The sequence below is a fragment of the Streptomyces sp. NPDC043854 genome (assembly GCF_056436005.1).
In genome coordinates this window covers 1-57477 of record NZ_JBWKDK010000035.1, presented here as the reverse complement: position 1 = coordinate 57477, position 57477 = coordinate 1, and the positions used below count along the sequence as shown (strand labels likewise).

The 57477-nt window shown below is 72.9% G+C and carries 51 protein-coding genes (1 of these 51 only partly in view); 38 read left to right on the top strand and 13 right to left on the bottom strand.

The window, feature by feature from the left end:
• The 8 genes from AC068A_RS26935 to AC068A_RS26900 all read left to right on the top strand — a co-directional run.
• A protein-coding gene (locus AC068A_RS26935) for a M6 family metalloprotease domain-containing protein (RefSeq protein ID WP_478588828.1) crosses the window boundary here: on the top strand, nucleotides 1–627 show its 3' portion. 552 nt of this gene lie to the left of the window's left edge; only the last 627 of its 1179 coding nucleotides appear in the window; its start codon lies beyond the left edge, outside the window; its stop codon occupies nucleotides 625–627.
• Nucleotides 628–773: 146 nt separating this feature from the next.
• Complete coding sequence (locus AC068A_RS26930) at nucleotides 774–1310, top strand: hypothetical protein (RefSeq protein WP_478588827.1); 537 nt, start codon at nucleotides 774–776, stop codon at nucleotides 1308–1310.
• An 80-nt stretch (nucleotides 1311–1390) separates the two neighbouring features.
• Nucleotides 1391–2227 carry a DUF4097 family beta strand repeat-containing protein gene (locus tag AC068A_RS26925; RefSeq protein WP_478588826.1) on the top strand — a complete coding sequence of 279 codons (837 nt, stop codon included), beginning with the start codon at nucleotides 1391–1393 and terminating at the stop codon, nucleotides 2225–2227.
• A 161-nt stretch (nucleotides 2228–2388) separates the two neighbouring features.
• Nucleotides 2389–3360, top strand: coding sequence for an ATP-binding cassette domain-containing protein (locus AC068A_RS26920; RefSeq protein WP_478588825.1), 972 nt, complete (start codon nucleotides 2389–2391; stop codon nucleotides 3358–3360).
• Nucleotides 3357–4148, top strand: coding sequence for an ABC transporter permease (locus AC068A_RS26915; protein ID WP_478588824.1), 792 nt, complete (start codon nucleotides 3357–3359; stop codon nucleotides 4146–4148). The genes AC068A_RS26920 and AC068A_RS26915 overlap by 4 nt, the downstream gene beginning before the upstream one ends.
• A gap of 53 nt (nucleotides 4149–4201) precedes the next feature.
• A complete protein-coding gene (locus tag AC068A_RS26910; RefSeq protein ID WP_478588823.1) occupies nucleotides 4202–5437 on the top strand; it encodes a cytochrome P450 in 1236 nt (411 codons plus the stop codon).
• A 4-nt stretch (nucleotides 5438–5441) separates the two neighbouring features.
• The gene (locus tag AC068A_RS26905; RefSeq protein ID WP_478588822.1) at nucleotides 5442–5657 is read left to right on the top strand and encodes a ferredoxin; all 216 of its coding nucleotides are present in this window, start codon (nucleotides 5442–5444) and stop codon (nucleotides 5655–5657) included.
• Nucleotides 5658–5829: 172 nt separating this feature from the next.
• Complete coding sequence (locus tag AC068A_RS26900; protein ID WP_478588841.1) at nucleotides 5830–7812, top strand: APC family permease; 1983 nt, start codon at nucleotides 5830–5832, stop codon at nucleotides 7810–7812.
• Between the two features lie 34 nt (nucleotides 7813–7846).
• Here the strand turns inward: AC068A_RS26900 and kdpB (AC068A_RS26895) are convergent, their stop codons facing one another.
• Complete coding sequence (gene kdpB, locus AC068A_RS26895) at nucleotides 7847–9997, bottom strand: potassium-transporting ATPase subunit KdpB (RefSeq protein WP_478588821.1); 2151 nt, start codon at nucleotides 9995–9997, stop codon at nucleotides 7847–7849.
• A 274-nt stretch (nucleotides 9998–10271) separates the two neighbouring features.
• The gene (locus AC068A_RS26890) at nucleotides 10272–12140 is read right to left on the bottom strand and encodes an APC family permease (protein WP_478588820.1); all 1869 of its coding nucleotides are present in this window, start codon (nucleotides 12138–12140) and stop codon (nucleotides 10272–10274) included.
• Between the two features lie 398 nt (nucleotides 12141–12538).
• Here AC068A_RS26890 and kdpF point away from each other — a divergent pair, with 398 nt between their 5' ends.
• From kdpF to AC068A_RS26850, 8 genes are all read left to right on the top strand, one after another.
• The gene (gene kdpF, locus AC068A_RS26885) at nucleotides 12539–12628 is read left to right on the top strand and encodes a K(+)-transporting ATPase subunit F (RefSeq protein ID WP_401191907.1); all 90 of its coding nucleotides are present in this window, start codon (nucleotides 12539–12541) and stop codon (nucleotides 12626–12628) included.
• Between the two features lie 4 nt (nucleotides 12629–12632).
• Entirely contained in the window at nucleotides 12633–14297 is a 1665-nt protein-coding gene (kdpA, locus tag AC068A_RS26880) for a potassium-transporting ATPase subunit KdpA (protein ID WP_478588819.1), read from the top strand.
• Nucleotides 14294–16402 carry a potassium-transporting ATPase subunit KdpB gene (kdpB, locus tag AC068A_RS26875; protein ID WP_478588818.1) on the top strand — a complete coding sequence of 703 codons (2109 nt, stop codon included), beginning with the start codon at nucleotides 14294–14296 and terminating at the stop codon, nucleotides 16400–16402. Before kdpA ends, kdpB (AC068A_RS26875) begins: the two co-directional genes overlap by 4 nt.
• A 5-nt stretch (nucleotides 16403–16407) precedes the next feature.
• The gene (locus tag AC068A_RS26870) at nucleotides 16408–17124 is read left to right on the top strand and encodes a potassium-transporting ATPase subunit C (protein WP_478588817.1); all 717 of its coding nucleotides are present in this window, start codon (nucleotides 16408–16410) and stop codon (nucleotides 17122–17124) included.
• A 98-nt stretch (nucleotides 17125–17222) separates the two neighbouring features.
• Nucleotides 17223–17906: a response regulator gene (locus AC068A_RS26865; RefSeq protein WP_478588816.1), complete on the top strand. Its 684-nt coding sequence runs from the start codon at nucleotides 17223–17225 to the stop codon at nucleotides 17904–17906.
• Nucleotides 17907–17980: 74 nt separating this feature from the next.
• Nucleotides 17981–20524 carry an ATP-binding protein gene (locus tag AC068A_RS26860; protein WP_478588840.1) on the top strand — a complete coding sequence of 848 codons (2544 nt, stop codon included), beginning with the start codon at nucleotides 17981–17983 and terminating at the stop codon, nucleotides 20522–20524.
• A gap of 101 nt (nucleotides 20525–20625) precedes the next feature.
• Nucleotides 20626–20919: a hypothetical protein gene (locus AC068A_RS26855; RefSeq protein ID WP_478588815.1), complete on the top strand. Its 294-nt coding sequence runs from the start codon at nucleotides 20626–20628 to the stop codon at nucleotides 20917–20919.
• Between the two features lie 42 nt (nucleotides 20920–20961).
• Entirely contained in the window at nucleotides 20962–21345 is a 384-nt protein-coding gene (locus AC068A_RS26850; protein WP_478588814.1) for an ASCH domain-containing protein, read from the top strand.
• A gap of 71 nt (nucleotides 21346–21416) precedes the next feature.
• Here AC068A_RS26850 and AC068A_RS26845 read toward each other — a convergent pair whose 3' ends face one another.
• On the bottom strand, nucleotides 21417–21566 hold the full coding sequence (locus tag AC068A_RS26845) for a BBE domain-containing protein (RefSeq protein ID WP_478588813.1): 150 nt from the start codon (nucleotides 21564–21566) through the stop codon (nucleotides 21417–21419).
• A gap of 136 nt (nucleotides 21567–21702) precedes the next feature.
• On the opposite strand from AC068A_RS26845, the gene AC068A_RS26840 reads away from it, so the two are divergent.
• Together AC068A_RS26840 and AC068A_RS26835 are read left to right on the top strand one after the other, a co-directional pair.
• Nucleotides 21703–21888 carry a hypothetical protein gene (locus AC068A_RS26840; RefSeq protein ID WP_478588812.1) on the top strand — a complete coding sequence of 62 codons (186 nt, stop codon included), beginning with the start codon at nucleotides 21703–21705 and terminating at the stop codon, nucleotides 21886–21888.
• Nucleotides 21885–22079, top strand: a complete 195-nt coding sequence (locus tag AC068A_RS26835; protein WP_478588811.1) for a hypothetical protein — start codon at nucleotides 21885–21887, stop codon at nucleotides 22077–22079. Before AC068A_RS26840 ends, AC068A_RS26835 begins: the two co-directional genes overlap by 4 nt.
• A 41-nt stretch (nucleotides 22080–22120) precedes the next feature.
• On the opposite strand, the gene AC068A_RS26830 is transcribed toward AC068A_RS26835, so the two are convergent.
• Nucleotides 22121–22456 (bottom strand): ArsR/SmtB family transcription factor, encoded by a 336-nt coding sequence (locus AC068A_RS26830; protein ID WP_478588810.1) that lies wholly within the window; start codon nucleotides 22454–22456, stop codon nucleotides 22121–22123.
• Nucleotides 22457–22787: 331 nt separating this feature from the next.
• Here AC068A_RS26830 and AC068A_RS26825 point away from each other — a divergent pair, with 331 nt between their 5' ends.
• From AC068A_RS26825 to AC068A_RS26805, 5 genes are all read left to right on the top strand, one after another.
• Nucleotides 22788–24380 carry a TIGR02677 family protein gene (locus AC068A_RS26825; RefSeq protein ID WP_478588809.1) on the top strand — a complete coding sequence of 531 codons (1593 nt, stop codon included), beginning with the start codon at nucleotides 22788–22790 and terminating at the stop codon, nucleotides 24378–24380.
• Nucleotides 24377–25609, top strand: coding sequence for a TIGR02678 family protein (locus AC068A_RS26820; protein WP_478588808.1), 1233 nt, complete (start codon nucleotides 24377–24379; stop codon nucleotides 25607–25609). The genes AC068A_RS26825 and AC068A_RS26820 overlap by 4 nt, the downstream gene beginning before the upstream one ends.
• On the top strand, nucleotides 25606–29793 hold the full coding sequence (locus tag AC068A_RS26815; protein ID WP_478588807.1) for a TIGR02680 family protein: 4188 nt from the start codon (nucleotides 25606–25608) through the stop codon (nucleotides 29791–29793). The genes AC068A_RS26820 and AC068A_RS26815 overlap by 4 nt, the downstream gene beginning before the upstream one ends.
• Complete coding sequence (locus tag AC068A_RS26810; RefSeq protein WP_478588806.1) at nucleotides 29784–31022, top strand: TIGR02679 family protein; 1239 nt, start codon at nucleotides 29784–29786, stop codon at nucleotides 31020–31022. The genes AC068A_RS26815 and AC068A_RS26810 overlap by 10 nt, the downstream gene beginning before the upstream one ends.
• Before the next feature lie 402 nt (nucleotides 31023–31424).
• Nucleotides 31425–32336, top strand: a complete 912-nt coding sequence (locus AC068A_RS26805; protein WP_478588805.1) for a nitroreductase/quinone reductase family protein — start codon at nucleotides 31425–31427, stop codon at nucleotides 32334–32336.
• Between the two features lie 18 nt (nucleotides 32337–32354).
• On the opposite strand, the gene AC068A_RS26800 is transcribed toward AC068A_RS26805, so the two are convergent.
• On the bottom strand, nucleotides 32355–32804 hold the full coding sequence (locus tag AC068A_RS26800) for an Lrp/AsnC family transcriptional regulator (RefSeq protein WP_360638911.1): 450 nt from the start codon (nucleotides 32802–32804) through the stop codon (nucleotides 32355–32357).
• A 131-nt stretch (nucleotides 32805–32935) separates the two neighbouring features.
• On the opposite strand from AC068A_RS26800, the gene AC068A_RS26795 reads away from it, so the two are divergent.
• The gene (locus tag AC068A_RS26795) at nucleotides 32936–33937 is read left to right on the top strand and encodes an asparaginase (RefSeq protein ID WP_478588804.1); all 1002 of its coding nucleotides are present in this window, start codon (nucleotides 32936–32938) and stop codon (nucleotides 33935–33937) included.
• A 65-nt stretch (nucleotides 33938–34002) separates the two neighbouring features.
• A complete protein-coding gene (locus tag AC068A_RS26790) occupies nucleotides 34003–34128 on the top strand; it encodes a hypothetical protein (RefSeq protein WP_478588803.1) in 126 nt (41 codons plus the stop codon).
• Nucleotides 34129–34208: 80 nt separating this feature from the next.
• On the opposite strand, the gene AC068A_RS26785 is transcribed toward AC068A_RS26790, so the two are convergent.
• The 4 genes from AC068A_RS26785 to AC068A_RS26770 all read right to left on the bottom strand — a co-directional run bounded on the left by AC068A_RS26785 (nucleotide 34209) and on the right by AC068A_RS26770 (nucleotide 36919).
• Nucleotides 34209–34694, bottom strand: a complete 486-nt coding sequence (locus AC068A_RS26785; protein WP_478588802.1) for a DUF6099 family protein — start codon at nucleotides 34692–34694, stop codon at nucleotides 34209–34211.
• Between the two features lie 122 nt (nucleotides 34695–34816).
• Nucleotides 34817–35209, bottom strand: coding sequence for a nucleotide pyrophosphohydrolase (locus AC068A_RS26780; protein ID WP_478588801.1), 393 nt, complete (start codon nucleotides 35207–35209; stop codon nucleotides 34817–34819).
• A complete protein-coding gene (locus tag AC068A_RS26775; protein WP_478588800.1) occupies nucleotides 35206–36456 on the bottom strand; it encodes an AAA family ATPase in 1251 nt (416 codons plus the stop codon). The genes AC068A_RS26780 and AC068A_RS26775 overlap by 4 nt, the downstream gene beginning before the upstream one ends.
• Nucleotides 36457–36523: 67 nt before the next feature.
• Nucleotides 36524–36919, bottom strand: coding sequence for a cell division protein SepF (locus tag AC068A_RS26770; RefSeq protein WP_179176422.1), 396 nt, complete (start codon nucleotides 36917–36919; stop codon nucleotides 36524–36526).
• Between the two features lie 161 nt (nucleotides 36920–37080).
• Here AC068A_RS26770 and AC068A_RS26765 point away from each other — a divergent pair, with 161 nt between their 5' ends.
• The 10 genes from AC068A_RS26765 (at nucleotide 37081) to AC068A_RS26720 (ending at nucleotide 50997) form a co-directional block, all read left to right on the top strand.
• Nucleotides 37081–37758 carry a DUF2470 domain-containing protein gene (locus AC068A_RS26765; RefSeq protein ID WP_478588799.1) on the top strand — a complete coding sequence of 226 codons (678 nt, stop codon included), beginning with the start codon at nucleotides 37081–37083 and terminating at the stop codon, nucleotides 37756–37758.
• A 155-nt stretch (nucleotides 37759–37913) separates the two neighbouring features.
• Entirely contained in the window at nucleotides 37914–39773 is a 1860-nt protein-coding gene (locus AC068A_RS26760; protein WP_478588798.1) for a methylmalonyl-CoA mutase subunit beta, read from the top strand.
• Nucleotides 39774–39778: 5 nt separating this feature from the next.
• Nucleotides 39779–42001, top strand: a complete 2223-nt coding sequence (gene scpA / locus AC068A_RS26755) for a methylmalonyl-CoA mutase (protein WP_478588839.1) — start codon at nucleotides 39779–39781, stop codon at nucleotides 41999–42001.
• Between the two features lie 10 nt (nucleotides 42002–42011).
• Complete coding sequence (gene meaB, locus AC068A_RS26750; RefSeq protein ID WP_478588797.1) at nucleotides 42012–42995, top strand: methylmalonyl Co-A mutase-associated GTPase MeaB; 984 nt, start codon at nucleotides 42012–42014, stop codon at nucleotides 42993–42995.
• Nucleotides 42996–43333: 338 nt separating this feature from the next.
• Nucleotides 43334–44257, top strand: a complete 924-nt coding sequence (locus AC068A_RS26745; protein WP_478588796.1) for an LLM class F420-dependent oxidoreductase — start codon at nucleotides 43334–43336, stop codon at nucleotides 44255–44257.
• 15 nt (nucleotides 44258–44272) lie between these two features.
• Complete coding sequence (gene mmuM / locus AC068A_RS26740; protein WP_478588795.1) at nucleotides 44273–45214, top strand: homocysteine S-methyltransferase; 942 nt, start codon at nucleotides 44273–44275, stop codon at nucleotides 45212–45214.
• A gap of 130 nt (nucleotides 45215–45344) precedes the next feature.
• Nucleotides 45345–46571 carry an arginine deiminase gene (locus AC068A_RS26735; protein ID WP_478588794.1) on the top strand — a complete coding sequence of 409 codons (1227 nt, stop codon included), beginning with the start codon at nucleotides 45345–45347 and terminating at the stop codon, nucleotides 46569–46571.
• Between the two features lie 151 nt (nucleotides 46572–46722).
• The gene (gene argF / locus AC068A_RS26730; protein ID WP_478588793.1) at nucleotides 46723–47733 is read left to right on the top strand and encodes an ornithine carbamoyltransferase; all 1011 of its coding nucleotides are present in this window, start codon (nucleotides 46723–46725) and stop codon (nucleotides 47731–47733) included.
• Nucleotides 47734–47840: 107 nt separating this feature from the next.
• A complete protein-coding gene (locus AC068A_RS26725) occupies nucleotides 47841–48668 on the top strand; it encodes an enoyl-CoA hydratase family protein (protein WP_478588792.1) in 828 nt (275 codons plus the stop codon).
• A 4-nt stretch (nucleotides 48669–48672) separates the two neighbouring features.
• On the top strand, nucleotides 48673–50997 hold the full coding sequence (locus AC068A_RS26720) for a bifunctional salicylyl-CoA 5-hydroxylase/oxidoreductase (RefSeq protein ID WP_478588791.1): 2325 nt from the start codon (nucleotides 48673–48675) through the stop codon (nucleotides 50995–50997).
• A 130-nt stretch (nucleotides 50998–51127) separates the two neighbouring features.
• Here the strand turns inward: AC068A_RS26720 and AC068A_RS26715 are convergent, their stop codons facing one another.
• The 4 genes from AC068A_RS26715 to AC068A_RS26700 are packed head-to-tail and all read right to left on the bottom strand — an operon-like array spanning nucleotide 51128 to nucleotide 55066.
• On the bottom strand, nucleotides 51128–51967 hold the full coding sequence (locus AC068A_RS26715; RefSeq protein WP_478588790.1) for a GNAT family N-acetyltransferase: 840 nt from the start codon (nucleotides 51965–51967) through the stop codon (nucleotides 51128–51130).
• A 44-nt stretch (nucleotides 51968–52011) separates the two neighbouring features.
• Nucleotides 52012–52608, bottom strand: coding sequence for a hypothetical protein (locus AC068A_RS26710; RefSeq protein ID WP_478588789.1), 597 nt, complete (start codon nucleotides 52606–52608; stop codon nucleotides 52012–52014).
• 27 nt (nucleotides 52609–52635) lie between these two features.
• The gene (locus AC068A_RS26705; RefSeq protein WP_478588788.1) at nucleotides 52636–53442 is read right to left on the bottom strand and encodes a PaaX family transcriptional regulator; all 807 of its coding nucleotides are present in this window, start codon (nucleotides 53440–53442) and stop codon (nucleotides 52636–52638) included.
• A gap of 4 nt (nucleotides 53443–53446) precedes the next feature.
• A complete protein-coding gene (locus AC068A_RS26700; protein ID WP_478588787.1) occupies nucleotides 53447–55066 on the bottom strand; it encodes an AMP-binding protein in 1620 nt (539 codons plus the stop codon).
• A gap of 162 nt (nucleotides 55067–55228) precedes the next feature.
• Between AC068A_RS26700 and AC068A_RS26695 the strand changes: the two genes are divergently transcribed.
• From AC068A_RS26695 to AC068A_RS26685, 3 genes are all read left to right on the top strand, one after another.
• Entirely contained in the window at nucleotides 55229–56410 is a 1182-nt protein-coding gene (locus AC068A_RS26695; protein ID WP_478588786.1) for an acyl-CoA dehydrogenase family protein, read from the top strand.
• On the top strand, nucleotides 56407–56808 hold the full coding sequence (locus AC068A_RS26690; RefSeq protein WP_478588785.1) for a RidA family protein: 402 nt from the start codon (nucleotides 56407–56409) through the stop codon (nucleotides 56806–56808). The genes AC068A_RS26695 and AC068A_RS26690 overlap by 4 nt, the downstream gene beginning before the upstream one ends.
• A 144-nt stretch (nucleotides 56809–56952) precedes the next feature.
• On the top strand, nucleotides 56953–57333 hold the full coding sequence (locus tag AC068A_RS26685) for a hypothetical protein (RefSeq protein WP_478588784.1): 381 nt from the start codon (nucleotides 56953–56955) through the stop codon (nucleotides 57331–57333).
• Nucleotides 57334–57477: the final 144 nt, after the last annotated feature.

Sequence of the window (57477 nt, the reverse complement as noted above, 5' to 3'; positions counted from 1 at the left end):
GGCATCACCGCCGACGGCACCCGCGTCAAATGGGCCGTCACCTTCGGACAGGACATGTGGCGCTGGGGCCACAAGGTCGCGGCCCACGAGACCGCCCATACCTTCGGGCTGCCCGACCTGTACGCGTTCACCGGCGCCACCCACCGGTACGTGGGCGGCTGGGACGTGATGGGCCACATCGCCGGCCACGCCCCGCAATACCTCGGCTGGCACTCCTGGAAGCTCGGCTGGACCCGCGACGACCAGGTCGCCTGCCTGCCCGCGTCCGGGCGCCGAACGGTACGGCTGACCTCGGTGGAACGGGCCGGGGGGACCAAGATCGCCGTGCTGCGGACCGGTGAGACGACGGCCTACGTGGCGGAATCCCGCCGTGCCCGGGACAACGACGCGGCCGCCTGCTCCACCGGAGTCCTCATCTACCGGGTCGACTCCGCCGCCCCGACCGGCGAGGGCCCGGTGCGGGTCATGAACGCGAACCCGACCACGACCCCGCCCACCGGCTGCACCCCGCTGGACCTGGCCGCGTACGCGCCCGGACAGGGCTTCACCGACCCCGCGACCGGCGTGCGCATCGACGTCCTCGCGGGCGGGCGGACGGGAGACACGGTGCGGCTGAGCAAGGAGTGACTCCGGTCCGGGCCGGCCGCCGTCCACCTGATGCGGCGGCTCGCATGACATCACCACGGCACCTTGTGGCGCCACGCGGCGCCATAAGGTGCCGCATGGCGCCACAATGACTTGCGGTGGCGCCATTGTGGTGCCATCATGGGGGCATGGACCTGACCCCCTACGTTGATCACCTCCGTCAGGAGCTCGCCGTCGCCGCCAATGCCGGCGGGGAAGAGGCACGCGCTCTGGCCGAGCGGCTGACGGCCCCCCTGGAGTCGGCCGCCCGGCTGACCCTCCTGAACGCGCTGTCCGCCGCCTCGGACGAGATCACCCGTGAGCTGGCGCCGGGCTCGGTGGACGTGCGGCTGCGGGGGCTCGACCCCGAGTTCGTGGTGACGGCGCCACCTGCCCCGGAGGCGCCCGGCGAGGGCGCACCCGAGGTGGTGTCGCCGGCGCCATCGATGGTGCCAGTGGTGCCACTCGCCGGGGACGGTGACGAAGGGGGCACGGCCCGCATCAACTTCCGGCTCCCGGCGCACCTCAAGGCCCGCGTGGAGGACGCGGCCGGCCAGGAGGGCCTGTCCGTCAACGCCTGGCTGGTACAGGCGGTGGCCATCGCCCTGGAGCCGGGCGGCGGACCGGACCGTCCGGCCGCCCGCGCCCCGCGTCGCGGCCAGGGCTACCGGGGCTGGGTCCGCTAGCCGGAGTCCCTCGCTCCCGCGTCACGCAGTACCGCCCCACCTGCGGAAACACACTCCAGAGTCAAGAGGACGGGACAGCCATGCCTTCTTACGAAACCCCCGAACCCATCACCGCGGTCCTCGAGTTCGAGGTCGGCAACGTGCGGATCACCGCGAGCAAGCGCCAGGACACGGTCGTCGAGGTGCTGCCGAGCAACGGCGCCGACGATGCCGACGTACGGGTCGCACAGCAGACCACGGTCACGTACGCCAACGGCACCCTCGCCCTCAAGGGGCCCAAGAAGCGCGGCCTGTTCGGCAAGCACGGTTCGATCGACGTGATGGTCGAGCTCCCCGCCGGATCGCACGTCCGCAGCACCTCCCCCATGGGTGACTACATCGGCGAGGGACCGCTCGGCGAGTGCCGCATCAGGACCTCGCTCGGCGACATCCGGCTCGACGGGGCTTCCGCCGTGAACCTGCGGACCGACCACGGCGACATCCGCGTCGACCGGGCCGTGGGCGACGCCGAGATCCACGGGTCGGGCCGGGTCGACGTCGGCGAGGTCGTCGGAGCGGCGACCGTCAAGAACGGAAACGGCGAGACCGCGATCGGCGAGATCACCGGCGCCCTCAAGGCCAGCGCCTCCAACGGCCGCATCACGGTCGGCACCGCGCACGCCTCGGTCGAGGCCAAGTCCGCCAGCGGTGCGATCAGCGTGAAGCAGGTGGTGCGCGGCGTGATCGACCTCCACACCGCCGTCGGCGACGTGGAGGTCGGCATCCGCGAGTCCACCGCGGCCTGGCTGGACGTCCACTCCAAGTTCGGCACGGTCCGCAACGCGCTCGGTGCCGCCGAAGGCCCCGGCACCACCGAGGAGACCGTCGAGATCCACGCCCGTACCGGCGTCGGAGACATCGTGATCCGCCGCGCCTGACCCCGCCCCCACCCCCAACCCCCCAACCCCCCATCCAGAAAGCCACACCAGATGCGTGACGCCGCACACATGACAGGACCCGGGCGAGCCCCGCCGTGACGTCTCACGGGCGATCTGTCGTGCGCGCGGCACCGCACGACAGACACAGGAGACGAGTCCGCATGACCGCGACGCCCACCCTCACCACCTCACCTGCGATCTCCGCCCTCGGACTGCGCAAGTCGTACGGCGACAAGGTCGTCCTCGACGGCATCGACCTGAGCATCCCCGAGGGATCGGTCTTCGCGCTGCTCGGGCCCAACGGCGCGGGCAAGACCACCACCGTGGAGATCCTCTCCACGCTCATCACGCCCGACGGCGGTACGGCGCGGATCGCCGGCCACGACCTGGCGCACGAGCCCGACGGCGTACGCGCCGCGATCGGCGTCACCGGCCAGTTCGCCGCCCTCGACAACCTGCTCACCGCCGAGGAGAACCTCCTCCTCATGGCCGACCTCCACCACCTGCCCCGCCGCGAGAGCAGGCACCGGGCAGCGACTCTCCTGGAGCGCTTCGAGTTGACGGAGGCCGCCAGGAAGCCGGTGTCCACCTTCTCCGGCGGCATGCGCCGCAAGCTCGACCTGGCCATGACGCTGGTCGGCGACCCGCGGATCATCTTCCTCGACGAGCCGACCACGGGCCTGGATCCGCGCAGCCGCCGCACCATGTGGGAGATCATCCGCGCCCTGGTCGTCGACGACGGCGTGACCGTCTTCCTCACCACGCAGTACCTGGAAGAGGCCGACCAACTCGCCGACCGCATCGCCGTCCTGGACCGCGGACGCCTGGTCGCCGAAGGCACCGCGGACGAGCTCAAGCGGCTCATCCCCGGCGGCCACATCCGCCTCCAGTTCTCCGACCCGGACCAGCTCGACTCCGCCGCACACCACTTCGGCGCCGCCGCGCGCGACACCGACGCGCTGACCCTGCGCATCCCCAGCGACGGCGGCATCCCGACCCTGCGGGCCGTACTCGACGTCCTGGACGACGCCCAGGTCCGGGCCGAGTCGCTGACCGTGCACACCCCCGATCTCGACGACGTCTTCCTGACCCTGACCGGCCAGGCCAACTCGCTGAAGGACAACTCCCGATGAGCGCCCTCTCGTACGCTGTCAGCGACTCGATGACCATGCTGCGGCGCAACCTCAAGCACGCCCTGCGCTACCCGGCCATGACCGTCTCCGTCGTCGCCATGCCGATGATGATGCTGCTGCTGTTCAACTACGCGTTCGGCGGCGCCCTGGGCACCGGCATCTCCGGAGCGTCCACCGGCGGCGGCGAGTACATCGACTACCTCGCGCCCGGCATCATCCTGATGGCCGCGACCGCCGGCGCGGTGGCCACGGCCGTCGGCGTCTGCGTCGACATGACCGAGGGCATCGTCAACCGCTTCCGTACGATGTCGATCTCCCGCGCCGCGTTCCTCACCGGGCACGTCGTCGGCAGCGTCATCCAGACGCTGGTCGCCATCGCCCTGGTGATCGGCGTGGCCCTCGCCATCGGCTACCGACCCGACGCCACACCCGTCGAGTGGATCGCCGCCATCGGGCTCCTGACCCTGCTCACCCTTGCGCTGACCTGGCTGTCGGCCGGCATCGGCCTGGTGTCCAAGACCCCCGAGTCGGCGAGCAACACGCCCCTGCCGCTGACCTTCCTGCCCTTCCTCGGCAGCGCCATCGTGCCGACCGACTCGATGCCGACCGGGCTGCGCTGGTTCGCCGAGTACCAGCCCTTCACCCCCGTCATCGAGACCCTGCGCGGCCTGCTGATGGGCACCGCGATCGGCAACAGCGCGTACATCGCGCTCGCCTGGTGCCTCGGCCTCACCCTCGTCGGCTACCTCTGGGCGCGCTCCGCCTTCGGCCGCACCGCCAACCGGTAGGCACCGCTCCGCACGTCCCAGTTCACCGCACGTCACTCTCCACGGAGGACACCATGCAGCCCGAACCGACACCCTGTCCCGAATACGCAGCGGCCACCGAGCCCGTCACTCTCCCCACGCAGCGCGCCGCCGGCTGCCCCTTCGACCCGCCCGCCCGGTTGGAGGAGCTGCGCGAGCAGAGCCCACTGACCCGTATGACCTACCCGGACGGGCACGTCGGCTGGCTGGCCACCGGATACTCCACAGTCCGTGCGATCATGGGCGACACCCGATTCAGCTCCCGGTACGAGCTGATGCACTACCCCTTCCCCGGTGGGCCCGAGGGCCCGCTGCAGCCCGCCCCCGTCGGCGACATGACCGGGATGGACGCGCCCGAGCACACCCGCTTCCGACGGCTCCTCGCGGGCAGGTTCACCGTCCGCCGGATGCGTCAACTCACCGAACGCATACGGGAGATCACCGCCGAGCACCTGGACGCGCTGGAGCGTCGGGGGCCCGGCACCGACCTGGTCGAGGCGTTCGCGCGGCCCGTCCCCGCACTGATGATCTGCGAGCTGCTCGGTGTCCCCTACGAGGACCGCGAGCGCTTCCAGGGCCACGCCGAGACGCTGTTGGCCATGGACGTGACACCCGAGGACAGGTACGCCGCCATGGTCGGGCTCCAGGAGTACATGGCGGAACTGGTCGCCGCCAAGCGCGCCGAACCTTCCGACGACCTGCTCGGGGACCTGGCCCGGGACTCCGATCTCACCGACGGGGAACTGATCGGCGTCGGCGCCTTCCTGCTCGGCGCCGGGCTCGACACCACCGCCAACATGATCGCCCACGGCACGTTCGCGCTGCTCGGCAACCCGGCCGAGGCCGAGACCCTGCGCAGGGAACCGGAGCTCGCCCCGCAGGCCGTCGAGGAGCTGATGCGCTACCTGACCATCGCCCACACCAGCGTGAAGTCCGCGCTGGAGGACGTCGAGCTGAACGGGCAGGTGATCAAGGCGGGGGAGAGCGTCACCATCTCGCTGGAGGCCGCGAACCGGGACCCGGAGCGGTTCCCCGACCCGGACGTCCTCGACCTGCACCGCAAGGCCACCGGCCATCTGGGCTTCGGGCACGGCATCCACCAGTGCCTGGGCCAGCAACTGGCCCGCGTCGAGCTGACGGTCGCCCTGCCCGCGCTGCTGCGGCGGTTCCCGACACTGCGCCTCGACATCCCGGCCGACGAGGTGCCGCTGCGGACGAACATGAACATCTACGGCGTCCACCGGCTTCCGGTCACCTGGGACGAGGACTGATCCCGTGGACGTCCATGTCGACCGCGACCGTTGCGTCGGCGCCGGAATGTGCGCTCTGACCGCCCCCGGGGTCTTCGACCAGGACGAGGACGGGGGCCTGGTCGTCCTACTGGACGCCCGCCCGCCTCAGGAGTGGCACGCGGCGGTCCGTGCCGCCGCCGGTTCGTGCCCCGCTGCGGTCATCACCGCCACGGCGCAGGGAACCTCCGCTGCCTCGTAGGCGCCCCCTCCAGGCGCAGCAGCCCGGGGCGGCTCGGATACGGCGACGAGGAGTGGCGGGGCGTGTCGTCCTGCGCCGAACGGCTCGGCTCAGGACGCATACTCAGTGCTCGTGTGGCGTCGCCGGATCCGGCCGGTGGGCTGCGGTGATGACGGAAAGGCAGATGGCGGATATGAAGGACGCCGACGAACCCCTCGTGCCCGAGGTCGTGGACAGTCCCGCTCTCCGGGCAGAGCCCGGCGGCCCTTTCGCACGCTGGCTGCTGCACCACCAGGTGCAGCCGGTCGGGCCGGCGGCGGGTGAGGGACACGTCGAGCCGCACGCCTGGTGGAAGGTGATGTGCCTGACCGGCGTCGACTACTTCTCCAGCCTGGCCTACGTGCCGGCGATCGCCGCGCTGGCCGCCGGCGCCGTCTCACCCCTGGCCACCCTGCTCATCGTGGCACTGACCCTGCTGGGCATGCTGCCGATGTACCGGCGCGTCGCACAGGAGAGTCCGCACGGGGCCGGGTCGGTGGCGATGCTGGAGGACCTGCTGCCGTTCTGGTGGGGCAAGCTGTTCGTGCTGGTCCTGCTCGGCTTCGTCGCCACCTCGTGGATCATCACCATCACCCTGTCCACCGCGGACGCCTCCGTCCACGTGGTGGAGAACCCCTTCTTCCCCCAGGCCCTGCACGGCCACGAGGTCGCCCTCACGGTGGCCCTGCTACTGGTCCTCGGCGGGGTGTTCCTCCTCGGGTTCAGCGAAGCCGTCAAGGTGGCCATCCCCCTGGTGGCCGTGTTCCTCGCGCTCAACGCCATCGTCATCGCCGTCGCCCTGGCCGACGTGTTCAGCACCCCGCAAGCCGTTTCGGCCTGGACCGACGCCCTCGCCGCGGGCGGGGGAGGCTTCGGCGACCTCCTGGGCCCGGCCCTGCTGGCGTTCCCGCTGCTGGTGCTGGGCCTGTCCGGGTTCGAGACGGGGGTGAGCATGATGCCGCTGGTGGCCGCGGAGGGCACGGATGCCGAACAGCGCCTGCGCTCCCGGATCCGCAACACCCGCCGGCTGCTCACCGTGGCCGCGCTCATCATGAGCGTCTATCTGCTGGCCGCGAGCTTCGTCACCACCGTCCTCATCCCCCACGAGCAGTTCGAGCCCGGCGGCGCGGCCAACGGCAGGGCACTGGCCTGGCTCGCCCACGAGCACGTCGGGGAGGGGTTCGGCACCGTCTACGACATCAGCACCATCCTCATCCTGTGGTTCGCAGGCGCCTCGGCGATGGCCGGGCTGGTCAACATCGTGCCCCGGTACCTGCCCGGCTACGGCATGGCCCCCGAATGGGGGCGCGCCGTCCGCCCGGTCGTGATCGTCTACACCGCCGTCTGCATCGTCATCACCATCGCCTTCGACGCCGACGTCGACAAGCAGGCCGGCGCCTACGCCACCGGCATCCTGGCCATGATGGTCTCCGGCGCCTTCGCCGTCACCGTCTCCGTCGTACGGCGCCGCCGACGCGCCGCGGCCGCAGGATTCGCCGTCCTCACCGCGATCCTGCTCTACGCCCTGGTCGCCAACATCATCGACAAGCCCGACGGCATCGCCATCTCCGGCATGTTCATCCTCGGGATCGTCACCGTCTCACTGATCTCACGCGTCTCCCGCACCACCGAGCTGCGCGCCGACCGACTCGTCTTCGATGCCGACGCCCGCCGCTTCCTGACCGATACCCTCGCCTACGACAACGCCATCAACATCATCGCCAACCGGCGCCAAGCCGGCGACGAAGCCGAGTACGCGGCCAAGGAACACGAACAGCGCGGCACCAACCCCGTTCCCGGCCGTGCCGACGTGCTGTTCCTGGAAATCGACGTGGTCGACCCCTCCGACTTCAGCGACACGCTCACCGTCCAGGGCGTCCAAGTCGGTACCCACCGCATCCTCCGCGCCGAGGCCCCGGCCGCCCCGAACGCCATCGCCGCCATCCTGCTCGCCCTGCGCGACTCCACCGGGGTCAAGCCGCACTGCTACTTCGCCTGGGCCGAAGGCAGCCCGCTGCTCCACATGTTCCGCTACTTCCTCCTCGGCCGCGGCGACACCGCCCCCGTCACCCGCGAGATCATCCGCAGCCACGAACCCGACCCCGACCGCCGCCCCGGCATCCACGTCGGCGGCTGACCCGCCCCGCGGCTCCCGACCGTGCGGCGAAGGGTCATCCGATGCCGGGTACGGTCGAGACCACCAGGTCGATGAGTTTGATGCCGACGAAGGGCAGGATCAGGCCGCCGAGGCCGTAGACAGCGAGGTTGCGGCGGAGCAGGTCGTGGGCGGAGGCGGGCTTGTAGCGGACGCCGCGCAGGGCCAGCGGGATCAGCGCGACGATGATCAGGGCGTTGAAGATGATCGCCGAGGTGATCGCGGACTGCGGGCTGTGCAGGCCCATGACGTTCAGGGCTTCCAGGCCCGGGTAGGCGGCCGTGAACATCGCGGGGATGATCGCGAAGTACTTCGCCACGTCGTTGGTGATCGAGAAGGTGGTCAGGGCCCCGCGGGTGATGAGGAGCTGCTTGCCGATCTCGACGATCTCGATGAGCTTGGTCGGGTTGGAGTCCAGGTCCACCATGTTCCCGGCCTCCTTGGCGGCCGAGGTGCCGGTGTTCATGGCCACGCCCACATCCGCCTGGGCCAGGGCCGGGGCGTCGTTGGTGCCGTCGCCGGTCATGGCGACGAGCTTGCCGCCGGCCTGCTCCCGCCGGATGAGGGCGAGCTTGTCCTCGGGGGCGGCCTCGGCCAGGTACTCGTCCACCCCGGCCTCGGCCGCGATGGCCCTGGCGGTGAGCGGGTTGTCACCGGTGACCATGACCGTGCGGATGCCCATGCGGCGCAGCTCGGCGAAGCGTTCGCGGATGCCGTCCTTGACGACGTCCTTGAGGTGGACGATGCCCAGCACTCGCGGGCCGTCCCAGTCGTGGACGGCCACCAGCAGGGGCGTGCCGCCGGAGGCGGACACGGCCGCCGACCATTCGGCTGCCTCGGCCGGCACGGTGCCGCCGCGCATCACCACCCATTCGGCGACCTGGGCCGCCGCGCCCTTGCGGATGGCGACCCCGGCACCGCCCGGCCAGCTCAGGTTGACCCCGCTCATGCGGGTCTTCGCGCTGAACTCCACGAAGCGGGGGTTGCTCAACTCGCCCTCGGCCGGGGGCTGGAGGCCGTAGGTTCGGGCGAGCGCGACGACGGAGCGGCCCTCCGGAGTCTCGTCGGCCAGAGAGGACAGCTGGGCGGCGTCGGCGAGCCTGCTCAGGTCCTGGCCGGGCAGCGGGATGAACTCGACGGCCTCGCGGTTGCCGAGGGTGATGGTGCCGGTCTTGTCCAGCAGCAGGGTGTTGATGTCGCCGGCGGCCTCGACCGCCCGTCCCGACATGGCCAGGACGTTGCGCTGCACCAGGCGGTCCATGCCCGCGATGCCGATCGCGGAGAGCAGGGCGCCGATGGTGGTCGGGATGAGGGTGACCAGCAGGGCGACCAGGACGGTGGTGGACTGGGCGGCCTTCGCGTAGCCCGCCATCGGCTGGAGGCTGATGACCACCAGGATGAAGACCACGGTGAGGGCGGCCAGCAGGATGTTCAGGCCGATCTCGTTCGGGGTCTTCTGCCGGGACGCGCCTTCCACCAGGGCGATCATGCGGTCCAGGAAGCTGTTTCCGGGGCGGGAGGAGACCCGGACGACGATCGAGTCGGACAGCACCGTGGTGCCCCCTGTCACCCCGGACCTGTCGCCGCCCGACTCGCGCAGGACCGGGGCCGATTCACCCGTGACGGCCGACTCGTCGACCATCGCCGCGCCGTCGACGACGTCCCCGTCGGCCGGGATCGACTCGCCCGCCTCGACGAGGACGAAGTCCATGGGCTGGAGCTCGGCCGGAGTGACCGCTTCGATCTCCGCCCGGCGCAGGTTCGTCCCGTACGTCCAGTGCTTGATCCGCAGGGCGACGGTGTCCGTACGCGCCTTGCGCAGCGAGGCGGCCTGGGCGCGCCCGCGCCCCTCGGCCACCGCCTCCGCGAGGTTGGCGAAGAGGACGGTCAGCCAGAGCCACACACTGATCACCCAGGTGAACACGGACGGGTTCAGCAGCGCGGAGAGGGTCGTGAGGACGGAGCCGGCGGCGACGGTGAACAGCACCGGCTTCCGGGCCAGTTCGCGGGGGTGGAGTTTGCGTACGGCCTCGCGCCACGACTCGGCGAGCCGCTCGGGCTCCAGGAGGGGCGCCCTGCCGGGGCGTCTGCGGGGCGGCCGGGTGACCGGTGGCGGAGTCGGGCTCTCCAGGCCCGGGGGAGTGTGCTGTGCGGCGGCGGGAGACATCGGGAATGACAACCTCGGGTGGTGGTGGTCGGGGAGAGGGCGGGCGCTGCGGCCAACGGGACGCCCGGGGCGTCGCGGGGCGCTCGCGTGCCGCCGCCGGGGCCCTTTGCGGCATGGGCCCCCTCGGCTGTCGTCATGCGGGTCGGGGCCCCCGGCGGCGGGAACGGGCAGGAACCTACCGGCCCCATTGCTCGTAATACCCGTGCGGGCAGCAGAATTGGTGTGCTCTTGACGGCCGTGTACGGCTTCGCGTCAGGGACGCGTCAGAAGTCCGTCAACGCGGCTGCCCCGAGACCCGGAAGCGGAGCCGGCAGATCACCGCGTCGGTGTCCCGGCGCACGGCGTGGGCGAGGACCGAGCCGCGCTGGTTCTGCAGGAGGCGCTGCCACAGGCGGGCCGGTTCGGTCTCCGGGATGAGGACGGTGACCTGGGTGCCGGGCCGGGCCCGGGTGAGGTCGTTGACGTACGCGGATACCGGCCGGCCCAGCGAGCGGGTCGGGGAGGCGATTTCGACGAGTTCGACGCCCGGGTTCCACAACTCCCAGTCGCGGCGGAGTGTTTCGGCTGCCGCCCGGTCTTCGGGCGCGCTGTGCGTGACCGTCATGGCGAGGACCTCGTCGCCGAGGGAGCGAGCGGCGGTCAGGGCCTGGCACGTCAGCTTGGACAGGCCGGCGACCGGTACGACGACCAGCGAGCGGGTGCGGCGGGGCGGCTGCGGGATGCGGCCGAGTTCCAGGCGTTCGCCGATGCCGTCGTATTCGCGGCCGACCCGCTCCATGGAGAGCACCAGCAGGGGGAGGGCGAGGGCGATCAGCCAGGCGCCCTCGGTGAACTTGGTGGCGGTGACGACGACCGCCGACACGCCGGTCAGCAGTGCGCCGAAGCCGTTGAGCGCTGCCTTGGCGGCCCATCCGGCGCGCCGTTCGGCGTACCAGTGCCGGACCATGCCCACCTGGCAGATGGTGAAGCCGACGAAGACGCCGATGGCGAACAGGGGGACGAGGGTGTTGGTGTCGCCGCCGGACAGGAGGAGCAGGGCGGCGGACACGAGTGCCAGCCAGGCCACGCCGTGCCGGTGGACCTGCCGGTCGGCCTTGAGCGCGAAGACGTGCGGCAGGTGGTTGTCGCGGGCCAGCAGGCTCATCAGCACCGGCAGGCCGCCGAAGGAGGTGTTCGCGGCGAGCGCCAGCAGCACCATGGTGGCGAACTGGACGACGTAGAAGGCGGCGTTGTGGCCGAAGGAGGCGTCGGCGAGCTGGGCGAGGACGGTGACGCCCTCGACCGGCTGGAGGTGGAACCGGCCGATGAGGACGGACAGGCCGATCAGCATCACGCCGAGCAGGGCGCCGAGCGCGACCTCGGTGCGCTGGGCCCGCCGTGCGGCTGGGGCGCGGAAGGCGGGCACGGCGTTGGCGACGGCCTCCACACCGGTGAGGGCGGAGCAGCCGGCCGCGAACGCCTTGAGCAGCAGCAGGGCACCGACGGCGGTGGCGCCCTCTCCGAGGGCGGAGGCGTGTCCTGCGGCGGAGGCGGTGCTGCCCGGGGCGTCCCGGAACAGTCCTGCGGCGATCATCGCGAGGATCGAGCCGACGAACAAGGCGGTCGGCACCAGGAACGCCTTGGCCGAATCGACGACCCCGCGCAGGTTCACGGCGGTGACCAGGGCCAGGACGCCCAGGCAGATCCACACCCGCTCGCCGTACAGCTCCGGGAAGGCCGAGGTCAGCGCGGCGACGCCGGCGGTGACGGAGACGGCCACGTTGAGCACGTAGTCGAGGATGAGCGAGGCCGCCGCCACCAGGCTCGTCCGCCGCCCGAGGTGCCGTTTGGCGACGGCATAGGAGCCGCCGCCGTCGGGGAAGGCCGCGATGACCTGCCGGTACGAGGCCACCAGTACGGCCAGCAGGGCGGCGATGGCGAGGGTGACGGGCAGGGTGAAGCCGAGCCCGTACACCCCGGCCGCGGCCAGGACCAGCACGATCGACTCGGGTCCGTAGGCCACCGAGGCCATGGCGTCCAGGGACAGCGCGGCCAGGCCCTGGGTGGCGGTGAGCCGGTGGCGGTCGGCGGCCTGCCCGCCGGTATCGGGCGGCTCCTCGGCGGTGTCGCTCGCTGCGGCGGGTTTACCCGTGTGTATGGCCATGTGCCGGTTCCTCCGTAGGGACAAAGTGAGGACAGCGTCCCGGCAGCGATCCCCGCCGACCAGCGCCCTTGACGGCCTCCATACGCACGCCGGGCCACTCTTCACGCCCTCCATATGCGGGAGCCGGCGTGGCTGCCGCCCTGGCCGGGGGCAGGTGCGGCCCCGCACAGCCGGCTCCGGCGTCAGAGTCCCGTTAAAGGTTCCCCGGCTCCCGTATGGACCTCGTCAAGGTCTCTTAACGCGCGGGAGCGGAGGGGGTGAGATGTTCCGCGGCCACACGGCCGAATCCATTTCATCACTTCATTCCAGGAGCTCACGATGGCCGATCTGGCCTTCGTCGTCACCACGGGCGCGGTCTTCGCGCTGGTGGCACTCATCGCCCGAGGGGTGGCGAAGCTGTGACCGTCGAGAACATCGTCGGCCTCGCGGTCGCCGTCGCCCTGCTGGGGTACCTCGTCCTCGCCCTCGTCAAGCCGGAGAGGTTCTGAGCAGATGAGTCCCCAAACCGCCGGCGTGCTCCAGTTGCTCGCCCTGATCGGCGCCCTGGCCCTCGTGTACCGCCCGCTGGGCGACTACATGGCCCGGGTCTACTCCTCCGAGAGGCATTACGCCCCGGAGAAGTGGATCTACAAGGCGATCGGCGCGAACTCCTCCGTCGAGATGCGCTGGCCTGCCTACCTGCGCGGCGTCCTGGCCTTCTCCGCAGTGGGCGTCCTGTTCCTCTACGCCCTGCAGCGGCTGCAGGGTTCCCTCCCCGGCTCGCTCGGGTTCGCCTCGATCGACCCGGACCAGGCCTTCAACACCGCCGCGTCGTTCGTGGCGAACACGAACTGGCAGTCGTACTACGGCGAGCAGGCCATGGGCCATGTCGTGCAGACCGGCGGCCTCGCGGTGCAGAACTTCGTCTCCGCGGCCGTCGGCATGGCCGTCGCGGTGGCCCTCGTACGGGGCTTCGCCCGCTCGCGCACCGGTGAGCTCGGCAACTTCTGGGCCGACCTGGTGCGCGGCACCGTCCGCATCCTGCTGCCCATCGCCGTGCTCGGCGCGATCGTCCTGGTGGCGTGCGGTGCGATCCAGAACTTTGCCGGGATCCACGAGGTCGGGCAGTTCACGGGCGGCTCGCAGCAGTGGAACGGCGGGGCGGTGGCCTCGCAGGAGGTCATCAAGGAGCTCGGTACCAACGGCGGCGGCTACTTCAACGCCAACTCCGCCCACCCCTTCGAGAACCCGAACCCGTTCTCGAACCTGTTCGAGATTTTCCTGATCCTGGTGATCCCGTTCTCCCTGACCCGGACGTTCGGCAAGATGGTCGGCAGCGTCAAGCAGGGCTACGCGATCCTCGCCGCCATGGCGGTCATCTGGATCGGCTTCACCGCGCTGATGATGTGGACCGAGTTCGCCGGCAAGGGTCCGGCCTTCGAGGTCGCGGGCGGGGCGATGGAGGGCAAGGAGACCCGGTTCGGGATCGGTGCCTCATCGATCTTCTCGGTCGCCACCACGCTGACCTCGACCGGTGCGGTCAACTCCTTCCACTCCTCCTACACCGGCTTCGGCGGCGGCATCCAGCTGCTGGGCATGCAGCTGGGCGAGATCGCGCCCGGCGGTGTCGGCTCCGGCCTCTACGGCATGCTGATCATGGCCATCATCGCGGTGTTCATCGCGGGCCTGATGGTCGGCCGTACGCCGGAGTACCTGGGCAAGAAGATCGGCACCCGCGAGATCAAGTTCGCCGCCTGCTACATCCTCATCACCCCGGCCCTGGTCCTCGGCTTCACCGCCGCCGCGATGGCCCTGGACACCCCCGCCAACTCGATGACGAACTCCGGCGCGCACGGCTTCTCGGAAATCCTCTACGCCTACACCTCGGGCGCCAACAACAACGGCTCGGCCTTCGCCGGACTCAACGCCGACACCCAGTGGTTCAACTCGACCATCGGCATCGCCATGCTGCTGGGCCGCTTCCTGCCCATGGTGTTCGTCCTGGCCCTGGCCGGCTCGCTCGCCGAGCAGAAGCCCGTACCGGAGACGGCCGGCACCCTGCGCACCGACAAGCCCCTCTACGCCGGGCTGCTCGTCGGCACCATCCTCATCGTCACCGGTCTGACCTACTTCCCCGCGCTCGCGCTGGGTCCGCTTGCTGAAGGGCTCGCCTCATGAGCACCACCACTCCCACCCGGGCGCCGCACCATGACGCGCCCACGGGTCACAAGCCCACCGGACGGGTCGGTGGTGGCCTCTTCGATCCCGGGCAGTTGCTGAAGTCCTTCCCGGACGCGATCCGCAAGCTCGACCCGCGGGTGATGGTCAAGTCCCCGGTCATGTTCGTGGTGCTGGTCGGCTCCGTGGTCACGACCGTGCTGGCGATCAAGGATCCGACGGACTGGTTCGGCTGGGCGATCACGATCTGGCTGTGGCTCACCACGATCTTCGCGAACCTGGCCGAGGCCGTGGCCGAGGGCCGCGGCAAGGCCCAGGCCGACACCCTGCGCAAGGCCAAAACCGATTCCGTCGCCCGCCGCCTGACCAAGGACGGCAAGAGCGAGGAATCGGTACCCGGCACCAAGCTGCGCATCGGCGACCTGGTGGTCTGCGAGGCCGGCGACATCATCCCCGGCGACGGTGACGTCGTCGAGGGCGTCGCCTCCGTCGACGAATCCGCGATCACCGGTGAGTCCGCTCCGGTCATCCGGGAGTCCGGCGGCGACCGCTCGGCCGTGACCGGCGGCACGAAGGTCCTCTCCGACCGGATCGTCATCAAGATCACCACCAAGCCGGGCGAGACCTTCATCGACCGGATGATCAACCTGGTGGAGGGCGCCGCCCGGCAGAAGACGCCGAACGAGATCGCGCTCAACATCCTGCTGGCGTCCCTCACCATCGTGTTCCTGCTCGCGGTCGTGACGCTGAAGCCGTTCGCCATCTATGCCAGGGCCGACGAGCAGACCTCGCTCATCGTGCTGACCGCGCTGCTGGTCTGCCTGATCCCCACCACGATCGGCGCGCTGCTCTCGGCGATCGGCATCGCCGGCATGGACCGCCTCGTGCAGCGCAATGTGCTCGCCATGTCGGGCCGGGCTGTGGAAGCGGCCGGCGACGTGTCCACGCTGCTGCTGGACAAGACGGGCACCATCACCCTCGGCAACCGGCAGGCCGCCGAGTTCGTACCGGTCAAGGGCACCACGCAGGCCGAGGTCGCCGACGCCGCGCAGCTGTCCTCGCTGGCCGACGAGACCCCCGAGGGCCGCTCCATCGTGGTCCTCGCCAAGGAGAGGTACGGGCTGCGCGAGCGGCACCAGGGCGAGCTCGCCCACGCCGAGTGGGTGGCCTTCACCGCCCAGACCCGCATGTCGGGTGTGGACGTGGACGGGAAGAAGATCCGCAAGGGCGCGGCCGGCTCGGTCATCACCTGGGTGAAGGAGCAGGGAGGCCAGGTCACCGACGAGGCGGGCTCCCTCGCCGACACCATCTCCGAGGCCGGCGGCACCCCGCTGCTCGTGGCCGTCGAGGACGCGGAGGGCGCCCGGATCCTGGGTGTCATCCACCTCAAGGACGTGGTCAAGGAGGGCATGCGGGAGCGGTTCGAGGAACTGCGCCGCATGGGCATCAAGACCGTCATGATCACGGGTGACAACCCGCTGACGGCCAAGGCCATCGCCGAGGAGGCCGGCGTCGACGACTTCCTCGCCGAGGCCACCCCCGAGGACAAGATGGCCCTGATCAAGCGGGAGCAGGCCGGCGGCAAGCTCGTCGCCATGACCGGCGACGGCACCAACGACGCCCCGGCCCTGGCCCAGGCGGATGTGGGCGTGGCTATGAACACCGGCACCTCGGCCGCCAAGGAGGCCGGGAACATGGTGGACCTCGACTCCAACCCGACCAAGCTCATCGAGATCGTAGAGATCGGCAAGCAGCTCCTGATCACCCGCGGCGCGCTGACCACCTTCTCCATCGCCAACGACGTCGCGAAGTACTTCGCGATCATCCCCGCGATGTTCGCGGTCGCCTACCCGGGCCTGGACAAGCTCAACATCATGGGCCTGGCCTCGCCCGAGTCCGCGATCCTCTCCGCCGTCATCTTCAACGCGCTGATCATCGTTGCGCTCGTGCCGCTCGCCCTGAAGGGCGTCCAGTACAAGCCCACCAGCGCCGACAAGATGCTGCGCCGCAACCTCGGCCTCTACGGCCTCGGCGGACTGATCGCCCCGTTCATCGGCATCAAGATCATCGACCTGCTCATCTCCCTCATCCCTGGCATCGGGTGACCGCAATGAACACTTCCGTATCCAGCGCAGCACGGCTGCTCGGCGCGGGCCTGCGGGCCCTGCTCGTCCTCACGGTCATCTGCGGCGTGCTCTACCCGCTCGCCGTCACCGGGATCGCCCAGGTCCTCTTCCACGACAAGGCCAACGGCTCCGAGATCAAGGACGCCAGCGGCAAGGTCGTCGGCTCCTCCCTCATCGGACAGACCTACAACCTGCCGAAGAAAGACCCGAACGACACGGAAGAGGCGGCCCGGCCGGACCCGAAGTGGTTCCAGCCGCGCCCCTCCAACGGCCTCGGCACCAACAGTGTCAACACCCAGTACTCGATCATCCTCTCCGGCGCCACCAACCGGTCCGCCGACAACGGCGCGGTCGACGGCAAGTGCACCAAGGACGCCAAGGAAGGCACCCTCTGCGCCCAGGTCATCGCAGCCAAGGACGCGGTCGTCGCGGACAACTCCACGGCGAGCCACCAGGTCAGGCCCGAGGACGTGCCGGCCGACGCCGTCACCTCCTCCGGTTCCGGCCTGGACCCGCACATCTCCCCGGCCTACGCCGAGCTCCAGGTGCACCGCGTCGCCGAGCAGAACGGGCTCGACGTGAAGCAGGTCGAGCAGCTCGTCAAGGACCACACCGAGGGCCGGACCCTCGGTTTCATGGGCGAACCCCGCGTCAACGTCCTCGAGCTCAACACCGCGCTCAAGGCCCTGACCGGGCGCTGATGGTCCCCGTCGCACGGACCCTGGACCGGCGGGACGCGGCTGCCGCGCGTCCCGCCGGCTTCGACCGTGCCCGCACCGAAGGAAAGGCTGCACACCCCATGACCCGGGTGCTCCTGGTGGAGGACGACCCCCAGCTCGTCCGCGCACTCAAGATCAACCTTCAGGCCCGGAAGTTCGAGGCCGAGGAAGCCGGCACCGGTGCCGACGCGCTGCGGCTCGCCGCCGCGCGTACGCCCGACGTGATCCTGCTGGACCTCGGCCTGCCGGACATGGACGGGGTCGACGTGATCAAGAGCGTGCGCGGCTGGAGCAGGGTGCCGATCCTGGTCCTGTCGGCCCGGCACACCTCGGAGGAGAAGGTGCGGGCGCTGGACGCCGGCGCGGACGACTACGTGACGAAACCGTTCAGCATGGACGAGCTGCTGGCCCGGCTCCGTGCCGCCACCCGCCGAGAGCCCGCCCCCGCCCAGGCTGACCGGCCCGCGGTGGTCACCACCGAGGACTTCACCGTCGACCTCGCCGCGAAGAAGGTTCGGCGCGGCGAGCGCACCGTACGGCTGACTCCGACCGAGTGGCACCTGCTGGAGATCCTCGTCACCCACCCCGGTCACCTGGTCAGCCAGCGCAGGCTGCTCCTGGAGGTCTGGGGGCCCACGTACTCGGAGAACACCAACTACCTGCGCGTGTACATGGCCCAGCTCAGGCGCAAACTGGAGCCGGACCCGTCACGGCCCCGATACCTGATCACCGAACCGGGTATGGGGTACCGCTTCGAGTCCTGACCAGGACCTGATCGTCTGGCCCGCAGCACCTCAGGTAACTCCAGCACCCCAAGCACATGAAACGAGTCGGACTCATGGGACGCGGCAAGCTCCGCATCTACCTCGGCGCGGCGCCGGGCGTCGGCAAGACGTACGCGATGCTCTCCGAGGCGCACCGCCGGATCGAACGCGGGACCGACTGCGTCGTCGGCTTCGTCGAGCACCACAACCGGCCGCGTACCGAGGTCATGCTCCACGGGCTGGAGGTCATCGGGCGACGCGAGATCGAATACCGGGGGACGGCGTTCACGGAGATGGACGTGGACGCGATCCTCGCCCGCCGGCCCGCCGTGGCCCTGGTGGACGAGCTCGCGCACACCAACGTCCCCGGCTCCCGGAACACCAAGCGCTGGCAGGACGTGGAGGAGCTGCTCCAGGCCGGTATCGACGTCGTCTCCACCGTCAACATCCAGCACCTGGAATCCCTGGGTGACGTGGTGGAGACGATAACCGGGGTCCGGCAGCGGGAGACCGTCCCGGACGAGGTGGTGCGCCGTGCCGACCAGATCGAGCTGGTCGACATGTCCCCGCAGGCGCTGCGCCGCCGGATGGCCCACGGCAACATCTACAAACCCGACAAGGTCGACGCGGCCCTCTCCAACTACTTCCGCCCCGGCAACCTCACCGCCCTGCGCGAGCTGGCCCTGCTGTGGGTCGCCGACCGGGTCGACGAGTACCTCCAGGAGTACCGCGGGGAGCACAACATCCGCACCACCTGGCAGGCCCGCGAGCGCATCGTCGTGGGCCTGACCGGCGGACCCGAGGGCCGGACGCTCATCCGCCGGGCCGCCCGGCTCGCCGAGAAGGGCGCCGGCGGGGAGGTCCTCGCCGTCTACATCGCCGCCAGCGACGGGCTCACCTCCGCCTCGCCCAAGGAACTCGCCGTCCAGCGCACCCTCGTCGAGGACCTCGGCGGCACCTTCCACCACGTCATAGGCGACGACGTCTCCACCGCCCTGCTGGAGTTCGCGCGGGGGGTCAACGCCACCCAGATCGTGCTCGGGGTCAGCCGCCGCAAGCCCTGGCAGTACGTGTTCGGGCCGGGCGTGAGCGCCACCGTGGCCCGCGAGTCCGGACCCGACCTCGACGTCCACCTCGTCACCCACGACGCCGTCGCCAAGGGCCGGGGCCTGCCCATGGCCCGCGGGGCCCGGCTGGGACGCGGGCGCATCGTCTGGGGCTGGCTCACCGGCGTCGTGGGCCCGGTGCTCCTGACGCTCCTGCTCAGCCAGGTCGTTCCCGAGATCGGCCTCGCCAACGACATGCTGCTGTTCCTGGCCCTCACGGTCGCGGCGGCGCTGCTCGGCGGCCTGCTCCCGGCCCTGGCCTCGGTGGCCGTCGGATCCCTGCTGCTGAACTACTTCTTCACGCCACCGCTGTACCGGTTGACGATCTCCGATCCGCGCAACATCGTCGCGATCGTCATCTTCGTCGGTGTGGCCGTCTCCGTCGCCTCCGTGGTCGACCTCGCCGCCAGGCGCACCCACCAGGCGGCCCGGCTGCGCGCCGAGTCGGAGACCCTCTCCTTCCTCGCCGGCAGCGTCCTGCGCGGCGAGGACTCCCTCGACGCCCTGATGGAACGGCTGCGCGAAACCTTCGCGATGGAGTCGGTGGCCCTGCTGGAGCGGCCGAGCGAGGTCGATCCCTGGGCCTGCGCGGGCTCTGCCGGAGCCGATCCCGTCGCCCGCCCCGAGGACGCCGACGTGGACATGCCCATCGGGGAGAACATGGCACTCGCGCTCTCCGGCCGGGTGCTGCCGGCCGAGGACCGCCGGGTCCTCGGCGCCTTCGCCGCCCAGGCCGCAGTCGTCCTCGACCGGCAGCGGCTGCTCGGCGAGGCCGAGGAGGCACGCAGGCTCGCCGAGGGCAACCGCATCCGCACGGCCCTGCTCGCCGCCGTCAGCCACGACCTGCGCACCCCGCTGGCCGGCATCAAGGCCTCCGTCACCTCGCTCCGCTCCGACGACGTCGAATGGACCGAGGAGGACCGGGCCGAGCTCCTCGAAGGCATCGAGGAAGGCGCCGACCGGCTGGGCGCGCTCATCGGCAACCTGCTCGACATGTCCCGGCTCAACACCGGCACCGTCGTTCCTCTGATCAGGGAGACCGACCTCGACGAGGTCGTTCCGATGGCCCTGGGCGGCGTACCCGAGGACGGCGTGGAACTCGACATCCCCGAGACGCTGCCCATGGTGGCCGTGGACCGCGGACTTCTGGAACGCGCGGTGGCGAACATCGTCGAGAACGCGGTCAAGTACAGCCCGGACGGACAGCCCGTCGTGGTCACCGCCAGCGCCCTGCACGACCGGGTGGAGCTCAGGGTCGTCGACCGGGGCCCGGGCGTCCCCGACGAGGCCAAGGACCGCATCTTCGAGCCCTTCCAGCGCCACGGCGACGCCCCCCGCGGCGCCGGCGTGGGACTCGGCCTGGCGGTCGCCCGCGGCTTCACCGAGGCCATCGGCGGCACCCTGACCGCCGAGGACACCCCCGGCGGCGGCCTCACCATGGTCATCACCCTGCCGACGGCGGGCGGTACGACACCCGTGGCCGCCGAACTCCCCACCTCGGCAGTCAGCTGACCGATGTCGGCGGGTCTTCCGGAACCCGTGCGACTTTCGCAGTTCCGTGATCATTCTTTCGGCGTACATCCGCCCCGCCCACAGCCCTTAGCGTTGTGGTCATGACAGAGAAGACGGCGGTACCCTCGGCGGGCCGCGCACCGCTGAAGACCGCTGCCGGAGTTGCCGCCGGACTCCTCGTCGGGCTCTCCATCGCAGGGTTCCTGTGGTGGACGGGCTGGCACGCTCCCTTCCTGGCCGCTTGGCTGTCGACCAAGGCCGCCATCAAGGTCGGCACCCTCACCGTGGGCGGCCTCATCGCTCTCGCGGCATGGCGCCGCAACCGCCGACACGCGGACGAGGGCGCGTCCGGAGCCGACTCCGAAGCAGGCGAGCGCACCAGCGCCGGCACATGACCCGAGAGAGGCGATGAGGCGATGTGGCCCCGAGCCAACGGCATGCGCGCCCTGGAACTGGGCGCACCCGGCGAGATGCGCGACCGGCTCAACTCGCTTGTGCTGGCCGGAACGAAGTCCGCGACGACCGGTCTCCTCGAGGAGTACGCCAAGGAGACGGAGGGGCTTGAGTTCGTGGGGGAGTGCCTGGCTCTGCTGGACAACGCGGGTCAGGCCGTCGCGACCGTCGAGGTCACCGGTGTGGAGGTCATGCCCTTCGCCGATGTGACGTGGGAACACGCCGCTGCCGAAGGGGAGGGCGATGCCTCGCTCGAAGAGTGGCGCACCGGCCATCAGCGTTTCTGGGAGTACATCGGCACACCGGTCGAGGGGCACACCCCTCTGGTGTGCCTGACCTTCCGGCTCGTGGGGAATGCCGGCGGCTGACCGCGCACGCACACGGTCTTCTTCGGCGCCGGAGGAGGCCTCGTCCTGTGCGTCGGCCTCGCCGGCCCTGCTCAACCGGGGAGGATGTTCTTGTTGTGGTGGAAGGCGTTGTCGGGGTCGTACTTGGCCTTGGCCTCGGCGAGTCGCCGGTGGATGCGCTCGCCGTACGCCTCTCGAACGCGGTCGGCGCCGTCGTCGGTATCAAGGAAGTTGACGTACACGCTGTCGGCCCGGGTTCGGCGCCTCGTCCTGTGCGGCGTCCGAGACTTCAGGCGGGCGGTGTTCGACGGCGCCGCAGCGGGTAGATTTGCAGAGTTCTGCAATTCATTAGTTTCCGATGCGGGTGGGGGTTGTGGAGTGGCCGGTTTCGCGGAGGCGGCGCTGGAGCGGATCCGGGTGGCGCGATCTCGTGTGGCGGCCGCGCGCGAGGCGGGCGACGCCTTCGAGGAGGCCCAGGCCGCGGAGGAGCTGGAGGACGCGCTACGGGTGGCCCGCGAGCACGGCGTCGCCGTCTCCGGCACCGACGGGGCGGCCGCCTCATGACGCCGACCGCGTCGGCGATCTGGACCCGCGCCCGATACCCCCGGCCGGCCGGCCGGGCCGCGGGCAGGGGCCTGCGCACGGTCGCCGACCTCGCCCGCACCTTCGACGGCGACGTACGGGTCGAGCCGGCCGCAGGGGGCCGCGGGAAGACGGTCCTGGTCCGCTTCATCCTCCCCGGTGCCGGCCGGTGACCGGCCGGGAGAGTGAGGAGGTGCTTCCGGTCGGCCTCCGGTCAGCGGATGGCGGTGGCGTCGAGGTCGGCAAGGAGGGCTGCCTGGCCGCGCAGGACTCCCGAGAGGATGGTGCGGGCGACGGCCAGGAGTTCGGCGACCTCGTCACTGGCGAGCCGGTAGTGGACGTTCACGCCCTCGCGGCGGGTGAGCACCAGGTTGGCCCTGCGCAGGACAGCGAGCTGCTGGGACAGGGCCGCGGCTTCGATACCGACCTCGGGCAGCATCTCGGAGACCGCGTGCTCGCGCTGGCAGAGCAGCTCCAGGACGCGGATGCGCACCGGATGGCCGAGGGTCTTGAAGAACTCCGCCTTCAACTCGTACAGCGGGGCGCTCACCGGGGCGTTCCCGCCCGGCTCCGCCTGCTTGCCTGCGCGTGATCCTGGCACCTCATCCGCCCAACGCTCGCCGTGAGGGGCACCCTGGCGTCCCCGCACTCGTATGACCTCCACAATTGCAGATTCCTGCAACTTCCGAACAATGTGTCGCCTCGTTCTTCGTGCAGGTGGGCGGGGGATCAAGGTCGGCCTGCGGGGCGGGCCGGTAGGGGTGGCGGCCGCGTCCGAGCCCGCTGCGGCTGCCGGATCCGGGTGCGCCGCAAGAGCGTGAATCAGCCAGGTACCGCGATCCCTGCCGGTGGGCGCGGCGGCTGGGGGAGAATGGCCGGCGATGACCGTCACCACCTCCGGTGCCTCCACCGGCCCCGATCCCGAGCAGACCGGTTTCGGCCCCTTCGCCCACCTCACCGTGCCGAATACGCCGCTCTACCGTCAGGTGATGCGGGTGTTCCTCACCGCCAAGGAGCGGTTCGCGGTCCACCTGCGCCCTGAGGACGTGTACGCCGCGCTGCCGCCGCAGACGCGCCCCGCCGAAACGGATGCCGTCGTCGGCGCGCTCGACAAGCTCGTCGGCTGGGGCAATCTGCGGGCGGACCCGGACACCGCCCGCGTCACCGCCGTCGAGGACTTCTACCGGAAGCGGTTCATCTACCAGCTCACCCGGGAGGGGGAAGCCGCCGAGGAGGCGCTGTCCGCCTACGACGAGGCGCTCGGCCGCCGCGGTGCCCTCCAGGCCGTCGCGCTGCACGACATCGTCACCCAGTTGCGCGCCCTGCTCGTCCTGGCCGCCGAGGAGGAGCCCGATCCGGCCAAGGCGCATCTGGCCCTCGACGCCCTGGCCAGCCGCTTCACCGCGCTCGCCGACAACGCCCGGGCCTTCATGGGTTCGCTCCAGCGGACCATCGACCTGCACGACGTCGAGGAGGAGGCCTTCCTCGCGTACAAGGACCGGCTCATCCAGTACCTGGAGCGGTTCATCCAGGACCTGATCACACTCGGCGGGCGGATCGCCGGACTGATCCTGGAACTGGAGCAGGACGCAAGGGTGGAGCCCCTGCTGCGGGCCGCCGCCCGGCGGGAGGCCGCCGACGCCTCCCCGGAGGAGGCGGAGCACGCCGAGCGGGAGGTCCACGAGCGGTGGGCCGCGCGCTGGGCCGGGCTCGGCGCGTGGTTCATCACCCGGGACGGGCGCGAGTCGCAGGCCCGGCTCCTGCGCGGCCGGGCGCTCGGTGCGATCCCGCAGCTCCTGGCCGTCGTACGGGCGCTCAGCGAGCGCCGGGCGGGGCGCTCGGACCGGTCCGCCGACTTCCGGACCCTGGCCCGCTGGTTCGCCGAGGCACCCGATGACGACGCCCGGCACCGGCTGTGGCGGGCCGCCTTCGGCCTCTACCCCGCCCGGCACCTCACCGTCGACGCGGACACAGTGGCCGCCCGGGCGGCGAGGCCCGTTCCGGCCGCCACCCCGTGGGCCGAGGCCGAGCCGCTGCGCATCAGTCCCCAGCTGCGCCGCACGGGCAGTTACGAGCGGCGTGGCAAGCCGCGCAAGGTCGAAGACCGGGCGGAGCGCCGCCGGGCGCTCGCCGAGACGGCCGCCAAGCAGGCCGCGGAGACCGCGGCCGCCCGCGCCCGGCTCGTGACGGACGGCGTCACCCGGCTGTCCGGTCTCGGCGAACTCGACCCGGCCTCCTTCGGGTTGTTCCTCCAGCTCCTCGGGGATGCACTTGCCACATGGCGGCCCGGCATGCGGCACACGGCGGCCGCCAGCAACGACGGCTCCATGGAGATCAGGCTCACCGCGCTCGCCGACGGCACCACCGCCGAGGTCCGCACGCCCGGCGGGATCTTCCGCGGCCCGGACCACCTCATCGAGATCACCGACCTGGTGGACGGGGACCACCCGGGGAACGGAGAACCCGGCCGATGACCACACCGCTCGCCGAGGTGCTGGACGGACAGCACGCCGCGGATCTCCGCAAGGCGGCCCGCGCCCTGCTCAAGCAACCCCTGCTGCTTGCGCGGGGCCGGTACGCCGACGAGTTCCGCCTCGTCCGCCGACACGCTGCCGAACTGCGGGAGTGGTTCGACCGCAACACCGGCTGGGCCCTCCAGGTGGACGCCGAGGCCGCCCGGCTGCGCAAGATCCCGGGTGTTCTCACCGACCCCACGCACCCCGCGCGGGACGCGACCCGTGGGGCCGCCCCCTTCACCCGCCGCCGCTACGTCCTGCTCTGCCTCGCCCTCGCCGCCCTCGAACGCGGTGAGGCGCAGATCGCGCTCGGCCGCCTCGCCGACCAGATCGTCCTCGACGCCGCCGACCCCCGCCTCACCGCGGCGGGGATCGCCTTCGCCCTGGAGCGCCGCGACGACCGGCTCGACCTCGCCGCCGTCGTACGGCTGCTGCTCGCCCTCGGCGTGCTGCGGCGCGTCGCGGGGGAGGAGGAGGCGTACGTCAACGGTGCGGGCGACGTCCTGTACGACGTGGAACGCCGGGTCCTGGCCGGCCTCCTCGCCACCCGCCGGGGCCCCTCCACCGTACGGTCGGAAGGCCATGACGACCGCCTCGCCGAACTGGTCGCGGAAACCTCCCTGGACAGTGAGGAGCTGCGCTTCCGCGCGATGCGGCGCTCGCTCACCAGCCGCCTGCTCGACGATCCGGTGCTCTACTACGACGAGCTGACCGACGCCGAGCTGGGCTACCTCACCCGGCAGCGCGGCTTCCTCACCGCCCGGATCACCCAGCTGACCGGGCTCATCGCCGAGGTGCGCGCCGAGGGGATCGCCATGGTCGACCCCGAGGACGACCTCACCGACGTCCGCATGCCCGAACAGGGCACCCACGGCCACGTCACCCTGCTGCTCGCCGAGCACCTCGCCGCCGCCGACGGCCCGGCCACCCCGGGCGCACTGGCCCTCCGGGTCCGCGAACTCGCCGCCGAGCACGGCGGGTTCTGGTCGAAGTCCGCCCGCGAGCCGGGCATGGAGACCGAGCTCGTGGAGCAGGCCGTCTCCCGGCTCACAGCCCTGGGCCTGGTGTCCCGTACGGCCCGGGGGATCGAGGCCCGCCCCGCCCTCGCCCGGTACGCGGTCGGCGAGACCGTCATCCGCGCACCCGGCTCCGCACCCGTCCCCCCGCCGCGAAAGGCCGCCCCGTGACCCGCCTCCCCACCCCGCGGCGCTCCCGCTGGCAGCCGCTGCGCGTCGGACTCGTCGACCTGTTCCCCTACGACGTGGAGGAGTTCCACTTCCGGGACGGGCGCCTGCTGCTGCGGGGGAACAACGGCACCGGCAAGTCCAAGGTGCTCGCCCTGACCCTGCCGTTCCTGCTCGACGGCGACCTCAGCCCGCGCCGCGTCGAACCCGACGGCGACCCGGGCAAGCGGATGGAGTGGAACCTGCTCCTCGGCGGCGAGCACCCGCACTCCGAGCGGCTCGGCTACACCTGGATCGAGTTCGGCCGGTGCGACGACACGACCGGCGAGCAGCACTTCCGCACGCTGCTGTGCGGACTCAAGGCCGTCCGCGGGCGGGGCATCGCCCGCCACTGGTACGCCGTCACCCGCCAGCGCATCGACCACGGCTCCCCCGCGTCGGCCGAGGCGCCCCTGCGGCTGCTCGACGCCACCGGCACGGTCCTCTCCCGGGACCGCCTCGCCGAGGCCGTCGCCGGCCACGGCATGGTGTACGACCAGGCCAAGGCGTATCGACGCGCCGTCGACGAAGCCCTCTTCGGGCTCGGTGAGCAGCGCTACGCCGCTCTGGTCGACCTGCTCATCCAGCTGCGCCAGCCCCAGCTGTCCAAGCGCCCCAACGAGGCGGCCCTGTCCCGTGCCCTCACCGAGGCGCTGCCGCCGATGGACCAGGCCGTCATCGCCTACGTGGCCGAGGCGTTCCGCTCCCTGGACGAGGAGAAGGAGGAACTCGCCGCCGCGTCCGCAGCAGAACGGGCCGCCTCCGCCTTCCTGGAGCACTACCGGAGCTACGCCCGGATCGCCACCCGCCGCCGGGCCCGCCTCCCGCGCGGCGAACACTCCCGCTACGAGCGCGTGCAGCGGGACCTGTCCGAGGCGGAGGAGCGGAAGACCCGCGCCGAGGAGAAGCGGACAGCGGCCCGGGAACGGATCGCCTCCCTGGCGGAGACCGCAGAACGCCTGCGGGCGCAGGAGCAGGCCCTGCGCGAGGCGCCCGAGATGCGCGACGCCCGGGAACTGGAGCACGCCGCGCAGGAGGCGGCCCGCACCGCCCGGGCGGCGGACCGGGCCCGGGGCGACCACGAGCAGGCCGAAGCCCTCCGCACCAAGGCGCTCGGACGGCTCGGCACGGCCGAGAACAGGCTGAACGCCGCCCGACTCCAGGCCGAGAACGCCTCCGCCCTGGCACGGGAGCAGGCCGCCGCCGGGCATGTCGCCCTGCCGGCGGACGACAACCGGCCCGAGCCCGAACTGCGGCGCGCGACCGAGGACGCGACGGGCCGCGCACAGCGCGCCCTGGCCCACGTCGAGGATCTCGTCGAAACCGCCGACCGGGCCGCCGGCGCCCACCGCCGGGCGGCAGGCCGCCTCGACGAGGCCGAGACCGACGCCGCCCAGGCGGCCGAAGTCCACGGCGAGGCAGCGGAGGCCGCCGCCCGCGCCGGGCAGGCCCTCCTGGACGGGGTACGGGAACGCTCCCGTACCTGGACCGAGCTGGGGTACGCCGACGAGCCCGGCCTCCTCGACGAACTACAGGAATGGACCCACCGCCTCCACGGCCCCTACCCGGCGCGGGTCCACGCCGCCCGGGCGCACGCCGCTCGCTCGGCGGAACTCGCCGACCAGGCGGCCGAAGCCACCCGCCGCTCCTCCGAACTGGCCGGACGCATCGAAGAGGTCCGGATCGAGCTGGCCGAACTGGAGACCGGCGGCAGCCGTGGACCGCGGCCCCCGCACACCCGCACGCCCGGGCTGCGCGAACAGCTGCCCGGAGGCCCCTTCTGGCGCCTGGTCGACTTCCGCGAAGAGCTGCCCGAAACCGATCGGGCGGGCCTCGAAGCGGCCCTCGAAGCCTCTGGACTCCTCGACGCCTGGGTCCTCCCCGACGGCACGGCGCTCGCCGAGGACGGACAGGACATCCTGCTTTCGCCGCTGACCGGGCCGGCGGGCGGGCCGGTCACCGGGCCGGCGGGCGGCCCCTCGCTGGCCGAGGTGCTGCACCCGGCCGTGGACCGCGGCAACGGACAGGCCGCCGCCGTGGCCGAGGAGACGATGACCCGGCTGCTCTCCGCCATCGGTCTGGGCGAGGGGGCAGGAGCCGGCACGTGGGTGGCGCCCGACGGGCGCTTCCGCATCGGCGCACTCACCGGCCGGTGGGCCAAACCCGCCGCCTCCTACATCGGCGAGGGCGCCCGCGAGGCGGCACGCCGGGCGCGCGTCGCCGCGCTCGGCGGCGAACTCGCCTCCCTCCGCCAGGAGTCGGAAGCCGTCACCGCCCGCGCCGAGACCATCGCAGCCCGCCGCCGCACCCTCGACGCCGAACTCTCCGACGTGCCGGACGAGTCGCCGCTCGCCCGGGCGCACGCGCTCGTCGGCGCGGCAGCCGACACCGTACGCAGGGCACGCGCACGCTGCGAGGAGCGCGCGGCGGAGGCCGGCGAGGCTGCGCTGCGCAAGGAGCAGGCCCTCACCGAACTGGGCCGGGCCGCCGCCGACTTGGGGTTGCCCGCAGACCGGCCCGGCCTGGCCGCCGTACGCCGCGCCCAGCACGCCCTCGCGGCCGCGCTGGCCGCCCTGTGGCCGGCCCTCCGTGCGCACCACGAGGCGGCACGACAGGTGGACGAGGAGCGCTCCGAAGCAACCCAGGCCGACCGGCGTGCCGCCGACCTGGCCGGGCGCGTGCAGGACGCCGAGCGCGAGGCGACGGCCGCGGACGCCCGCCACACCACCCTGCGCTCCACCGTCGGCGCCGCCGTCGCCGAACTCGAACGGCAGCTCGCCGAGACCACCGGGGCACAGCAGGTCTGCGAGGCCGGGCAGAAGGCCGCCCGGCACCGCCATGACGAGGCGGTCGGGGAAGCGGGCCGCGCCGAGGGACTGATCGAGCAGCTGCGGAGGGACCTCACGGAAACGGCCGCGGCGCGCGCGGACGCCATCGCGTCGCTCCAGCGCTTCACCTCGACCGGCCTCGTCGCGGTGGCGCTGCCCGATCTCCAGGCCCCCGCCACGGACGAGGGCCCCTGGGCCGCCACCCCCGCCATTGCGCTCGCCCGCGCCATCGAGACCGGTCTGTCGTCGGTCGACGACACGGACGCGGCCTGGGAACGCGTGCAGCGCCGGCTCAGCGAGGAACTCAAGACCCTCCAGGACACCCTGTCCCGGCACGGCCACCGCGCGTCCGCCCGCATGGTCGAGGACGGCATGGTCGTCGACATCGTCTACCAGGGCCGCGAGCGCGGCGTGCCCGAACTCGCCACGGCGCTCGCCATCGAGGTCGGTGAACTCAACCGCATCCTGTCCGCCCACGAACGGGAGATCCTCGAAACCCACCTGATCACCGAGGTCGCCGGCACCCTCCAGGAGCTCATCGGCGCGGCCGAGCGCCACGTACGGGACATGAACACCGAACTGGAGGACCGTCCCACCTCCACCGGCATGAAGCTCCGCCTGGTGTGGCGGGCCTCCCGCAAAGCCCCGCCCGGGCTCGCCCAGGCCCGCGAGCGGCTGCGCCAGACCGCCGACGCCTGGACGCCCGAGGACCGGAGCGCGGTGGGCGAGTTCCTCCAGGCGCAGATCGCCCGCCAGCAGAGCGACGACGCCTCCGGCAGCTGGCTCGAACACCTCACGGCGGCCCTCGACTACCGCACCTGGCACGAGTTCGGTGTCGAACGCCACCAGCACGGACGCTGGGTCCCGGCCACCGGCCCCGCATCCGGTGGCGAACGCGTCCTCGCCGTGTCCGTACCGCTGTTCGCCGCCGCCTCCTCGCACTACGCGAGCGCCGACAGCCCGTACGCACCCCGCCTGGTCACCCTGGACGAGGCGTTCGCCGGGGTCGACGACGACTCGCGTGCCAAGTGCCTCGGCCTGCTGGGCGCCTTCGACCTCGACGTGGTGATGACCAGCGAACGCGAATGGGCCTGCTACCCCCAGGTCCCCGGCATCGCCATCGCGCAGCTGTCACGGACCGACGATGTCGCGGCCGTACTCGTCACCCGGTGGGAGTGGGACGGCATCCGGCGGACGCGCCGCGAGGACCCCGTACGCCCCGAACCCCCGCTGCCGGACCAGCGCACGGCGGCGGACCAGCGCACGGCGGCGGACCCTGCCGCCGGTTCCGGGCAGCTTCCGGAGCCGCTGTGGAGCTGACGCCGGCCGGCCCCGTCGACGAGGCCCGCCTCCGCCGTCTGCTGGGCGGTCCCGGACTCGCGTGGGTCGTGGACCGGGCCCGCCGGCGCCTCGAACGCGAGCAGCCGCTCACCGGCCCCGTCACCCTCGGCGGGCCCACCGCGGAGCAGCGGGCGGCCGCGGAACGCCTGCTCGGCCGCGCCCCGGGAGGCGGGCGGTCGCTGACCGTGCGCCTGGAGGCGGTGGACGCGCTGTTGCGCCGCTCGGGCATCAGCCCGGAAGGCCTGCCGCCCGCCGTGGCCGCGCTCACCGGACCGATCCACCTCCCCGGACCGGCCCGCGCGGCTGAAGACCGGGCGTGGCAGCGGGCGTACGCACCCCTCGACGCCCTCGCGGACGAGATCCCGGCGCTCGCCGGATGGGCCGGCAGACTCCGCACCGACGGCCTCCTGCGGCGCCACGCCGACAGCCCTGCCGCAGCCGGCACGCTGCTGCAGCACACCGTCTGCGCGCTGCGCGAGCTGCCCGCGGACCCGCCCGTCTCGCTGCCCGCCTTCGCCGCCCGGATCCTCGGCAGTGCCCACGCCCTGGACGACGGAACCCCGCTCGCGACCCTCGTCCTGTCCGCAGTCAGAGCCCTCACCGGTTTCCCGGACGGCGCCGGTGCCGAATGGCGCCGGGAGGCCTGGGCCTCGGCGGGCCTGCTGCGCGACGAGCTCTCCTCCACCGTCCTCGTGCTCAACGTGCGCGGCACTGCGGTCCTGGACGCGATGGCCGACGCGGGCGAACCGGCGGTGCTCACCCTGCGCCAGCTCGTCCGCAGTCCCCTGGCCCGGACGGCCGGGACGCTCCGGATCTGCGAGAACCCGGCGGTGCTCGCCGCCGCGGCCGATGCGCACGGCGCCGATTGCGCGCCGCTGGTCTGCCTCCAGGGCCAGCCGTCCGCGGCGGCCCTCGCCGTCCTGCGCCAACTCCACGGGACGGGAAGCACACTGCACTACCACGGCGACTTCGACTGGGGCGGCCTGCGCATCGCCTCCTCCCTCCTGCGCCGCATCCCCTGGCGGCCCTGGCGCTTCACAGCCGCCGACTACCGGGCCGCAGTCCTCGCCCATCCGGGCGGGAACCCGCTCTCGGGGCCCCCGGCCGCGGCCCCCTGGGACCCGGACCTGCCCGCCGCCCTCGCGGAATTCGGCGTCAGGGTCGAAGAGGAGACGGTCATGGACACCTTGCTGTCCGATCTCGGCTGAGAACAGCCGCAGGGCCGCCGGAGGGGGCAGCAGCGCGTCCGTGTCGGCACATGGTGTGCGGGACGTCGGGGCGGGCCGGCGTTGACAAGATCCCCAAGTGGTCGCTCTAATGGGCGGCGTGGCGCGTGGCGCCGGCCAAAGAGAACTGGGCCGGCCGGCGATCGGGCGACCACCTGTCACGCCGGGAGCCTTCCCATGCGTTCTCTCTTCACAGGCACTGCCTGATCCGGGCGCTTTCGCGCGCCCTGCCCGCCGCATGCGGGCCTTCTCCGGACTCCTCCGGGCCGCCGTACCCGTCTCGTGGCACGGGCCGAGCCGCGCGCAAGCGTCTTTCCTTCCCTTCCCCATCCGCACCGCCTTGCGTACGACCGCCTGCCCGCCATCGAAGGAGACCGAGCCCGCATGTCCTTCAACCAGTCCGTCATCGACGAGTTCCGCGCCAACCAGGGAAAGGTCGGCGGCTATTTCGAGGGCGGCGACCTGCTGCTGCTCACCACCACCGGCGCCCGGTCGGGCCAGGAGCGGACCGTTCCGCTCGGCTATGTGCGCCACGGCGGCCGGCTGCTGGTCATCGGCTCCAACCTGGGCGGGCCCAGGCACCCGGACTGGTACCACAACCTCATGGCGCACCCCCTGGTCCGGGTGGAGATCGGCACCGAGTGCTTCGAGGCGGTCGCCGTGCCGGCCGAGGGCGAGCACCGGGACCGCCTGTTCGACTACGTGGTGGGCGTGGAGCCGGGCTACGGCGAGTACCAGCGGAACACCCCGCGGATCCTGCCCGTGGTGGTGCTGGAGCGCAACGACCCCGCGCCGGGCGAGGGCCCCGCCGAGGTGCGCAGCCTGGCCGACAAGCTCGTCGAGGTGCACGTCTGGCTGCGCGGGCAGCTGCGGCACGTCAGGGCCGAGGTGGACGCGTACTTCGCGTCGCTGCCCGCCCGCGGGGACGGGGCCGGGGACACCCCGCCGGCCCCCGGGCTGGGGCTCCAGATCCGCCAGCACTGCCTGGCGTTCTGCCAGACGCTGGAGTTCCACCATGTCGGCGAGGACGCCCACGTGTTCCCCGCGCTGGAGGCCGCGAACCCGCACTTGAAGGACGTCTTCGAGCGGCTGCGGGCCGAGCACGCCACGGTCGCGCGGCTCCAGAAGGAGATCGCCGGGCTGCTCGCCGACGTCGCCGGCGCGGACCCGGAGCACTTCCGCAGGGAGCTGGCCCGGATGGCCCAGGAGCTGGGCGCCCACCTCGACCACGAGGAGGAGGCGCTGCTGCCGCTCCTCGCCGGGATCCCCTTCCCGCCCGGCCCGCCGGCCGCCTGACGTCCCGGCCGGTGGGGGTCAGACGGGCAGGCCGGTGGGCCCCTTGATCCGCTTCATGATGATCTGCGAGTTGACCTCGGTGACCCCGGACAGCGCCGTCAGCTTCTCGATCCACAGGCGTTCGTACGCGCGCAGGTCCGCGACCGCGATGCGCAGCAGGCAGCCGGGACTGCCGAAGAGCCGGTAGGCCTCGATCACGTCCGGGATGTCCTGGAGGGCCGCCTCGAAGGCCTCCACGGCCTCGCGGTCGCGGCGCACCTCGACCGAGACCAGCACCTCGAAGCCGCGGCCGACCGCCTCGGGATCGATCACGGCCCGGTAGCCGCGGATCACCCCGTCCTGCTCCAGCTGGCGCACGCGGCGCATGCAGGGGGAGGGGGTCAGGCCCACGCGCTGGGCCAGCTCCTGGTTGCTGAGCCGGCCGTCGGCCTGGAGCTCACGCAAGATTTCGCGGTCGATCGCATCCACTGCGCAATTATCACCCCAGCTGTGTCTCGGAACGGGCAAAACCGGCAATCGAATTGCGCGCCGGAGTCCCTATCATTGCTCCCTACAGCACATCTGTACGAGATGTCACCCGTATGGGAGGAAGGGCGGCCATGGGTCGGATCGTCGTCATCAGCACCGGCGGCACGATAGCCAGCCGCTGGCAGGGCTCCGGCTTCGCCGCCGACGCCGACGGACGCGAGGTCATGGCCACCGCGCCGCTGCCGGAGGACGTCACCGTCGAGGTGGTGGACCTCTTCAGCGTGAACAGCCCCCGGCTGACCACCGCCCACCAGCTCACCCTGCTGCGCACCGTGCACGAGGTGCTCGCCGACCCCGGCGTCGACGGCATCGTCGTCACCCACGGCACCGACACCCTCGAGGAGTCGGCCTTCCTGGTGGATCTGCACCACCACGACCCGCGCAGTGTCGTCTTCACCGGCGCCCAGCTGCCCATGGGCACCGCCGAGGGCGACGGACCGGGCAACCTGTACGACGCCCTGCTCACCGCGGCGACCACCCGCGGCCTGGGCGTCCTCGTCTGCTTCGCCGGCCGGGTGCACGCCGCCCGAGGCACCGTCAAGACCCAGTCCGTGGCGCTGGACGCGTTCGCCGACCCCTCGCGGAAACTCCTCGGCAAGATCGGCTTCGGCAAGGTCGCCATGCTGCGCTCCCCGCAGCGGCCGCAGCCGCTGCCGCTGCCCGCCATGCCGGAGCTGCCGCCGCGGGTGGACATGGTGATGCACCACTGCGACGGTGACCCGGTCCTGTTCAACGCTGCGGTCGCGGCGGGCGCGCGGGGCATCGTCCTCGTCGGCACGGGGGCCGGCAATGCCACGCCGGAGATCGTCGCCGCGGTCCAGGCGGCCGTCGCGGCCGGGGTTCTGGTCGCGCTGACGACGCGGGTCGCCGCCGGGCCGGTCACGGAAATCTACACCCACGGCGGTGCGGTCGACCTGGTCGCCGCAGGCGCCGTCCCCACGGGCACGCTGCGCGCGGGCCAGGCCCGTATCGCGGTCCTCTCGGCGCTGCTCGCCTCCGACGACCCGTCGGAGCAGTCCCGCACCCTCCGCGCCGCGGTGTCGGCGACCGACCCGGCCCTCGTCGAGGCCTGACCCGCCGCTGCGCCGATCGGCGCGGGCCGACTTCCGGCTCACCTGCAGGCGCGGCGCGACCTCTGGTGGCCCCCTCCCTGAACGCCGATCTGTCGCAGCTCGATGCCGAGCTCCAGTCCTCCGCGGACCGGGCCCCCGGCACGCCGTCCCCCGCGGCCTCCCGGGCCCGGGAGGACGACCGCCCCTCGTAGTACCGCCCGTTCCGACCCGGCCCCTCCGGCAGCCCGGCCCGGGCAGCCCCGCCGCCGGGCTGCCGGGGGCGTTCCGCCGGTCAGGCCGCGCCCGTGGCGGAGTCCCGCTCGCGGACCATCAGCAGGCGCAGGATCGCCCGTACCCGGTCGCTCGACTCGTCGGCCGCGTCGATGGACTCTATGCACTGCCAGTACAGGCCCTCGTCGTCCGTCGCACACGCCACGCCGACCAGGGCTATCCCCACCTCGCCCAGCAGCTCCTGGAGCCCGAGCAGCGCCTGCCGGACATCGGCCACCCCGCTGAGCTGCGCCGCTCTCGGCGGGTGGTCGGGCCCTCGGCCCTCACCGCGCAGGGCGGCTCTGTCGAACACCCCGCAGCCTCTGCCTCCCGATTCCCCCAGTCCCCGCGCCTCCGATCTCAGCTCCCGCGGTCCGCTGACCGCGAGCCAGTTGCCCACGCCCTGGGCCAGTGCCTGGGCCTGCCAGGCCTCGCCGACGATGTCCATGGCCGCCCCGCTCCGCGCCAGCGCGTGCCGGCCGGCCGCGATGAGCCGTACCGCATCCATATGCCGTCCCCCGTCCGCACGACATCCGCCCTTGTGCCACTACCCAGAGTGAGAGCAATGAGTCAGTAAAGCCAGGGGTATTCGGAAATCTATGGACACAAACATGGTTGTGAACAACCCCATCACTCCGAAGAGTGACGATTCGGTGTCGAGGTTCCCTCCACCGGGAAGCGGAGTTCGTTCCTCTCGATCTTCGCGGCGAGCGCATCCAGCACATCCACCCCGAGAACCTCGCAGAATTGCAGCAGATACGCGAGCACGTCGGCCACCTCGTCGGCCACACGGTGTGCGGATTCCGGCTTCTCCATGACCTTCGCCGACTGTTCCGGCGTCAGCCACTGGAAAATCTCGACCAGTTCCGCCGCCTCGACACTCAGCGCGACGGCCAGGTTCTTCGGCGTGTGGTACGGCTCCCAGCCCCGCGCGGCGGCGAAATCGGCCAGCCGCCGCTGGAGTTGGTGCAGCCGATCCTCGGGGCGGCCGTCGCCCGGCCGCGGCTCGTTCGTCTCGCTCATGCCCCCAGGTCTACCACTGCGACCCCCGGATCCCGGCGGGCGGCCGCCGCGGTCTCCGGGCCCACGGCCGCGACCAGGCGGACGTGGCCGCGTGCACAGGACAGCACTGCCAGGCGCAGCAGCTCGGCGCTCTGCCGCGGATCCAGACAGCGGTCGAAGCCGTCGGCGAGGACGGTCAGCGCCTGCCGGGCGGAGAGGAGTTCGGCGGCCGGGTCCATGGCGAGCACCCCGGGCCCGGTCAGCAGGACCAAGGCCAGCGCGAGGAAGCGGAGTTCACCCGAGCCGAGCCGGCCCAGCTCGGTGTCGGGCCGCCCGGGGCCGCGCTCCAGCAGCGCGGTGACCGGGCCGTCGGCGGCGGCCCGGACGCCGAGGCCGTGCACCGGGCCCGCGCACGCCGTCCGGGCCGCACCGGTCAGCAGTGCGTGGCGGGTGCCGCATTCGCGGCGGGTGCGGCGCAGTACGTCGGCCAGGTTGGCGCAGTCGCCCAGCAGCCGGCCCTCGCCCTGCGGGACGGGGGCGCGCATCCGCTCGGGCTGCGGATCGCAGGGGAACACCGAGCGCAGCGCCACCACGACCTGCTCGGCTGCGGCGAGGACCTGCCGCTGGCCGGGCGTGGCGCCGGCCACGCGGAGCGGGAGCAGGGCGGTGCCGAGCCGGTCGTCGGGGAGCGGGGCCCGGGTGACCCCGGTGCTGCCGCCGGTGAGCCAGGCGGCCTGGACGGTGCGCCGGCCCGGGTCGCGCAGGGCGGTGCCGAGCAGGATCCGGCCGTCGGCGGAGAGCCGCTCGCCGGCGATCCGCGGCTCGGGCTCGGCCTGTACGGCCAGGTCGAGGCGGACCGGGCCCAGTGGGCCGTCGACGGTGCAGCCGATGCGGAAGCCGCGCCGCCCCTGCCCGTCGGCGCGGGCCCGGTCGGGGATCCGGGAGCGCGCGTCGGGGAGGGCCTCGTCCAGGGTGGCGCCGGAGGCGAGGCGGGCCAGGGCCTCCAAGGCGGCCAGGGCCTGGGACTTCCCGCTCCCGCTGGGCCCGGCGAACAGCGTGACGGGGCCGAGCGGGAAGGCGGCGCCGCGGTGCGCACCGAAGGCGGAGAGCCGCAGCTCGGTGACGGCGGGCCGGTGGTGCGCGGCGGCGTCGGGCACCGGGTCCGCGCCGTCCGCCGCGGCACGGGGCTGCGATGGGACCGTGAAAGCGGCCCGGGGGCCCGGGAGGGCGGCGGGCCGGGCACCCGCCGTGTCCGAGGTGGCGTCCATGCGCCGGACGGTACGGGCCGCCGGGCCCCCGTCGGGGCCGGCGAACCGTTCCGTCGCGGCGACCTTCCTACGATCGGGGGACGGCCGCGGCCGCGATCCCCTCGACCTCGGTCCCGACGGGCGCCAGCAGGAAGACGTTCCGGTCGACCCGGTGCATCCCGCTGCCCAGCCCGAACACGACGCCGCTGCTGAAGTCCAGGATGCGCTTGGCCACTTCGGTGTCCGCGCCGGTGAGGTCGAGCAGCACCGGGATCTGCGCGATCAGGTACTCCGCCACCTCCCGGGCGTCGGCGAAGACCTGGACCCGGATCACGACGAAGCGGCGCTGTTCCGCCGCGGACGCTTTGGGGGTCGTGGGGATCGTGCGGTGGTCCACCCGGGAGGGCCACTCGTTGCGGCTGCGCAGGGGGACCACCTGTGCGAGCCCCTCCCACTGTTCGTCCGTGACGTCGTACCTGCTCACCGGACCGCCTCGACCGTGCGCTTCATGTGCATCCCCCCATCCTCTCGCGCTTCACCCGTTCAGCCCAACAACGACACGGAGTGGCGCGATCCGGGGTTCAACCCACCCCCGCCATGGGTTAGGTTAGGCATGCCTAAGTAGCTCGTGAGGGAGAGATGCGCATGCCCACCGACGCCGAGCGGGTCCGGTCGATCCTGGCCGCCGCCCACTCCATGACCGTGACCGTCGACGGACTGGCCGCCGAGGTCCGCCACCTCGACGGCACGGACCCCCTCGGCCGGCTCCACCTCCACCCCGCCGAGCCCGGCGGCCACGCCGAGCACCGGCCCGCGATCCGGCTGGAGTTCACCGACGTCGCCCCCACCCCCGTACGGAACCGGGTGCGCGCCCGCGTCACCATCCTGGGCCGCCTCCTGACCCCGTACGCGGACGCCGACCCCGACGCCACCACCTGCATGGAGTTCGACCGGGCCGTCCTGGAGACCGGGGACGGCCACCGCTCGCAGGTCGGCCTGCCCGAGCTGGAGGCGGCCTCCCCCGACCCGCTCGCGCCGTACGAGGCCGGCATGCTCACGCACCTCCTCGACGACCACGCCGAGCTCGTCACCCTGCTGCTCCGCCTGGTCCGGCCCGCGCCCACCCCCGCCCTCGTGCGCGCGCTGCCGCTCGCCATGGACCGATACGGGATCACCCTGCGCCTGGAGGAGGCCCGCGGCCACCGCGACGTCACGCTGCCCTTCCCCTCGCCGCTGGACGACGTCGAGCAGTCCGGCGTACAGCTCCAGGCCCTGTTCAGCGCCGCCCGCCGCCGCTCCCACCGCAACACCCTGCCCGCGTAACCGCCCCGGGGCGCAGGCCCGCCCGGGCCTGCCCCGCAGCGCCCGCCGGCAGCGCCCTCCCGCTCTTCCGTGCCCCCTCCCCCCTCACCTGAGAGGGCGAGATCACATCCGGTGGTTATGGTCGTTCTCTAGGTGACCCCCCTAGCATTCGGGCCATGACGGTCCAGCCTGACGACGGGCTCTCCCTGGCCGCCGAGTTCCCTGACGCGACGCATGAGCAGTGGCAGCGCCTGGTAGAAGGCGTACTGCGCAAGTCCGGCAAGGACCTATCCGGCGATGCCGCGGAAGACGCGTTGTCCACCAAGCTCGAGGACGGGCTCATCACCCGCCCGCTGTACACCACGCCCGAAACGCCCCACGACACCGGCTTCCCCGGATTCGCCCCCTTCGTACGGGGCGGCAGCCCCGCGGGCAGCTCCGCCACCGGCTGGGACGTGCGGCAGCGGCACCTCGGCACCGACCCCGCCCGGGTCAACGAGGCCGTCCTCGCCGACCTGGAGAACGGCGTCACCTCCCTCTGGCTGAGCCTGGGCCAGGGCGGCCTGCCCGTGGAGTCGCTGGGGCAGGCCCTGGACGGCGTGTACCTGGACCTCGCGCCGGTGTCCCTCGACGCCGGTGCCGAATTCCCCGCGGCCGCCCGCGCCTTGTTCGCCCTGTACGCCGAGCGGGGCGTGGCCCCCGGGGCCGCCCGCGCCGTCCTGGGCGCCGACCCGCTGGGCCACGAGGCCCGTACCGGCGAGGAGGCGGACCTCGCCCCGGCCCTCGCCCTCGCCCAGGAGGCGGCGGCGCACTGGCCGGGCGTGCGCGCCCTGTCCGTGGACGCCCTGCCGTACCACGAGGCCGGCGGCTCGGCCGCCGAGGAGCTGGGCCTGTCGCTGGCCGCCGGTGTCGCCTACCTGCGCTCCCTGACCGACGCCGGGCTCGGCGTCGAGGCCGCCCTCGGCCAGCTGGAGTTCCGCTACGCGGCGACCGCCGACCAGTTCCTGACCATCGCGAAGTTCCGGGCCGCGCGCCGGCTGTGGGCCCGCGTCGCCGAGGCCTGCGGGGCCGCGCAGGCCGGCGCCCAGCGCCAGCACGCCGTGACCTCGCCGGTGATGATGACCCGCCGCGACCCGTGGGTGAACATGCTGCGCACCACCGTCGCCTGCATGGCGGCGGGCGTGGGCGGCGCGGACGCGGTCACCGTGCTCCCCTTCGACCACGAGCTGGGCCTGCCGGACGCGTTCGCGCGCCGCATCGCCCGCAACACCTCCTCGATCCTGCTGGAGGAGTCGCACCTGGCCCGCGTCATCGACCCGGCCGGCGGCTCCTACTACGTGGAGCGGCTCACCGGCGAACTCGCCGACGCCGCCTGGGGGTTCTTCCAGACCGTCGAGAAGGCGGGCGGCCTGCCCGCCGCCCTGCGCTCGGGCCTGGTCGCCGACCGCCTGGCCGCGACCTGGGCGGAGCGCTCCGCGCGCCTGGCCAAGCGGCGCGAGCCCATCACCGGGGTCAGCGAGTTCCCGCTGCTGACGGAGCAGCTGCCCGAGCGCGAGAGCGCCCCCGAGGCCCCGTCCGGCGGGCTGCCCCGGGTCCGGCGGGCCGAGGCGTACGAGGCGCTGCGCGCCCGCAGCGACGCCCACCTGGCGGCGACCGGCAACCGGCCGCGGATCTTCCTCGCCGCGCTCGGCACGGCGGCGGCGCACACCGCGCGCGCCACGTTCGCCGCGAACCTGTTCCAGGCGGGCGGTATCCAGCCGGTCCACGACCCGGTGTCGGTGGACGCGGCGACGGCCGCCGAGGCGTACGCGGCGAGCGGCGCCGACGGCATGGCCGTGCTGTGCTCCAGCGACGCGCTGTACGAGGAGCAGGCCGAGGCGGTGGCCGCGGCCCTGCGCTCGGCGGGCGCGACGACCGTCTTCCTCGCGGGCAGGCCCGGCACGGCGGCCGGCGCCGTCGACGAGTACGTCTACGCCGGCTGCGACGCGGTCGCGGTGCTGTCCTCCGTTCTCGACCGGATGGGAGTGGCCTCGTGAGCGGCATCACGACCGGCAGCGGTATCCCCGACTTCTCCGACCTCCCGCTCCGCGGCGACGCCGGCGCCCCCGGCGCCCAGGCCTCCGAGGACCAGTGGCGCAGCGCCGTCAAGGAGTCCACCGGCACCGCCCCGGGCGACCTGGTGTGGGAGACGCCCGAGGGCATCGGCGTGCACCCGCTGTACACCGGGCGGGACCTGGAGGGCCTGGACTTCCTGGCGACGTACCCGGGCGTGGCCCCGTACCTGCGCGGCCCGTACCCGACCATGTACGTCAACCAGCCCTGGACCATCCGCCAGTACGCGGGCTTCTCCACGGCCGAGGAGTCGAACGCCTTCTACCGGCGCAACCTCGCGGCCGGCCAGAAGGGCCTGTCGGTGGCGTTCGACCTGCCGACGCACCGCGGCTACGACAGCGACCACCCGCGGGTGACGGGCGACGTCGGCATGGCGGGCGTGGCGATCGACTCGATCTACGACATGCGGCAGCTGTTCGACGGGATCCCGCTGGACAGGATGTCGGTGTCGATGACGATGAACGGCGCGGTGCTGCCCGTCCTCGCCCTCTACATCGTGGCGGCGGAGGAGCAGGGCGTCTCCCCCGACAAGCTCGCCGGGACCATCCAGAACGACATCCTCAAGGAGTTCATGGTCCGCAACACCTACATCTATCCGCCGAAGCCGTCGATGCGGATCATCTCGGACATCTTCTCGTTCACCTCGCAGAAGATGCCGCGGTACAACTCCATCTCGATCTCCGGGTACCACATCCAGGAGGCCGGGGCGACTGCGGACCTGGAGCTGGCGTACACGCTCGCGGACGGTGTGGAGTACCTGCGGGCCGGGCAGGAAGCGGGCCTGGACGTGGACGCGTTCGCGCCGCGCCTGTCCTTCTTCTGGGCGATCGGCATGAACTTCTTCATGGAGGTCGCCAAGCTGCGCGCCGCCCGCCTGCTGTGGGCGAAGCTGGTCAAGCAGTTCGACCCGAAGAACACCAAGTCGCTCTCCCTGCGCACCCATTCGCAGACCTCCGGGTGGTCGCTGACCGCGCAGGACGTCTTCAACAACGTGACGCGCACCTGCATCGAGGCGATGGCCGCGACCCAGGGCCACACCCAGTCGCTGCACACCAACGCCCTCGACGAGGCCCTCGCCCTGCCGACGGACTTCTCCGCGCGCATCGCCCGCAACACCCAGCTGCTGCTCCAGCAGGAGTCCGGGACCTGCCGGTCGATCGACCCGTGGGGCGGCAGCGCGTACGTCGAGAAGCTCACGTACGACCTGGCGCGCCGGGCCTGGCAGCACATCCAGGAGGTCGAGGCGGCCGGCGGCATGGCGCAGGCCATCGACGCGGGCATCCCGAAGCTGCGCGTGGAGGAGGCCGCCGCCCGCACCCAGGCGCGGATCGACTCCGGTCGGCAGCCGGTGATCGGCGTCAACAAGTACCGCGTCGAGAGCGACGAGCAGATCGAGGTCCTCAAGGTCGACAACTCGGCGGTGCGCGCGCAGCAGATCGACAAGCTGCGGCGGCTGCGCGAGGAGCGCGACGAGGCACGCACCCAGGACGCGCTGCGTGCCCTGACCAACGCGGCCGAGCGGGGCGCCGGGCAGGGCCTGGAGGGCAACCTGCTCGCCCTGGCGGTCGACGCGGCGCGGGCCAAGGCCACCGTCGGCGAGATTTCGGACGCCCTGGAGAAGGTGTACGGACGGCACGCGAGCCAGATCCGTACGATCTCCGGTGTGTACCGCAGCGAAGCAGGCGAGTCCCCGAACGTGGAGCGCACCCGTGCGCTCGTCGACCGGTTCGAGGAGGCGGAGGGCCGCCGTCCGCGCGTGCTGGTCGCCAAGATGGGCCAGGACGGCCACGACCGCGGCCAGAAGGTGATCGCGACGGCCTTCGCCGACCTGGGCTTCGACGTGGATGTCGGCCCGCTGTTCCAGACCCCGGCGGAGGTGGCCCGCCAGGCCGTCGAGGCGGACGTCCACGTCGTGGGCGTGTCGTCGCTGGCGGCCGGCCACCTGACCCTCGTACCGGCGCTGCGCGAGCAGCTGGCGGAGGAGGGACGCGAGGACATCATGATCGTGGTGGGCGGGGTCATCCCGCCGGCCGACGTGCCGACGCTGCTGGAGATGGGCGCGGCGGCGGTGTTCCCGCCGGGCACGGTCATCCCGGACGCGGCCCACGACCTGGTGACGCGGCTCGCCGCGGATCTGGGCCACGAGCTGTAGGCGGGGGCCGGTGCCGAAGATCGACATCGAGGCCTACGCGAAGGGGGTGCTCGACGGGAAGCGCGCGTTCATCGCGCGCGCGATCACCCTCGTCGAGTCCACCCTCCCCGCGCACCGGGTGCTGGCGCAGACACTGCTGACGGAACTGCTCCCGCACTCGGGGCGGGCCCGGCGGATCGGCATCAGCGGGGTGCCGGGCGTCGGCAAGTCCACGTTCATCGACGCGTTCGGCACCATGCTGACCGGGCTGGGCCACCGGGTGGCGGTCCTCGCCGTGGACCCGTCCTCCACCCGCACGGGCGGCTCCATCCTCGGCGACAAGACACGGATGGAACGGCTGTCGGTCGATCCGGCGGCGTTCGTACGGCCGTCGCCTTCCGCGGGAACGCTCGGCGGGGTCGCCAAGGCCACCCGGGAGTCGATGGTCGTGATGGAGGCGGCGGGCTACGACGTCGTCCTCGTCGAGACCGTCGGCGTCGGACAGTCCGAGACGACCGTGGCCGCCATGGTCGACTCCTTCCTGCTGCTGTCCCTGGCCCGTACGGGCGACCAGCTGCAGGGCATCAAGAAGGGCGTCCTGGAGCTCGCCGACGTCCTGGCGGTGAACAAGGCGGACGGGCCGCACGAGCGGGACGCCCGTGCCGCGGCCCGCGAACTGTCCGGCGCGCTGCGGCTGATGCACCCGGCCGACGCCGCGTGGACGCCGCCCGTACTGACGTGCAGTGCGCGGGAGTCCGCGGGGTTGGACGAGGTGTGGAACCGGCTGGAGCAGCACCGGCGGCTGCTGGACGCCGGGGGGCGGCTGGCCGCGAAGCGGGCTGCGCAGCAGGTGGAGTGGACCTGGTCGATGGTCCGGGACGAGCTGTTGCAGCGGCTGCGGGACGATCCGGCGGTACGGGACCTGGCCCCGGCCCTGGAGGCCCGGGTCAGGGAGGGCTCCCTGACCCCGACCCTGGCCGCGGGCCACATCCTGTCCGCCTTCGGCCGCGCGTAGCGGAGCCCCGGCCGCAGCCGCCGCCTGCCGCTGCGCGGAGCCGCTCCCCGGTCCCGCCCCTCCCCCCAGCCACCGCTGGGGGGACCCCGGCGGTCCACACCTGTCCTTCGAGACGTGCCCGACTCACCGCACAGGACACGGTCCGAAAGATCAACTAAACGGCTTGAAGCGGCCGTTGACGGCGCGGCAAGGCCTGCGGCAGGGGATACGCTTCCGCGCCCCTGCGAGGCGGCCCCGAACGTCCCCGGCGCAGCGTCGTGGCCCTGGTGCCCCCGGTGCGGCCCGTCCGGTTGACGCGGATTCGCCCGGCAGGTGTGGGATCGGGGCAGGATGGAGGCATGGATCTCCGCATCTTCACCGAGCCCCAGCAGGGCGCGAGCTACGACACCCTCCTGACCGTCGCGAAGGCCACCGAGGACCTCGGGTTCGAGGCGTTCTTCCGCTCCGACCACTACCTGAAGATGGGGTCGGCCGACGGGCTGCCCGGGCCCACCGACGCGTGGATCACCCTCGCCGGCCTGGCGCGGGAGACGCGCCGGATCCGGCTGGGCACGCTGATGACCGCCGGCACCTTCCGGCTGCCCGGCGTGCTCGCCATCCAGGTCGCACAGGTCGACCAGATGTCCGGCGGGCGCATCGAACTCGGCCTGGGCGCTGGCTGGTTCGAGGAGGAGCACAAGGCGTACGGGATCCCCTTCCCCGCGGAGCGGATGGCCCGCCTGGAGGAGCAGCTGGCCATCCTCACCGGTCTGTGGGCCACCGAGCCCGGGGCCGCGTTCGACTTCACGGGCGCGCACTACCGGCTGGAGAACTGCCCGGCGCTGCCCAAGCCGGCCCAGGCCAAGGTGCCCGTCCTCATCGGCGGCCACGGCGCCAGGCGCACCCCGCGCCTCGCCGCCCGCTACGCCGACGAGTTCAACATGCCCTTCGCCTCGATCGCGGACAGCGAGCGGCAGTTCGACCGGGTGCGCAGGGCCGCGGAGGCGGCCGGGCGCAAGCCCGACGACCTCGTCTACTCCAACGCCCTGGTGGTCTGCGTGGGCCGGGACGACGCCGAGGTCGCCCGCCGGGCCGCCGCCATCGGCCGGGACGTCGACGAGCTCAAGGCGAACGGCCTGGCCGGCTCGCCCGCCGAGGTCGTCCACAAGATCGGCACCTACGAGGCCATCGGCTCCTCCCGCGTCTACCTCCAGCTGCTCGACCTCGACGACCTGGACCACCTGGAGCTGATCTCGGCCCAGGTGCTGTCCCAGCTCCGCTGAGGGAGGCGCAGCACGATGCCCCGCGCGTCCGGCCCGCTCGCCGAAGCCCTGTCCCGCAGGGCCGTCGTCCTGGACGGCGGCCTGAGCAACCAGCTCGCCGACCAGGGCTGCGACCTCTCCGGCGGCCTCTGGACGGGCCGGGTGCTCGCCGAGGCGCCCGGCCGGGTCGAGGCCGCGCACACCGCGTACGCGCGGGCCGGCGCCGAGGTGCTGATCACCGCCAGCTACCAGGTGGGGTACGAGGCCTTCGCCGCCCGCGGCCACGGCCGCGCGGAGACCACCGCCCTGCTGCACCGCAGCGTCGCCCTGGCGGCCCGGGCCGCGGAGGCCGCCGACCACGAGGTGTGGGTCGCCGCCTCCGTCGGCCCGTACGGGGCGGTCCTCGCGGACGGCTCCGAGTACCGCGGCCGGTACGGGCTGACCGTGCGCGAGCTCGCCGCCTTCCACCGCCCGCGCATCGAGGCCCTGCTGGCGGCCGGGCCCGACGTGCTCGCGGTGGAGACGATTCCCGACGCGGCCGAGGCCGAAGCCGTGGTCACCGTCCTCGCCGAGACGGGCGCCACCGCCTGGATCGGCTACACCGTCGCCGCCGGCCGGACCCGCGCCGGCGACCCCCTGGCCGAGGCCTTCGCCCTCGCCGCGGCCTCCCCGCAGGTCATCGCGACCGGCGTCAACTGCTGCGACCCGCAGGACGTCCTGCCCGCCCTGGAGGCCGCCGCCTCCGTCACGGACCTGCCGCTCCTGGCCTACCCCAACGACGGCTCCGTCTGGGACGCGGCCACCGGCACCTGGGCCGGCCCCGCCGACCCCGCCCCCTGGCCCACGGCCGCCTGGCAGCGCGCCGGCGCCCGCCTCATCGGCGGCTGCTGCCGCATCGGCCCCGCCCGCATCGCCCGGTTGGCCGCCGAGGTCGGCGACCGAGGAACCGCAGGCACCGGAGGAACCGCGGGAACCTGACCGGCCGGAACCGGTCGGGGCGCCGACGGCGCTGCTCGGTCTGCGCCGAGCCGGAGCGACGCGTGGTCCGCAGGGGACTCCTGAGCCAACGCCACGTCACAAAGCCGTCCGGTCTGCGAACGTGTATGCCATGGGATTCCATGTCGACTCCGAGGCCGGACGGCTTCGCCGCGTCATCCTCCACCGGCCCGACCTGGAGCTGAAGCGGCTCACACCGAGCAACAAGGACGCACTGCTCTTCGACGACGTGCTGTGGGTGCGCCGGGCCCGCCAGGAGCACGACGGATTCGCCGACGTGCTGCGGGACCGGGGCGTGGAGGTGCACCTCTTCGGCGACCTGCTGCGCGAGGCCCTGGACATCCACGAGGCCAGGCACCTCGTCCTGGACCGGGTCTTCGACGAGAAGGAGTACGGGCCGCTCGCCACCGACCACCTCCGCGCGGTGTTCGACGGGCTGGCGTCGACCGACCTCGCCGAGGCGCTGGTCGGCGGCATGACCAAGCGCGAGTACCTGGAGCGGCACGCGGAGCCGGTCTCGGTCCGCTTCCACGCCATGGAGCTGGACGACTTCCTGCTGAGGCCGCTGCCCAACCACCTGTTCACCAGGGACACTTCCGCGTGGATCTACGACGGGGTGTCGATCAACGCGATGCGCTGGCCGGCCCGGCAGCGCGAGACCGTGCACTTCGAGGCGATCTACCGGCACCACCCGCTGTTCACCGCCTCGGGCGCCTTCCACTTCTGGTCGCAGGGGCAGGCGGACTACCCCTCGACCATCGAGGGCGGGGACGTGCTGGTCATCGGCAAGGGCGCGGTCCTGATCGGGATGAGCGAGCGGACCACCCCGCAGGCGGTGGAGATGCTCGCCCGCGGCCTGTTCGCCGCCGGGTCGGCGACCAGCATCGTCGCGCTCGACATGCCGAAGCGGCGGGCGCTGATGCACCTGGACACCGTGATGACGATGGTCGACGGAGATACGTTCACCCAGTACGCGGGGCTGGGCATGCTGCGCTCGTACACCATCGAGCCGGGCCTCGGCGCCCAGGACCTGAAGGTGAGCGACCACCCGCCGGAGCACATGCACCGGGCCATCGCCGCGGCGCTCGGGCTGGACTCGATCCGGGTGCTCACCGCACGGCAGGACGTCCACTCGGCGGAGCGCGAGCAGTGGGACGACGGCTGCAACGTACTGGCGGTCGAGCCGGGGGTGGTCGTGGCGTACGAGCGGAACGTGACGACCAACACGCACCTGCGCAAGGAGGGCATCGAGGTCATCGAGATCCCGGGCAGCGAGCTCGGGCGGGGCCGGGGCGGGCCGCGGTGCATGAGCTGCCCGGTGGAACGGGATCCCGTATGAGGTCCGTACGACCCCGTCCGGCCGTCGGCGGTGCGCCCGGAGGCGTCTGACGAGGCACGATGGGCGGGGCGGGGAAACAGGGACTGTATATGCATACGGACTTTCGTATAGACTTCCAGCATTCCCCGTCACGCGACCCTGGAGTGCCGCCATGGCCACCGACCTCGTCGGCCGCAGTTTCCTCAAGGAGCTCGACTTCACCGCCGCCGAGTTCCGCGGCCTGGTCGAGCTCGCCGCCGAGCTGAAGGCGGCCAAGAAGGCAGGGGCCGAACAGCGGCGCCTCACGGGCCGGAGCATCGCCCTGATCTTCGAGAAGACCTCGACGCGCACCCGCTGTGCGTTCGAGGTCGCCGCCGCCGACCAGGGCGCCCACACCACCTGCCTCGACCCCGCCGGCTCCCAGATCGGCCACAAGGAATCGGTCAAGGACACCGCCCGCGTGCTGGGCCGGATGTTCGACGCGATCCAGTACCGCGGCGACAGCCAGGAAGCCGTGGAGTCCCTCGCCGAGCACTCCGGCGTGCCCGTCTACAACGGCCTCACCGACGACTGGCACCCCACCCAGATGCTGGCCGACGTCCTCACCATGACCGAGCACTGCGCCAAGCCCCTGGACCGCATCACCCTCGCCTACCTCGGCGACGCCCGCTTCAACATGGGCAACTCCTACCTGGTCACCGGCGCCCTGCTGGGCATGGACCTCCGCATCGTCGCCCCGAAGGCCTACTGGCCGGCCGAGGACGTCGTCGCCCGCGCCCGCGAGCTCGCCGCCGGCAGCGGGGCACGGATCACGCTGACCGAGGAGGTGGCCGAGGGCGTCGCCCAGGCCGACTTCGTCGCCACCGACGTCTGGGTCTCCATGGGCGAGCCCAAGGAGGTCTGGGACGAGCGGATCGCAGCCCTGGCCCCGTACGCCGTCACGATGGACGTGCTGCGCGCCACCGGCAACCCGGACGTGAAGTTCCTGCACTGCCTGCCGGCCTTCCACGACCTGGGCACCGCGGTCGGCCGCGAGATCCACGCGCGGCACGGGCTGGACTCGCTCGAGGTCACGGACGAGGTGTTCGAGTCCGCGCACTCGGTCGTGTTCGACGAGGCCGAGAACCGGCTGCACACCATCAAGGCGATCCTCGTCGCAACCCTCGCCCGACCGGGAGCCTGACCGGCCCGCCGGGAGCCTGACCGGCTGACCGCCGGGCGGGCCCGTGCGCCGCCCCCCATATTGCGCTTCCGTGACGGAAGTCATGAAGCGGTGATACCTTCGTTTCCGTGAGCCCCTTCATCGGTTCCACCCCGGCAACCCAGCGGTGGCGCCACCTGCGGGTGACCCGGCAGGACGGCGTGGCCACCGTCACCCTCGACCGCCCCGAGAAGATCAACGCCCTCACCTTCGGCTCCTACGCCGACCTGCGCGACCTCCTCGCCGAACTCTCCCGGGAACGCTCCGTGCGCGCCCTCGTGCTCGGCGGCGAGGGACGCGGCTTCTGCTCCGGCGGCGACGTCGACGAGATCATCGGCGCCACCCTCGCCATGGACACCGCCCAGCTCCTCGACTTCAACCGGATGACCGGCCAGGTCGTGCGCGCCATCCGGGAATGCCCCTTCCCGGTGATCGCCGCCGTGCACGGGGTCGCCGCCGGCGCCGGCGCGGTCCTCGCCCTCGCCGCCGACTTCCGCATCGCCGACCCCACCGCCCGCTTCGCGTTCCTCTTCACCCGCGTCGGCCTCTCCGGCGGCGACATGGGCGCCGCCTACCTGCTGCCCCGCGTCGTCGGCCTCGGCCACGCCACCCGGCTGCTGATGCTCGGAGAGCCCGTCCATGCCGCGGAGGCCGAGCGCATCGGCCTGCTCAGCGAGCTCACCGAGGAGGGCAAGGCCGACGCACGGGCCGCCGAACTCGCCGCCCGCCTCGCCGCCGGCCCCGCCCTCGCCTACGCCCAGACCAAGGCACTGCTCACCGCCGAGCTCGACATGCCGCTCGCCGCCGCCGTCGAACTCGACGCCAACACCCAGGCCCTGCTGATGAACGGGCAGGACTACGCCGAGTTCCACGCCGCCTTCACCCAGAAGCGGCCGCCGGAGTGGAAAGGCAGGTAACGCCATGCCCGTCGCGCAGCGCGGTACGGACCCGCTCCGGGTCGCGGTGATCGGCGGCGGACCGGGCGGACTGTACGCCGCCGCGCTGCTGGCCCGGCAGGGCCACGGGGTTGACGTGTGGGAGCGCAGCGCCCCCGACCGGACCTTCGGCTTCGGCGTGGTGCTGTCCGACGAGACCCTCGGCGGCATCGAACGGGCCGACGCCATCGTCCACGCCGCCCTCAGCGCCGAATTCGTGCGCTGGGACGACATCGACATCGTCCACCGCGGCCGGATGCTGACCTCCGGCGGCCACGGTTTCGCCGCCCTCGGCCGGCGCCGGCTCCTGCAGATCCTGCACGAGCGCTGCACCGCCCTCGGCGTCACCCTCCGCTTCCGCACCCCGGCACCGCCCGCCGAAGCGCTGGCGGTCTCGTACGACCTGGTCGTCGCCGCCGACGGGGTGCACAGCCCGACCCGGCAGAGCGGAGCGGCCCACTTCCGGCCGACACTGACGAGCGGACGCTGCCGGTACATCTGGCTGGCCGCCGACTTCGCCTTCGACGCGTTCCGCTTCGAGATCGCCGAGACCGAGCACGGGGTCGTGCAACTGCACGCCTACCCCTACTCCCGCCCCTCACCCGACCACCACCCCTCATCGAGCCCCTCCGAGCCACACGGCCAAAACGGCGCCTCCACGGTGATCGTCGAGATGCGGGAAGAGGTCTGGCGGGCAGCCGCCTTCGACCTGTGCGACGAGGCCGAATCCGCGGCCCGCTGCGCCAAGCTCTTCGGCGAGGCCCTGCGCGGCCGCCCGCTGCACGGCAACCGCTCCGCCTGGACCGCGTTCCGCACGGTCGTCAACGAGCGCTGGTCCCACGGCAACGTGGTATTGCTCGGCGACGCCGCGCACACCGCCCACTTCTCCATCGGCTCCGGCACCAAACTGGCCGTCGAGGACGCCCTCGCCCTCGCCGAAGCCGTAGCCGCCGAGCCCGACATCCCCTCCGCCCTCGCCGCGTACGAGGCCGAGCGGCGGCCCGCGGTGGCCTCCACCCAGCGGGCCGCCGCCGCCAGCATGCGCTGGTTCGAGGAACTCGCCGGCTACGTCGGCCAGCCCGGCCGGCAGTTCGCCTTCAACCTGCTCACCCGCAGCCGCCGCGTGACCCACGGCAACCTGCGGCTGCGCGACGAGCGGTTCACCCGCGCCGTCGAACGCGACTTCGGCTGCCCCGACGACGCGACCCCGCCCATGTTCACCCCGCTGCGGCTGCGCGGCCTGACCCTGCGCAACCGGGTCGTGGTCTCGCCGATGGACATGTACTCGGCCCCCGACGGGGACGGCACCCCCGGGGACTTCCACCTCGTCCACCTCGGCGCCCGGGCCCTCGGCGGGGCGGGCCTGGTGATGACCGAGATGGTCTGCGTGTCCCCCGAAGGCCGGATCACCCCCGGCTGCACCGGCCTGTACACCGCCGGTCAGGCCGCCGCCTGGAAGCGGATCGTCGACTTCGTGCACGGATCGGCGCCCGGCACCGCCTTCGGGATCCAGCTCGGCCACTCGGGCCGCAAGGGCTCCACCCGGCTCATGTGGGAGGGCATGGACGACCCCCTCCCGGAGGGCAACTGGCCGGTGGTGGCCGCCTCCGCGCTGCCGTACCGGCCCGGCGTCTCGCCCGTACCGCGCGCGCTGACCCGCCGCGACCTCACCGCGATCCGCGGCGAGTTCGCCGCGGCCGCCGCCCGGGCCGCCGACTGCGGCTTCGACCTCCTCGAACTGCACTGCGCGCACGGCTACCTGCTGTCCGGGTTCCTGTCCCCGCTCACCAACCACCGCGACGACGCCTACGGCGGCCCGCTGGAGAACCGGCTGCGGTTCCCGCTGGAGGTCTTCGACGCCGTCCGCGAGGTCTGGCCCGAGGACCGGCCCATAACGGTCCGCTTCTCCGCCGCCGACTGGGCACCGGGCGGCACCACGCCCGAGGACGCCGTAGGCATCGCGGCCGCCTTCGCCGCCCGCGGCGCCGACGCCATCGACGTGTCCACCGGCCAGGTCGTCGCCGACGAGGCCCCCGAGTTCGGGCGCTCGTACCAGACCCCGTACGCCGACCGGATCCGCAACGCGCTCGGCGTCCCCGTGATCGCCGTCGGCGCGATCTCCTCCTGGGACGACGTCAACTCCCTGCTGCTGGCGGGCCGAGCCGACCTCTGCGCGGTCGGCCGCCCCCACCTGTACGACCCGCACTGGACCCTGCACGCGGCCGCCGACCAGGACTACCGGGGCCCCGCCGCCCCCTGGCCGGCCCCCTACCGGGCGGGCAGCCGCAAACCCCCGACCGGCAAGGGCTGAGCGCGCGGTCCGGTTCGGGCCGCCCGCCGCAGCCGCCGCCGCCGACCACCTCGCCCGCCGCCGCCGCCGACCACCTCGCCCGCCGCCGCGCCCGCCCGGTCCGGGCGGCCGCGGGGTGCCTGCGGCGTGCTCAGCCCGGCAGCACCACGGCCCGGTCCTCCACCGGCCGGAAGCCGAGCCTCAGGTACACGCCCGTGCTCGTCGGGTTCGCCGTGTCCGCGAAGAGCAGCACCTCCGCCGCCCCGGCCGCGCGGGCCGCCCCCACCGCGGCGTGCGTCACCCCCGCCGCGTAGCCCCGCCGCCGCTCCTGCGGCGGCGTGTACACCGGGCCGATACGGGAGGCCCCGCCCTCCGCCGGGCTGAACGCGGCCAGCGCCACCGGCCGGCCCGTACCGTCCTCCCACAGCAGGACGCCGTTCCCGGCGACACGGTCCCGCATCGCCCCGTCCGCAGGCACCGGATCGCCGATCTCGTGGGCGAAGGCGGTGAACCACTCCCGCACCAGGGGAAGGTCCGCCTCGCCGGCCGGCCTGGCCCGCCCGGTCGGCGCGGGGTCCGGGTCCACCAGGTCCCCGAGCCGGTACAGCCGCATCACCTCCGGCTCGGCGACCGGCCGACCCCAGGCCGCCGCCAGCCGCTCCCCGTGCGCGAGCCGCGCGTTGAACCCGCCGATGCCGCTCAGCAGCGGCTCCCGGTGCAGCGCCTCGCCGAGGGCCGCCACCGCCTCGTCCGGTACGGTGCCCAGCACCAGCGGGTACGGCGGGGTGCACAGCAGTCCGCCGGCCACGGAGCCGTCCGCGCCGGTCCACCAGCCGAACACCGGGTCGCGGTCGGAGTAGGCGTGTTGGCCGCGGCGGCGCAGCCCGTCGGCCACCGTCAGCAGCAGCGTGTTCGACACGGGGTCGGCGGCCACGGCCGGGCCCGCCGCGGCCTGCCAGGCCGCCAGGTCACGCGTGAAGGTCCACGTCATGCCCCGCATGATGCAGCCGGGCCGGGCACCCCCGCATCCGGGTTTCAGGACGGCAGCCCGGCCGGCCACCACGGCGGCACGTTGTCCGGCCCGCACAGCCCCGACTCCCCGCGGACCCCGTCGAGGGTCCCCTGCGTGGCGAAGTACCAGAGGACCACCACGGCCAGCACCAGCAGCGCGGCCGCCACACCCGCCGTCGGGTGGGCCCGCCGGGCGGGCAGCCAGACCAGCACCGCGAGCAGCGCACAGCCCGGGACCAGCAGGAGCATCCCGAAGAACAGTTCGAACCTGCCGCCCGCCTCCCAGCCCGCGTCGCAGTAGGCCCGGGCGTTCGCCGCCAGCAGGTGCGCGAGGTAGCCGGCAAGGGCACCGCACAGCGCCAGGGCGACCGCGGTCCAGATGCGCACCCGCTTCTCGGCCCGTGCCGCCGCGGCGGGCGGATGACCGGGCGGCGGGACCGGCGGCCCGAATCCGGGCGGCCCGAATCCGGGCGGCGGGGCCTGCGGCGGGCGGCTCGGCGGCGCAGGGGCCGGCGGCGCCAGGGCCTGCGGCTGGGGGACGTGCGGCGGCCGGGCCTGCTGAGCGGCGTGCGGCGGCGGCCCGGGCGGCGCAGCTTCCGCCGGAAGATCGTTTTCTGTCACGTCCCGTCGTGACGCCCGCGCCGTCCGCTACGGTTCCACGAACCGGGCCCCCGCGTCCCGCAGCCGCGAGTGCAGCTCGGCGAAGACCGCCGCGGCGCGGTCGCCCGGCCAGTCCGACGGCAGCAGGTCGTGCGGGAGCCCGGGATCCGCGTACGGGAGCCGGCGCCAGCTGTCCAGGGCGAGCAGGTAGTCGCGGTAGGCCTCCTCCGGGGTGGGGGAGCCGCCCTGCTGGAGGGTGCGCAGCACCGGCTCGTGCCGGTCGAGGAACGCCTCGTGCTCCTTGGCCAGGGCCGTCAGGTCCCACCAGCGGGCCACCGCCTCGGCGGTCGCGGCGAAGCCGAGGTGCTCGCCGCGGAACAGCTCCACGTACCCCGTCAGGTGCAGCCGGCCCAGGGTGTGCCCGGTCTCCTCGTACAGGTGGGCCGGGGCGATCCACACCCCCGGCGCGACCGAGCCGAAGCCGAGCCGGGACAGCCGGGAGCGGAGCAGGTGCCGCTTGGCCCGCTCCTGCTCGGGCACGGAGAACACCGCGACCAGCCATTCGCCCGTGCCGCGGGCGACGCGGTCGCCGTAGATCCGCCGGTCGCCGTCGTCCAGCAGCTGCCGGGCCTCCGCCGAGAGCTCGTACCCGGCGGAGCCGTCCGCCGCCCGCGCGGGCAGCAGGAAGCCGCGCCGCTTGAGCCGGGACACCGACGAACGCACCGACGGGGCGTCCACTCCGGCCGCGCCCAGCAGGCGGACCAGCGCGGACACCGGCACCGGGCCCTCGAAGGATCGCCCGTAGGCGCCGTAGAAGGTGACGATCAGGGATCGCGGGGTGTGCTGCTCGGTCACGAGTTCACTGTAGATCGCGCAGCCGGAACCGCTGCAGTTTCCCCGTCGCCGTCCGCGGCAGCGCGGACAGGAAGACGAACACCCGCGGGCACTTGTGCGGGGCCAGCTCCGCCCGCATGAAGGCCCGCAGGGCGTCCTCCGACAGGGTGGCCCCCTGGCGGGGCACCGTGTACGCGACCACGACCTGACCGCGTCGCTCGTCCGGGCGGCCCACGACCGCGGCCTCCGCCACGTCCGGGTGGCGCATCAGCGCTTCCTCCACCTCCGGCCCGGCGATGTTGTAGCCCGCCGAGACGATCATGTCGTCGGCGCGGGAGACGTAGCGGAAGTAGCCCTCCGGGTCCCGTACGTAGGTGTCGCCGGTCAGGTTCCAGCCGTCCCGTACGTACTCCTCCTGGCGCGGATCCGCCAGGTAGCGGCAGCCCACGGGGCCGCGCACGGCGAGCAGCCCCGGCTCGTTGTCCGCGACCGGCCGGCCGGAGCGGTCCACGATCCGGGCCTGCCAGCCGGGCACCACCCGGCCCGTGGTGCCCGGGCGGATCTCGTCGTCGGCGGCGGAGATGAAGATGTGCAGCAGCTCGGTGGCGCCGATCCCGTTGATGATCCGCAGCCCGGTGCGCTCGTACCAGGCGTGCCAGGTGGCCGCCGGCAGGTTCTCGCCCGCCGAGACGCAGCGGCGCAGCGCCGACAGGTCGTGGGCGCCGGCGCCGTCCGGGCCCAGGGTGTCCAGCATCGCCCGGTAGGCGGTGGGGGCGGTGAACAGGACCGTGACCCGGTGCTCGGCCAGCGCGGGCAGCAGGGTGCGCGGGCCGGCCTGCTCCAGCAGCAGCGCCGAGGCCCCGGCGCGCAGCGGGAACACGACCAGCCCGCCGAGGCCGAAGGTGAAGCCGAGCGGCGGGCTGCCCGCGAAGACGTCGTCGGGCCGGGGGCGCAGCACGGTGCGGGAGAAGGTGTCGGCGACGGCGAGCAGGTCGCGGTGGAAGTGCATGCAGCCCTTGGGGCGGCCGGTGGTGCCGGAGGTGAAGGCGATCAGGGCCACGTCGTCGGCGGAGGTCCGGACGGCGGGGAACGGCGCCCCGTGCCGCTCGGCGAGCCGGAGCAGGTCCCGCGGGCCCCCGCCGCCGTACGGGGTGATCCGCAGGTCCGGCACCCCGGCCTTGGCCAGGTCGTCCAGCACGTCCGCGTGGCACAGCGCGTGCCGCACCCGGGCCATCGCGCAGACCGTGGCCAGCTCGTGCGCACGCTGCTGGGCCAGGACGGTGACGGCGACCGCGCCCGCCTTCAGCACGGCGAGCCAGCAGGCGGCGAGCCAGGGTCCGGTGGGCCCGCGCAGCAGCACCCGGTTGCCGGGGACCACGCCCAGGTCGGCGGTGAGGACGTGGGCGATCCGGTCGACCCGGTCGCGCAGCTCCCCGTACGACCAGACCTCGCCGGTGCCGGTGCGGAAGGCCGGGCGGTCCGGCCCGAACCGGCCGATGCTGGCGTCGAGCAGCTCGGCCCCGCAGTTGAGCCGGTCCGGGTAGGCCAGCTCGGGCAACTCGAACAGCAGCCGCGGCCAGGTGTGGGGCGGCGGCAGGTGGTCACGCGCGAAGGTGTCGGCGTGGGCGGAAGGCTTGAGCTCCAAGGCGGGTTCGCCCCCTTGCGACGGCAGCGGCCCCCGGCGGGGGACCGAGGTGGGTGGAGCCGGCCGTGCAGACCCTCCCGGCTGCCGCCGGGAGGTACCGCGAGGAGCGTATCGTGATGGTGACGGTAGTCAACAGGACGCGATAGAAGCGGGGATGTTCGCATGAACGGATTCGCGCTCGGGGCGGAACAAGAGGAGTGGTGCGGGCAGCTGCGCGCGCTGTCGGCCGCCCGGCTGCGGCCGCTGGCCGACAAGGGGGAGCCGGGACGGGTCAACCGGCCCCTGCTCGCGGAGCTCGGCGAGCTCGGCCTGCTGGAGCGGGTCTTCGATGCGGGGGCGCTGGAGCTGTGCCTGCTGCGCGAGTCGCTCGCGTACGGCTGCACGGAGGCGGAGACCGCGCTCGCCCTCCAGGGGCTCGGCGCGCACCCCGTGCTCAGCTCGGGCACCGCGGCGCAGCGGGAGCGCTGGCTGCCGCTGGTGCGGGCCGGGCGCGCGGTGGCGGCCTTCGCGCTGAGCGAGCCGGGGGCCGGCTCGGACGCGGCGGCGCTGGCCCTGGCCGCCGAGGCGGACGGCGGGCCGGGGGGCGGGGACTCCGGGGCGGGCGCCGGGTCGCGGTCCGGGGCCGGGTCGGGTGTCCGGTCCGGGCGGGGCTGGCGGCTCAGCGGGGAGAAGTGCTGGATCTCCAACGCCCCGGAGGCGGACTTCTACACCGTGTTCGCCCGTACGGGTGAGGCGCCGGGCGCCAGGGGGGTCACCGCCTTCCTCGTCCCCGCCGACCGGCCCGGCCTGACCGGCGAACCCCTGGACATGCTCTCCCCGCACCCCATCGGCAAGCTGGCCTTCGACGGGGTCCCGGTCGGCCCGGAGGACCTGCTGGGCGAGCCCGGCCGCGGCTTCGCGGTGGCGATGGCCACCCTGAACCTGTTCCGGCCCAGCGTGGGGGCCTTCGCGGTCGGCATGGCGCGGGCCGCGCTGGACGCGACGCTGGCGTACACGGCCCGGCGGCCCGCCTTCGGCGGGGTGCTGGCCGACCTGCAGGCGGTGGGGCACCGGGTGGCGGAGATGGCCACCCGGACCGAGGCCGCCCGGCTGCTGGTCTACGCGGCGGCGGGCGCGTACGACGCCGGGGCGCCGGACGTCCCGCGCCGCTCGGCGATGGCGAAGCTGCTGGCGACGGAGACCGCCCAGTACGTGGTCGACCACGCGGTCCAGCTGCACGGGGCGGTCGCCCTCCGGCGCGGCCACCTGTTGGAGCACCTCTACCGGGAGGTCCGGGCACCCCGCATCTACGAGGGTGCGAGCGAGGTCCAGCGCACGATCATCGCGCGGGAGCTGTACCGGTGAGCCCGGAGCGGATCAACCCGGCGGAGCTCTCCCCGCCGGCGGGGTTCTCCCACGCGGTGGCCGCGAGCGGATCCCGGCTGGTCTTCCTGGCCGGGCAGACCGCACTGGACACCGCGGGCAGGGTGGTCGGCGCGACCCTGCCCGAGCAGTTCGAACGGGCCCTGTCCGGCCTGCTGACGGCCCTTGCGGCAGCCGGAGGCACCCCCGCGGACCTGGTCCGGGTCACCGTCTACGCCGTCGATGTGGCCGCGTACCGCGCCCATGCCCCCGAACTGGGCCGCATCTGGCGCCGGTTGGCGGGCCGCGACTACCCGGCGATGGCCGTGGTCGGCATCGTCCGGCTCTGGGACGTGGACGCGATGGTCGAACTGGACGGTATTGCCGTCCTCGATGGCTAGCGAAATCGCCGCAAAATCTTTCCGCATGGCGAGAAAGCCCAGTTCAAGACGGTGCCCTGCCCTGTGCCTTTGACACGGGACAGGGCAGGGTGGACTGTGGAAATGACTTTTGCGCAAGCATTCGTCAACCATGCTTGGAGGTGCATGACCATGCGCCGTGGGATCATTGCGGCGGTCGTCGCGGGTGCGGCCGGAATCACGCTCGGCCTGACGCCCGTGAGCGGTGCTTTCGCCGCAGGTCTTCCCCAGACCCAGCCGGCCGTTCAGGCCCCGCAGAACGCCCCGAACGGCAATTGGAACTGGTGCGACGACTGGCGCGGCGCGCGCTGGAGCGACTGGCGCGACTGGCGCTACTGGCGCGACTGCTGCGACCGGTGGGACCGTGACTGGTGCTGGGACCACCACGGGCGCGGCGGCGACGGCAGGTTCGACGACCACCGGTTCTGGAACGACCACCGTGGCGGCCACGGCCACGACCACCACGGGCGCGGCGGCTACGCCGGCTGGGACTGGTACTGGCGTTAGAGCTGAATGAATGACGGGACTGCGGGCGGCCGCCCATGCGGCCGGGGGCAGCCCCTCGCGGGCTCCGGGACGGGGGCGTGTGGCGGCTGGTGGGTCCCTCCTCCCCAAGAACCCCCCGGAGCGTTTGCAGAGGGGGCACCCCTC

Coding starts and splice junctions, on each gene's coding strand:
- argF (WP_478588793.1), top strand. CDS start 46,723: ATGGCCACCGACCTCGTCGGCCGCAGTTTCCTCAAGGAGCTCGACTTC.
- AC068A_RS26925 (WP_478588826.1), top strand. CDS start 1,391: ATGCCTTCTTACGAAACCCCCGAACCCATCACCGCGGTCCTCGAGTTC.
- AC068A_RS26890 (WP_478588820.1), bottom strand. CDS start 12,140: ATGGCCATACACACGGGTAAACCCGCCGCAGCGAGCGACACCGCCGAG.
- kdpA (WP_478588819.1), top strand. CDS start 12,633: ATGAGTCCCCAAACCGCCGGCGTGCTCCAGTTGCTCGCCCTGATCGGC.
- AC068A_RS26930 (WP_478588827.1), top strand. CDS start 774: ATGGACCTGACCCCCTACGTTGATCACCTCCGTCAGGAGCTCGCCGTC.
- kdpB (WP_478588818.1), top strand. CDS start 14,294: ATGAGCACCACCACTCCCACCCGGGCGCCGCACCATGACGCGCCCACG.
- AC068A_RS26685 (WP_478588784.1), top strand. CDS start 56,953: ATGACCATGCGCCGTGGGATCATTGCGGCGGTCGTCGCGGGTGCGGCC.
- AC068A_RS26850 (WP_478588814.1), top strand. CDS start 20,962: ATGCGCGCCCTGGAACTGGGCGCACCCGGCGAGATGCGCGACCGGCTC.
- AC068A_RS26775 (WP_478588800.1), bottom strand. CDS start 36,456: ATGGACGCCACCTCGGACACGGCGGGTGCCCGGCCCGCCGCCCTCCCG.
- AC068A_RS26760 (WP_478588798.1), top strand. CDS start 37,914: ATGACGGTCCAGCCTGACGACGGGCTCTCCCTGGCCGCCGAGTTCCCT.
- AC068A_RS26855 (WP_478588815.1), top strand. CDS start 20,626: ATGACAGAGAAGACGGCGGTACCCTCGGCGGGCCGCGCACCGCTGAAG.
- kdpB (WP_478588821.1), bottom strand. CDS start 9,997: ATGTCTCCCGCCGCCGCACAGCACACTCCCCCGGGCCTGGAGAGCCCG.
- mmuM (WP_478588795.1), top strand. CDS start 44,273: ATGCCCCGCGCGTCCGGCCCGCTCGCCGAAGCCCTGTCCCGCAGGGCC.
- AC068A_RS26820 (WP_478588808.1), top strand. CDS start 24,377: ATGACCACACCGCTCGCCGAGGTGCTGGACGGACAGCACGCCGCGGAT.
- AC068A_RS26735 (WP_478588794.1), top strand. CDS start 45,345: ATGGGATTCCATGTCGACTCCGAGGCCGGACGGCTTCGCCGCGTCATC.
- AC068A_RS26785 (WP_478588802.1), bottom strand. CDS start 34,694: ATGGATGCGGTACGGCTCATCGCGGCCGGCCGGCACGCGCTGGCGCGG.
- AC068A_RS26715 (WP_478588790.1), bottom strand. CDS start 51,967: ATGACGTGGACCTTCACGCGTGACCTGGCGGCCTGGCAGGCCGCGGCG.
- AC068A_RS26825 (WP_478588809.1), top strand. CDS start 22,788: ATGACCGTCACCACCTCCGGTGCCTCCACCGGCCCCGATCCCGAGCAG.
- AC068A_RS26865 (WP_478588816.1), top strand. CDS start 17,223: ATGACCCGGGTGCTCCTGGTGGAGGACGACCCCCAGCTCGTCCGCGCA.
- AC068A_RS26795 (WP_478588804.1), top strand. CDS start 32,936: ATGGGTCGGATCGTCGTCATCAGCACCGGCGGCACGATAGCCAGCCGC.
- AC068A_RS26910 (WP_478588823.1), top strand. CDS start 4,202: ATGCAGCCCGAACCGACACCCTGTCCCGAATACGCAGCGGCCACCGAG.
- AC068A_RS26720 (WP_478588791.1), top strand. CDS start 48,673: ATGCCCGTCGCGCAGCGCGGTACGGACCCGCTCCGGGTCGCGGTGATC.
- AC068A_RS26900 (WP_478588841.1), top strand. CDS start 5,830: ATGAAGGACGCCGACGAACCCCTCGTGCCCGAGGTCGTGGACAGTCCC.
- AC068A_RS26915 (WP_478588824.1), top strand. CDS start 3,357: ATGAGCGCCCTCTCGTACGCTGTCAGCGACTCGATGACCATGCTGCGG.
- AC068A_RS26765 (WP_478588799.1), top strand. CDS start 37,081: ATGCCCACCGACGCCGAGCGGGTCCGGTCGATCCTGGCCGCCGCCCAC.
- AC068A_RS26695 (WP_478588786.1), top strand. CDS start 55,229: ATGAACGGATTCGCGCTCGGGGCGGAACAAGAGGAGTGGTGCGGGCAG.
- AC068A_RS26780 (WP_478588801.1), bottom strand. CDS start 35,209: ATGAGCGAGACGAACGAGCCGCGGCCGGGCGACGGCCGCCCCGAGGAT.
- AC068A_RS26870 (WP_478588817.1), top strand. CDS start 16,408: ATGAACACTTCCGTATCCAGCGCAGCACGGCTGCTCGGCGCGGGCCTG.
- AC068A_RS26835 (WP_478588811.1), top strand. CDS start 21,885: ATGACGCCGACCGCGTCGGCGATCTGGACCCGCGCCCGATACCCCCGG.
- AC068A_RS26860 (WP_478588840.1), top strand. CDS start 17,981: ATGGGACGCGGCAAGCTCCGCATCTACCTCGGCGCGGCGCCGGGCGTC.
- AC068A_RS26805 (WP_478588805.1), top strand. CDS start 31,425: ATGTCCTTCAACCAGTCCGTCATCGACGAGTTCCGCGCCAACCAGGGA.
- AC068A_RS26745 (WP_478588796.1), top strand. CDS start 43,334: ATGGATCTCCGCATCTTCACCGAGCCCCAGCAGGGCGCGAGCTACGAC.
- AC068A_RS26920 (WP_478588825.1), top strand. CDS start 2,389: ATGACCGCGACGCCCACCCTCACCACCTCACCTGCGATCTCCGCCCTC.